General features: G+C 59.8%; 58 protein-coding genes (2 of these 58 running past the window's edge). 46 read left to right on the forward strand and 12 right to left on the reverse strand.

The genetic code is table 11. The features are described 5' to 3' along the window. The 18 genes from AARI_RS06005 to AARI_RS06090 form a co-directional block, all read left to right on the forward strand. Positions 1-177: the 3' end of an ABC transporter permease gene (locus tag AARI_RS06005; RefSeq protein WP_013348439.1), read on the forward strand. Its footprint begins 555 nt before the window's first position; the window shows 177 of its 732 coding nt (coding positions 556-732); the start codon falls outside the window, past its left edge; its stop codon occupies positions 175-177. Beyond that, positions 174-1,076, forward strand: a complete 903-nt coding sequence (locus tag AARI_RS06010) for an ABC transporter substrate-binding protein (RefSeq protein WP_013348440.1) — start codon at positions 174-176, stop codon at positions 1,074-1,076. The genes AARI_RS06005 and AARI_RS06010 overlap by 4 nt, the downstream gene beginning before the upstream one ends. A 238-nt stretch (positions 1,077-1,314) precedes the next feature. Further along, entirely contained in the window at positions 1,315-2,334 is a 1,020-nt protein-coding gene (locus AARI_RS06015; protein ID WP_013348441.1) for an ABC transporter substrate-binding protein, read from the forward strand. Then, positions 2,331-3,239 (forward strand): hypothetical protein, encoded by a 909-nt coding sequence (locus tag AARI_RS06020; protein WP_081461107.1) that lies wholly within the window; start codon positions 2,331-2,333, stop codon positions 3,237-3,239. The genes AARI_RS06015 and AARI_RS06020 overlap by 4 nt, the downstream gene beginning before the upstream one ends. Continuing rightward, positions 3,232-4,068, forward strand: coding sequence for a class I SAM-dependent methyltransferase (locus tag AARI_RS06025; RefSeq protein ID WP_013348443.1), 837 nt, complete (start codon positions 3,232-3,234; stop codon positions 4,066-4,068). The genes AARI_RS06020 and AARI_RS06025 overlap by 8 nt, the downstream gene beginning before the upstream one ends. Before the next feature lie 3 nt (positions 4,069-4,071). Next, entirely contained in the window at positions 4,072-5,367 is a 1,296-nt protein-coding gene (locus AARI_RS06030; protein WP_013348444.1) for an opine metallophore biosynthesis dehydrogenase, read from the forward strand. Next, the gene (locus AARI_RS06035) at positions 5,364-6,626 is read left to right on the forward strand and encodes an MFS transporter (RefSeq protein WP_013348445.1); all 1,263 of its coding nucleotides are present in this window, start codon (positions 5,364-5,366) and stop codon (positions 6,624-6,626) included. Before AARI_RS06030 ends, AARI_RS06035 begins: the two co-directional genes overlap by 4 nt. After that, positions 6,623-7,729: a FecCD family ABC transporter permease gene (locus tag AARI_RS06040; RefSeq protein WP_013348446.1), complete on the forward strand. Its 1,107-nt coding sequence runs from the start codon at positions 6,623-6,625 to the stop codon at positions 7,727-7,729. Before AARI_RS06035 ends, AARI_RS06040 begins: the two co-directional genes overlap by 4 nt. Positions 7,730-7,759: 30 nt before the next feature. Beyond that, complete coding sequence (locus tag AARI_RS06045; RefSeq protein WP_013348447.1) at positions 7,760-8,545, forward strand: ABC transporter ATP-binding protein; 786 nt, start codon at positions 7,760-7,762, stop codon at positions 8,543-8,545. A gap of 87 nt (positions 8,546-8,632) precedes the next feature. Beyond that, positions 8,633-10,036, forward strand: a complete 1,404-nt coding sequence (mtr, locus tag AARI_RS06050; RefSeq protein WP_013348448.1) for a mycothione reductase — start codon at positions 8,633-8,635, stop codon at positions 10,034-10,036. A gap of 54 nt (positions 10,037-10,090) precedes the next feature. Next, positions 10,091-10,576, forward strand: coding sequence for a hypothetical protein (locus tag AARI_RS06055; protein WP_013348449.1), 486 nt, complete (start codon positions 10,091-10,093; stop codon positions 10,574-10,576). A gap of 359 nt (positions 10,577-10,935) precedes the next feature. Beyond that, positions 10,936-13,917 carry an FtsK/SpoIIIE family DNA translocase gene (locus AARI_RS06060; RefSeq protein ID WP_013348450.1) on the forward strand — a complete coding sequence of 994 codons (2,982 nt, stop codon included), beginning with the start codon at positions 10,936-10,938 and terminating at the stop codon, positions 13,915-13,917. Positions 13,918-13,922: 5 nt separating this feature from the next. Further along, the gene (gene pgsA / locus AARI_RS06065) at positions 13,923-14,525 is read left to right on the forward strand and encodes a CDP-diacylglycerol--glycerol-3-phosphate 3-phosphatidyltransferase (protein WP_013348451.1); all 603 of its coding nucleotides are present in this window, start codon (positions 13,923-13,925) and stop codon (positions 14,523-14,525) included. 10 nt (positions 14,526-14,535) lie between these two features. Then, positions 14,536-15,018, forward strand: a complete 483-nt coding sequence (locus AARI_RS06070; protein ID WP_013348452.1) for a CinA family protein — start codon at positions 14,536-14,538, stop codon at positions 15,016-15,018. Between the two features lie 196 nt (positions 15,019-15,214). Then, positions 15,215-15,628 (forward strand): helix-turn-helix domain-containing protein, encoded by a 414-nt coding sequence (locus tag AARI_RS06075; RefSeq protein WP_041649480.1) that lies wholly within the window; start codon positions 15,215-15,217, stop codon positions 15,626-15,628. 110 nt (positions 15,629-15,738) lie between these two features. After that, the gene (locus AARI_RS06080) at positions 15,739-15,963 is read left to right on the forward strand and encodes a DUF3046 domain-containing protein (RefSeq protein WP_013348454.1); all 225 of its coding nucleotides are present in this window, start codon (positions 15,739-15,741) and stop codon (positions 15,961-15,963) included. Positions 15,964-16,204: 241 nt separating this feature from the next. Then, a complete protein-coding gene (gene recA / locus AARI_RS06085; protein WP_013348455.1) occupies positions 16,205-17,257 on the forward strand; it encodes a recombinase RecA in 1,053 nt (350 codons plus the stop codon). Continuing rightward, the gene (locus AARI_RS06090; protein WP_013348456.1) at positions 17,257-18,144 is read left to right on the forward strand and encodes a regulatory protein RecX; all 888 of its coding nucleotides are present in this window, start codon (positions 17,257-17,259) and stop codon (positions 18,142-18,144) included. The genes recA and AARI_RS06090 overlap by 1 nt, the downstream gene beginning before the upstream one ends. On the opposite strand, the gene AARI_RS06095 is transcribed toward AARI_RS06090, so the two are convergent. Next, positions 18,138-18,446: a hypothetical protein gene (locus AARI_RS06095; protein ID WP_041648596.1), complete on the reverse strand. Its 309-nt coding sequence runs from the start codon at positions 18,444-18,446 to the stop codon at positions 18,138-18,140. The two genes, AARI_RS06090 and AARI_RS06095, sit on opposite strands and share 7 nt — an antisense overlap. Positions 18,447-18,621: 175 nt before the next feature. On the opposite strand from AARI_RS06095, the gene miaB reads away from it, so the two are divergent. From miaB to AARI_RS19190, 4 genes are all read left to right on the forward strand, one after another. Then, positions 18,622-20,151: a tRNA (N6-isopentenyl adenosine(37)-C2)-methylthiotransferase MiaB gene (miaB, locus tag AARI_RS06100; RefSeq protein WP_013348457.1), complete on the forward strand. Its 1,530-nt coding sequence runs from the start codon at positions 18,622-18,624 to the stop codon at positions 20,149-20,151. A gap of 4 nt (positions 20,152-20,155) precedes the next feature. After that, on the forward strand, positions 20,156-21,058 hold the full coding sequence (gene miaA, locus AARI_RS06105) for a tRNA (adenosine(37)-N6)-dimethylallyltransferase MiaA (protein ID WP_013348458.1): 903 nt from the start codon (positions 20,156-20,158) through the stop codon (positions 21,056-21,058). Positions 21,059-21,090: 32 nt separating this feature from the next. Beyond that, positions 21,091-22,026: a diaminopimelate epimerase gene (gene dapF / locus AARI_RS06110; protein WP_013348459.1), complete on the forward strand. Its 936-nt coding sequence runs from the start codon at positions 21,091-21,093 to the stop codon at positions 22,024-22,026. Between the two features lie 466 nt (positions 22,027-22,492). Continuing rightward, on the forward strand, positions 22,493-22,792 hold the full coding sequence (locus tag AARI_RS19190; RefSeq protein WP_013348461.1) for a hypothetical protein: 300 nt from the start codon (positions 22,493-22,495) through the stop codon (positions 22,790-22,792). A gap of 540 nt (positions 22,793-23,332) precedes the next feature. Here AARI_RS19190 and AARI_RS06125 read toward each other — a convergent pair. Continuing rightward, positions 23,333-24,688: an IS481-like element ISAar28 family transposase gene (locus AARI_RS06125; RefSeq protein WP_013348462.1), complete on the reverse strand. Its 1,356-nt coding sequence runs from the start codon at positions 24,686-24,688 to the stop codon at positions 23,333-23,335. A 235-nt stretch (positions 24,689-24,923) separates the two neighbouring features. Between AARI_RS06125 and AARI_RS06130 the strand changes: the two genes are divergently transcribed. Beyond that, the gene (locus AARI_RS06130; protein ID WP_013348463.1) at positions 24,924-25,985 is read left to right on the forward strand and encodes a hypothetical protein; all 1,062 of its coding nucleotides are present in this window, start codon (positions 24,924-24,926) and stop codon (positions 25,983-25,985) included. A gap of 53 nt (positions 25,986-26,038) precedes the next feature. Here AARI_RS06130 and AARI_RS06135 read toward each other — a convergent pair whose 3' ends face one another. Further along, positions 26,039-26,644 carry a class I SAM-dependent methyltransferase gene (locus tag AARI_RS06135; RefSeq protein WP_013348464.1) on the reverse strand — a complete coding sequence of 202 codons (606 nt, stop codon included), beginning with the start codon at positions 26,642-26,644 and terminating at the stop codon, positions 26,039-26,041. Between the two features lie 418 nt (positions 26,645-27,062). Here AARI_RS06135 and hflX point away from each other — a divergent pair, with 418 nt between their 5' ends. From hflX to AARI_RS06150, 3 genes are all read left to right on the forward strand, one after another. Next, complete coding sequence (gene hflX / locus AARI_RS06140; RefSeq protein WP_041648602.1) at positions 27,063-28,631, forward strand: GTPase HflX; 1,569 nt, start codon at positions 27,063-27,065, stop codon at positions 28,629-28,631. Then, positions 28,624-30,618: an ATP-dependent DNA helicase gene (locus AARI_RS06145; protein ID WP_013348466.1), complete on the forward strand. Its 1,995-nt coding sequence runs from the start codon at positions 28,624-28,626 to the stop codon at positions 30,616-30,618. The genes hflX and AARI_RS06145 overlap by 8 nt, the downstream gene beginning before the upstream one ends. A gap of 138 nt (positions 30,619-30,756) precedes the next feature. Further along, positions 30,757-31,812: a glycoside hydrolase family 76 protein gene (locus tag AARI_RS06150; protein WP_013348467.1), complete on the forward strand. Its 1,056-nt coding sequence runs from the start codon at positions 30,757-30,759 to the stop codon at positions 31,810-31,812. 56 nt (positions 31,813-31,868) lie between these two features. Here AARI_RS06150 and lexA read toward each other — a convergent pair whose 3' ends face one another. After that, the gene (lexA, locus tag AARI_RS06155) at positions 31,869-32,588 is read right to left on the reverse strand and encodes a transcriptional repressor LexA (protein ID WP_013348468.1); all 720 of its coding nucleotides are present in this window, start codon (positions 32,586-32,588) and stop codon (positions 31,869-31,871) included. Positions 32,589-32,846: 258 nt separating this feature from the next. Here lexA and AARI_RS06160 point away from each other — a divergent pair, with 258 nt between their 5' ends. The 8 genes from AARI_RS06160 to AARI_RS06190 all read left to right on the forward strand — a co-directional run bounded on the left by AARI_RS06160 (position 32,847) and on the right by AARI_RS06190 (position 39,068). Then, positions 32,847-33,200 (forward strand): LysM peptidoglycan-binding domain-containing protein, encoded by a 354-nt coding sequence (locus tag AARI_RS06160; RefSeq protein WP_013348469.1) that lies wholly within the window; start codon positions 32,847-32,849, stop codon positions 33,198-33,200. 81 nt (positions 33,201-33,281) lie between these two features. Beyond that, positions 33,282-34,388 (forward strand): histidinol-phosphate transaminase, encoded by a 1,107-nt coding sequence (locus tag AARI_RS06165; protein WP_013348470.1) that lies wholly within the window; start codon positions 33,282-33,284, stop codon positions 34,386-34,388. Between the two features lie 22 nt (positions 34,389-34,410). Continuing rightward, entirely contained in the window at positions 34,411-35,031 is a 621-nt protein-coding gene (hisB, locus tag AARI_RS06170) for an imidazoleglycerol-phosphate dehydratase HisB (protein ID WP_013348471.1), read from the forward strand. Continuing rightward, positions 35,032-35,667 (forward strand): imidazole glycerol phosphate synthase subunit HisH, encoded by a 636-nt coding sequence (gene hisH / locus AARI_RS06175; RefSeq protein ID WP_013348472.1) that lies wholly within the window; start codon positions 35,032-35,034, stop codon positions 35,665-35,667. It begins immediately after the preceding gene. Positions 35,668-35,669: 2 nt separating this feature from the next. Beyond that, positions 35,670-35,819 carry a hypothetical protein gene (locus AARI_RS19890; RefSeq protein ID WP_013348473.1) on the forward strand — a complete coding sequence of 50 codons (150 nt, stop codon included), beginning with the start codon at positions 35,670-35,672 and terminating at the stop codon, positions 35,817-35,819. Between the two features lie 27 nt (positions 35,820-35,846). Continuing rightward, a complete protein-coding gene (gene priA / locus AARI_RS06180; RefSeq protein ID WP_013348474.1) occupies positions 35,847-36,584 on the forward strand; it encodes a bifunctional 1-(5-phosphoribosyl)-5-((5-phosphoribosylamino)methylideneamino)imidazole-4-carboxamide isomerase/phosphoribosylanthranilate isomerase PriA in 738 nt (245 codons plus the stop codon). 223 nt (positions 36,585-36,807) lie between these two features. Then, positions 36,808-37,689, forward strand: coding sequence for an SseB family protein (locus AARI_RS06185; RefSeq protein ID WP_013348475.1), 882 nt, complete (start codon positions 36,808-36,810; stop codon positions 37,687-37,689). 41 nt (positions 37,690-37,730) lie between these two features. Next, positions 37,731-39,068, forward strand: coding sequence for an MFS transporter (locus AARI_RS06190; protein ID WP_013348476.1), 1,338 nt, complete (start codon positions 37,731-37,733; stop codon positions 39,066-39,068). Here the strand turns inward: AARI_RS06190 and AARI_RS06195 are convergent. Both AARI_RS06195 and AARI_RS06200 read right to left on the reverse strand, forming a co-directional pair. Then, on the reverse strand, positions 39,065-39,616 hold the full coding sequence (locus tag AARI_RS06195) for a GNAT family N-acetyltransferase (protein WP_013348477.1): 552 nt from the start codon (positions 39,614-39,616) through the stop codon (positions 39,065-39,067). The genes AARI_RS06190 and AARI_RS06195 overlap by 4 nt on opposite strands. A 97-nt stretch (positions 39,617-39,713) precedes the next feature. Then, on the reverse strand, positions 39,714-40,079 hold the full coding sequence (locus tag AARI_RS06200; RefSeq protein ID WP_013348478.1) for a DUF1844 domain-containing protein: 366 nt from the start codon (positions 40,077-40,079) through the stop codon (positions 39,714-39,716). Positions 40,080-40,409: 330 nt separating this feature from the next. On the opposite strand from AARI_RS06200, the gene infC reads away from it, so the two are divergent. The 9 genes from infC to AARI_RS06245 all read left to right on the forward strand — a co-directional run bounded on the left by infC (position 40,410) and on the right by AARI_RS06245 (position 48,476). Next, a complete protein-coding gene (gene infC, locus AARI_RS06205; protein ID WP_013348479.1) occupies positions 40,410-41,060 on the forward strand; it encodes a translation initiation factor IF-3 in 651 nt (216 codons plus the stop codon). A gap of 166 nt (positions 41,061-41,226) precedes the next feature. After that, positions 41,227-41,421: a 50S ribosomal protein L35 gene (gene rpmI, locus AARI_RS06210; RefSeq protein WP_013348480.1), complete on the forward strand. Its 195-nt coding sequence runs from the start codon at positions 41,227-41,229 to the stop codon at positions 41,419-41,421. Between the two features lie 104 nt (positions 41,422-41,525). Further along, a complete protein-coding gene (rplT, locus tag AARI_RS06215; protein WP_013348481.1) occupies positions 41,526-42,173 on the forward strand; it encodes a 50S ribosomal protein L20, sunset domain variant in 648 nt (215 codons plus the stop codon). Between the two features lie 135 nt (positions 42,174-42,308). Continuing rightward, the gene (locus AARI_RS06220; RefSeq protein ID WP_102598005.1) at positions 42,309-43,163 is read left to right on the forward strand and encodes a TrmH family RNA methyltransferase; all 855 of its coding nucleotides are present in this window, start codon (positions 42,309-42,311) and stop codon (positions 43,161-43,163) included. 25 nt (positions 43,164-43,188) lie between these two features. Then, a complete protein-coding gene (locus AARI_RS06225; protein WP_013348483.1) occupies positions 43,189-43,629 on the forward strand; it encodes a (deoxy)nucleoside triphosphate pyrophosphohydrolase in 441 nt (146 codons plus the stop codon). A gap of 86 nt (positions 43,630-43,715) precedes the next feature. Further along, entirely contained in the window at positions 43,716-44,345 is a 630-nt protein-coding gene (locus tag AARI_RS06230) for an LppM family (lipo)protein (protein WP_013348484.1), read from the forward strand. A 142-nt stretch (positions 44,346-44,487) separates the two neighbouring features. Further along, a complete protein-coding gene (pheS, locus tag AARI_RS06235; protein WP_013348485.1) occupies positions 44,488-45,567 on the forward strand; it encodes a phenylalanine--tRNA ligase subunit alpha in 1,080 nt (359 codons plus the stop codon). A gap of 3 nt (positions 45,568-45,570) precedes the next feature. After that, positions 45,571-48,114, forward strand: a complete 2,544-nt coding sequence (pheT, locus tag AARI_RS06240) for a phenylalanine--tRNA ligase subunit beta (protein WP_013348486.1) — start codon at positions 45,571-45,573, stop codon at positions 48,112-48,114. Positions 48,115-48,248: 134 nt separating this feature from the next. Next, positions 48,249-48,476 (forward strand): hypothetical protein, encoded by a 228-nt coding sequence (locus AARI_RS06245; protein ID WP_013348487.1) that lies wholly within the window; start codon positions 48,249-48,251, stop codon positions 48,474-48,476. On the opposite strand, the gene AARI_RS06250 is transcribed toward AARI_RS06245, so the two are convergent. Together AARI_RS06250 and AARI_RS06255 are read right to left on the reverse strand one after the other, a co-directional pair. Beyond that, positions 48,473-48,958, reverse strand: a complete 486-nt coding sequence (locus AARI_RS06250; protein WP_013348488.1) for a GNAT family N-acetyltransferase — start codon at positions 48,956-48,958, stop codon at positions 48,473-48,475. The two genes, AARI_RS06245 and AARI_RS06250, sit on opposite strands and share 4 nt — an antisense overlap. A gap of 81 nt (positions 48,959-49,039) precedes the next feature. After that, positions 49,040-49,321 (reverse strand): hypothetical protein, encoded by a 282-nt coding sequence (locus AARI_RS06255; RefSeq protein WP_013348489.1) that lies wholly within the window; start codon positions 49,319-49,321, stop codon positions 49,040-49,042. Positions 49,322-49,436: 115 nt separating this feature from the next. Here AARI_RS06255 and AARI_RS18515 point away from each other — a divergent pair, with 115 nt between their 5' ends. Then, positions 49,437-49,910, forward strand: a complete 474-nt coding sequence (locus AARI_RS18515; RefSeq protein WP_013348490.1) for a GNAT family N-acetyltransferase — start codon at positions 49,437-49,439, stop codon at positions 49,908-49,910. Between the two features lie 60 nt (positions 49,911-49,970). Here AARI_RS18515 and AARI_RS06265 read toward each other — a convergent pair whose 3' ends face one another. Further along, the gene (locus AARI_RS06265) at positions 49,971-50,492 is read right to left on the reverse strand and encodes a phosphoribosyltransferase (protein WP_013348491.1); all 522 of its coding nucleotides are present in this window, start codon (positions 50,490-50,492) and stop codon (positions 49,971-49,973) included. A 294-nt stretch (positions 50,493-50,786) separates the two neighbouring features. Here AARI_RS06265 and AARI_RS06270 point away from each other — a divergent pair, with 294 nt between their 5' ends. Beyond that, the gene (locus tag AARI_RS06270) at positions 50,787-52,301 is read left to right on the forward strand and encodes a DUF5129 domain-containing protein (protein WP_013348492.1); all 1,515 of its coding nucleotides are present in this window, start codon (positions 50,787-50,789) and stop codon (positions 52,299-52,301) included. A gap of 47 nt (positions 52,302-52,348) precedes the next feature. After that, the gene (locus AARI_RS19195; RefSeq protein WP_269446613.1) at positions 52,349-52,981 is read left to right on the forward strand and encodes a 4'-phosphopantetheinyl transferase family protein; all 633 of its coding nucleotides are present in this window, start codon (positions 52,349-52,351) and stop codon (positions 52,979-52,981) included. A gap of 23 nt (positions 52,982-53,004) precedes the next feature. Here AARI_RS19195 and ppk2 read toward each other — a convergent pair whose 3' ends face one another. From ppk2 to AARI_RS06290, 3 genes are all read right to left on the reverse strand, one after another. Next, a complete protein-coding gene (gene ppk2, locus AARI_RS06280) occupies positions 53,005-53,901 on the reverse strand; it encodes a polyphosphate kinase 2 (protein ID WP_013348494.1) in 897 nt (298 codons plus the stop codon). Positions 53,902-54,033: 132 nt separating this feature from the next. After that, complete coding sequence (locus AARI_RS06285; protein WP_013348495.1) at positions 54,034-55,335, reverse strand: M1 family metallopeptidase; 1,302 nt, start codon at positions 55,333-55,335, stop codon at positions 54,034-54,036. A 13-nt stretch (positions 55,336-55,348) separates the two neighbouring features. Next, positions 55,349-56,391, reverse strand: the final stretch of a protein-coding gene (locus AARI_RS06290; protein ID WP_013348496.1) for a Pls/PosA family non-ribosomal peptide synthetase. The gene runs 2,893 nt beyond the window's last position; only the last 1,043 of its 3,936 coding nucleotides appear in the window; its start codon lies beyond the right edge, outside the window; its stop codon occupies positions 55,349-55,351.

Consider the following 56,391-nt stretch of genomic DNA (forward strand, 5'->3'; position numbering starts at 1 on the left):
CGCTTCGACATGGTACTAGGTGGAGCGCTGCTGGTCGCGGCGCTCGCGCTCTTGCTGGACCTGGTACTGGCTTTGGCCCAGAAAGCCGCTGAACCGCGCGGGCTTCATTCCTCAAAAACGAAGCCTCAGCCTGAAGACTCTGCATACCGAAAAACCTTAGAAAGGGAACCGTCATGATATTGAAGAAAATTCTCCCGGCCACCGCGTTGGTGCTGGCCAGCGGGCTGGTCCTAGCGGGCTGTTCAAGCTCGGACCCGTTGGCTGGAGGAAGCAGCTCGGGCGACAGCGGCAATGAAACCATTGTGGTTGGCTCGCAGGCCTACTACTCCAATGAAATCGTTGCCGAGATCTATGCACAGGCGTTGGAGGACGCAGGCATGGAAGTTGAGCGCAAATTCAACATCGGCCAGCGCGATGCGTACATGCCGCAGCTCGAAGACGGCAGCATCGATGTCTCCCCGGAGTACACCGGCAACTTGCTGCAGTTCTACAAGAAGGACACCGAAGCGCGTTCCGGCGATGAGGTGTATTCCGAGCTGGAGAAGGCGCTTCCTGACTCGTTAGCCGTCTTGGAAGCGGCTCAAGCTTCGGATCAGGACTCCTACACGGTGACCAAGAAGTTTGCCGAAGAGAACAAAGTCACCAGCATCGAGGATCTGGCTGATGTAGGCAAGAAGCTGACCGTGGGCGGACCGCCGGAACTGGAGCAGCGTCCCTATGGTCCGAAGGGCCTGGAAAGCACCTACGGGGTGAAGGCCGGCTTCTCTGCTACAGGTGATACGACGGTGGAAGATCTCGTGGCCGGTACGGTGAACGTGGCTAATGTGTTCACCGCTGATCCGCGAATCAAGACCGAACAGCTTGTGGTCCTTGAAGATCCGAAGTCCTTGTTCCTGGCCTCGAACGTGGTTCCGCTGGTCTCGGCGGAGCAGTCCGAAAAATTGGCCGCGGTGCTTGACCCGGTAAGCCAGAAGCTCAGCGCACAGACGCTGGTAGAACTGAACGTGCAAAGCACGGTAGGGCAACAATCTGCGGCCGATATCGCTTCGGCATGGCTTGAAGCCCAGGACCTCTGACACGCGAGTTCTCGTGCGTTAGCAACTTTTGAATGCGGCCGTCCCGCCCGGAGAATTCCGGGCAGGGCGGCCGCATTTGCCGTACCACGTACCCGCCTTGCCGATCCAGGCGGACACCGGGGGCGTTTTCGTTTTGACAATTGATAATGATTCTCATTAGTGTTTAGCAATGTTGGCCCATTGAGGCGCCGAGCACCGGCAGCCCGCCACCGGCCGCTAGAAACGGAAATAAGGATCAATGAAGAGAATTAACCCCTGGATGCTGGCCGTGCCAGCTATCATCTTGGCAACCGCCACCGGATGCAGCACCCCTGCAGGAACAGCCAATGAGAATGTCCCTGGCAGCGAGGCGGAAAAGACCGTCCTGGACAGCTGCGGCCGGGAAGTCGTATTCGATCAGGAGCCGCAAAGCGTCCTGGCCATCGGATCCGAGGCACCTGCCCTGCTGACCGCAGCCGGGGCAGGGGAGAAGATCACCCACTACGCCGGCAGGTACCAAGTACCTTTCGATGAGGAAACCGAGAAAGCAGTGCGCAACGCACAGCGGGTCATCGAGGATTCGCATGACGTTTCCTACGAAATGATCCTGGACTCCGGAGTGGATGTGGTTATCGGCACCGACATCGCCGCCGGGATCGACCTGAACGCACTGGCCCAGCGGCTGGAAAGGGCTGGAGTGAAGATGCTGACCGTCAGCGGATACTGCGCTGGCTTTGAAGACCGCTCCACCTCGGGGGTGAGCGGCTTCGACCAGATCTACAAGGATGTTGAATCCTACGGGGAGCTATTCGGCACCGAAGACCACGCCGCGCAATCGGTCAAGGACATGCGAGCCCGGGTAGATGCCGCAGCGAAGCGTGTTGCGCAGCAGGAGGAACAGCGCGGACTTCCGCTGTATGTCCCGACCGCCGGAACCCTGGGATCCTACGGCCACGAATCCCTGGTTGCCGAGCAGATGGAAGTGCTGGGCATGGAGAACGTATTCAACAACGTGCCCAAGCGCTATTTCGAACCTTCCAACGAAGAGCTGGTCGACAGCGCCGCGGACAAGGTCTTCGCCATGTACCTGCCCACCGGTTCCTCAAACTTGGAAACCGACCAGCAAGTGATCGATGAGCTGCGCCAGCGTACCGAGCTCAAGGGCCTGCCTGCCATTGAAGATGAAGACGGCATCGTGCCGCTGAACTACTACTACTCCTCGCCCGGACCGCTGGCCGTGGACGGGGTGGAACTGATCGCCGACCGGCTTACCCGGTGAGCAACCGGCCTGCGGTGCTGCGCCGGAGTACTCCAGCAGCAAGCAGAACAGCGCGTGCTCCGCGGAGCACCCGATGCCAGGTCCGCAATGCCACCGCTGTCGACTTCGTGAAGCTCAGTCCGGCCTCGAACACGACCGTGCTGGTGACTAGCAGGCATCCCGAGACGCAGTATCTGGCCATCGCGGACCGGCTGCTGCGCGCCGAGCATGTGCACGCCGAGCAGGTCGGGTTCATCCTGCCTCCGCGCAAGCCGCAGGCCCACACCCGGTTGCACATGGCCGGGGACGAATTCTGCGCCAATGCCACCTTGTCCCTGGCCGCATGGCACGCCGCAACCAGGCCCGGGCCCGACCGGGCCGAGCTGCTCATTGAAACCAGCGGGGCCCGGCAGTCATTGCACTGCCGGGTTGAGCCCTCGGAGGCTGGATACCGCTGCGAACTGTCGATCCCGTGGCCGCAGAGCATCGAGCCTTATAAGGTTCCGGGCATCGAGCGCGCCGGATTGGTTCGCTACCCCGGCGCCGTGCATCTGGTGGCAGAAGGCGATGGATCCGATCCGCTGCTGCGTGAACGTGCGCAGCAGCTGGCCGTGGAACTGGGCGCACGCGAAGCGGTCTGCGTGGTGGGCATCATGCTCTATGACCGGCACCGCCAGGAACTGGCCCCACTGGTCAGCGTCCCGGCGCTGGGCAGCATGATCTGGGAAGGCAGCTGCGGATCGGGAACCGCCGCAGTCGGCGCGTATCTGGCTGCCGTCACCGGCACCCCCATCAACGCCAGCGTTAAGCAACCTGGCGGAACCACCCAGGCCTTCGCAGACAGCAGCCGCGCCGAGGCCACCGCGCTGCGGATCTGCACTGAAGTGAACATCGTGGCCGAAGGGACGGCATATATCCATGTCTGAAACACCACTAATCACCCTCAACGGCAGCACCTGGGAGCTAGCCGGAGCGTTGCGCGGCTACCTGGAGTGCTTCACCGCGGCAGTAGCCAGCTATGACGGGTCCACACGCCACGCCGCAGAGCTCGAAGAGCTGCTGGCCAGCTATTCGCAGCTGGTCACCGACCCGGCGAATGAAGCGGACTACGAACAGCTGGCCGCCACCGGCACCGGAACGGAACTCATCGCTCAGTTGCGCAGCGAATCCGCCCGCTGCGTCGCAAGTATCGAGAAGTACCGGGCGCTGCGCCTGCTGGAAGGAGGCGGCGGCGCCGAAGGCTACTTCGCCAATATTGAATCCTGCATCGCTGAGGAATTCGGAGCGGTCGCCCCGGATGCCAGCAGCATGGTGCTGCTGGTCGGCTCGGGATCCTTCCCGATGACCCTGCTGAACCTCGCCGCGCGCACCGGGGCCAGCGCACGGGGCATCGACATCGACCCTGAAGCACTGGAATTGGGCCGCAAGGTCGTGGCGCAGCTCGGAGAATCCCTGGATATCGAGCTGCTCGGCGAACGGATCGAGCAGCTGGACTTCCTGGCTGAGATCACCCACATCGTTTTCAGCTCGACGGTGTCCGTGAAGTACGAGCTGCTGCACCAGCTGCATGCGCTGACCCGAGACGACGTGGTGGTGGCGATGCGCTTCGGCGACGGATTGAAATCGCTGTTCAACTACCCGCTGCAGCCGGTGGACCCGGACTTGTGGCACTGCTCGGCAGTGATCCGCCAACCCGAACAGGTCTTTGACATCGCGCTGTACACCAAGACGCGCACGAGAATGGAAAGCAATTAGCCGATGGATGAACTAGGAAATATCCTCATCGCCGGAACCGGGCCGGTCGCGGTGCAAAGCGCCGTGCTGCTCGGGACGTTGCCCGGAGAACTGGGCATCGCAGGACGCGGCTCGCAACGCGCGAACGCCTTCTTCGACGCGCTGGACGCCACCGCCGGAACCGCGCAGAGCACGGTGCAAAACCCAGCCCACGGCGCACTGGCCGGAACCGTGCGCTTCGCGCACCGCTATCGCGGATACCAGCAGGTCGCCGGCCGGTGGGACACCCTGGTGCTGGCCGTGACCGCCGACGCCTATCTTGCCGTGCTGCGCGAGCTGGCACCCGAGGTGCTCGTCTCGCTGCGGCGCGTCGTGCTGCTCTCGCCCACGCTGGGTTCGGCCGCCTTGGTGCGTGAATTCGCTGGCGGACAGGCGGCGGACCTGGAAATCATCAGCTTCTCCAGCTATCTGGGGGATACCCGCCCGTTGGAGGGGACCGGCGGGGCGCTGGTGCTGAGCGCCGGGGTCAAGGCCCGCATCTACGCCGGATCCACTCATGGGCACACCCCGGCACTGCAGGCGCTGTGCGCGATCCATGCCGAGGCGGGCACGCAAGTGCAGCTGATGGACCAGCCTCTGGAAGCCGAAGCCCGGAACATGTCCTTGTATGTTCACCCGGCCCTGTTCTTCAACGAGGTCGCGTTGCGTGCAGTCTTCGCGCCGGCGCCGCCGATCCAATACGTCTACAAGCTCTATCCCGAAGGTCCGGTCACCCCGGCGCTGATCCACGCGCTGGCACAGACCTGGCGGGAACTGACCGCGATCACCACCGCGCTGGGAGGGAAGGGCGTGAACCTGTTGGCCTTCATGCTCCAGGACGGCTACCCGCTGCACCCCCAGAGCATCAGCCCGGCGCAGGCCGCCAGCTTCGAACAGCTGCCGCCCATCGAGCAGGAGTACCTGCTCTACGTGCGCTATGCATCGCTGCTGATCGACCCGTTCTCGCAGCCCGATGACCAAGGACGCTACTTCGACTTCTCGGCCATCGCCTTCCGCCCGGTCTTCATAAACGAGCTGGGCCAGTGGGATGTGCCGCGGATGCCCAAGGAAGACTACTACCGCACCAAGATCATTGCCGGGCTCGCCCGGAAGCTGGCCGTGCCCTGCCCGATGATCGACTCGCTGCTGGCCGCCTACGAAACGGCTCTGGAGCAGGCCGCACACGAGCTGGCAGGCCAACGCCGCGCGCCGGCTTTTGCCGTGCAGGACTTCGCTGCGGACTTGGACATGATCAGCGCCGGCATCGGGAGCGCGGTATGAGCCAGCCAGAAGCAGAAACCATCCAAGCACTGCCCAGCGAGCGGCGGATCATCGTAGAGATCTGGCCGGCACTGCTGGCCTCCGCGCTGGGTCTGCTGCCCTTCACAGTGCTGAGCACCTTCTTGGTGCCCATCGCCGACTGGGCCGGAGCAGGCTACGCCGAAACCGGGACCCTGCGCGGGCTGGCCGGAGTCGGTGCGGTGCTCGCCGGCATCGGGCTGGCCCCGCTGATCGGACGCATTGCCCCGGGCACGGTGGCCGCCGCAGCGCTGGGGCTGATGGGCGCCGCGGCCATCGTGGGAACCTTTTCGGGTCTCGCCGCGCTGGCCATCTTCTGCCTGGCCACCGGCGTATCCAATGCGCTGCTCTACCCGGCGCTATCAACCGCGGCCGCGGATCGATTCGGCAGCACCCCGGCTGCCGGCCGGGCCGCCACCTTGGTGATGACCGCCCAGACCTTGGCCTCCACGCTCGGTGCGCCGCTGCTGATCCTGCCGGCCATGTTCTGGGGCTGGCAGGGCAACCTGATCGCCATCGGCATCATCAGCATCGCGTTGATCCCGGCGGTCCTGCGCTACGGCCGCCGCGGCGCCGTGCAGGCCGATCCAGCCCAAATCGCGCCGGCTAAGCCACCGGCCCGAGTGGGATACCTGGCAGCCTTCAAGTTGCTGTCGCAGGTGCCCGGCGCCCGGGCGCTGCTCTTGGTCTCCTTCGGGAGGGCCGGAGCATTCATGGGGCATCTGGCCTTCCTGGCCCCGCTGTACGCGCACAAGTTCGCACTGGATGCCAGCTGGTTCGCCTGGGTCTGGTCGGTCAGCGGCGGAGCTTTCTTCCTCGGACACCTGCTGGCCGGACGGATGCTGAACGCCGAAGATTCCCAGCGCCGCACCCGCACGGTGATGATCATCTGCTTAGCCACCGGCCTGGTGGCGCTCTTCGGCGTCTACCTGGCACCGGTACTGCCGCTGGCCGTCGCCAGTACTGCGATGCTCTCAGCCAGCCATGCGGTCGTCTCGGCCGCGGTAACGAGCCTGCTGGTGGCCCGCTGCACGCAGGTGCGCGGCACCGCGCTGAGCTTGAACGCCGCCGGGATGTCGCTGGGCTTGTTCTTAGGCACTGCGGCTTCCGGAGCGGCGATGGCCGCGGCCGGATACTTGGCCGCCGCTGCGGTACTTGGCGTCTTGACCGGGATCGCGTTGCTCGCCGCACTGAGCCTGCGCGCCGCAACCACCGATGAAATATTGGAAGGCCAATCATGAGGCAACCAGGACCCGTACTCGAGGCGGCACCCGCCGCATTGGTGTTCTCCGCCGATGATTTGGAGCACCGCCAACGCTCCCGGCAGACCTGGTGGTGGATCGCCGGGCTGCTGGCCGCTGTGCTGGTGTCCTTGCCGATGGCCATCGGGCTAGGGCCGGTTTCCATCGAGCCGGGCGCCGTGGTGGGCATCCTCAAATCGCAGTGGTGGGATGATCCTGCTCTGGCCTCCTGGAGCGCTTCGGATGAATCGATCGTCCTGTTGCTGCGCGTGCCCCGGGTGCTGCTGGGGGCCGCCGTCGGTGCCGGGCTGGCGCTGGCCGGCGTGGCCTTGCAGGCGCTGACCCGCAACATCCTGGCCGAACCGTACCTGCTGGGCGTGACCTCCGGAGCCTCGACCCTTTCGGCGGCGTCGATTCTTTTCGGTGCCACCGCCGGGATCGGCTCGGCCTCGTTGGCCACCAGCGCCTTCGCCGGGGCCCTGATCGCCGGAATCGGCGTCTACCTGCTGGCTCGCGTCGGCAATGAAATGACCTCCACTCGACTCGTGCTGGCCGGCGTATCCGTGGGGTACGTGCTGCACGCACTGACCTCGCTGCTGATCTTCGCCTCGGATGACCCGAATGCCGGTCGCTCGGTGCTCTTCTGGACCCTGGGCTCGCTAGCGCAGGCCACCGGGCAGTCGGTGCTGATCACCTGGGTGGTGGTGCTCGGAACCCTCGCGCTGCTGGTGTACTGGTCGCGGCCGCTGGACGCGCTGGCCATCGGCGATGGCACCGCACAAACGCTGGGCATTTCCCCGGCCAAGCTGCGCGCCGCCGTCATGATCGTCACCGCACTGTGCGTCGGTGCCTTGGTAGCTTCCTCCGGCGGCATCGGATTCGTCGGATTGGTGATCCCGCATGTGGCCCGGCTGTGCGTGGGCTCTACCCATCGAAAGCTGCTCCCAGTGGCGGCGCTGCTCGGAGCGCTCTTCCTGGTCTGGGCAGATGTGCTGGCCCGCACCGCGCTGGCGCCGCAGGAACTGCCGTTGGGCATCGTCACCGCATTGCTCGGCGCCCCGCTGCTGTTCGTCCTCGTGCGCCGGCTGAACTCCGCCCAATGACCAACGTTTTGTGAAAGGCAGGGAAAAACCATGATTACCGCAACCGATATTTCCGTGGGGTACGGAGGCAAGCTGGTCATTGAGTCCGTGGGCCTGTCCGCTGGCCCCGGCGAGGTCGTGGGGCTGATCGGGCCCAACGGCAGCGGCAAATCCTCATTCTTGCGCACGCTGTACTCGGCACTGCGCCCGCAAACCGGACAGGTCAGCCTGGACGGACAGCCGGTCAGCGCGCTGCGCGGCAACGAACTGGCGCGGCGGATCGCCGTGGTGGCGCAGGAAACCCCGACCGATCTTCCGGTCAGCGTGGCCGAGATGGTCTTGCTGGGCCGTACCCCGCACCGCACGGCGCTGGCATCCTTCACCCGCGAGGACCACCAGGCCGTCGCGGCGGCACTGAGCAGGGTCGGCGCGCGCTCGTTGGCAGATCGACGCTATTCGACCCTCTCCGGTGGCGAGAAGCAACGCGTCTTGGTGGCCCGCAGCCTGGCCCAGCAAGCCGATCACCTGCTGCTCGATGAGCCCACCAACCACCTGGATATCCGCTATCAGCACGAACTGCTGCGCATGCTCCGGAGCTTGGGAACAACCACCGTCATCGTGCTGCACGACTTGAACTTGGCTGCCCGCTACTGCACCAAACTGGTGATGCTCGATGGCGGTGGCGTCGTCGCGGCCGGCAGTGCCGAGCAGGTACTCGATCCGGATCTGTTGCTGCAGGTCTACGGAATTCACGCCGAAGCAGTCCAGGTCAATGGCACACTGCAGCTGGTCTTCAGCATGGTCGATGAGCCCTTGGCGCAACATACCGCTGGTTGACAGCACAGGTGGTAGCCTACCCGGTAGGCGGACTTGGCAATTGTCCTGTCTGCCGGGCCTAGCCGTAACCGTGAAAAGGAACCACCTATGACCTCTCCCGCTGCTTTTCAGGTAGACAAGCACTACGATCTGATCATCCTCGGCACCGGTTCGGGCAACTCCATCCCGGGCCCGGAATTCGATGGCAAGTCCATTGCCATCATTGAAAAGGGTGCTTTCGGCGGCACCTGCCTGAACGTGGGCTGCATCCCCACCAAGATGTATGTCTACGCCGCCGATGTGGCTCTGGAAACCAAGGAATCGGCCCGGCTGGGGCTTGATGCGCAGGTGAATTCCGTGCATTGGCAGGACATTGTGCGCCGTGTCTTCGAGAAGCGTATTGATCCGATCGCCCAAGGCGGGGAAGAGTACCGCCGCGGTGAACAAACCCCGAATATCGATGTCTACGACCAGCATGCCCGCTTCGTCGCCGAGCGCACCTTGCGTACCGGGCAGGGGGAGCAGGCCGCGACCATCAGCGCCGACCAGATCGTCATTGCCGCCGGCTCCCGTCCATTCATCCCGCAGGACATCATTGACTCTAAGGTCACCTTCCACACCAATGAAGACATCATGCGCTTGGAGCGCCAGCCCGAATCCATGGTGATCGTTGGCGGGGGATACATCGCCATGGAATTCGCCCATGTCTTCGATGCCCTGGGCACCAAGGTCACCATCCTCTCGCGCTCGGAACTGCTGCGCCATCTGGATGCGGACCTGCGCGAACCGTTCAACGAACTGGCAGCGGCACGCTTTGACGTGCGGGCCGGGCGCACCATGGCCAGCGCGACCGAAGATGAGCAAGGCATCACCCTGACCCTCGATGACGGGTCCACCGTCAACGCGGAGGTATTGCTCGTGGCCACCGGCCGTATCCCGAACGGGGACCAGCTGGACTTGGACAAGGCCGGCATTGAAGCCGAAAACGGCAGTATCAGCGTCGATGAATTCGGGCGTTCCACCTCCGCTCAGGGGATTTGGGCCTTGGGCGACATCTCGTCGCCGTACATGCTCAAGCACGTGGCCAATGCGGAAATGCGCGCGGTGCGCCATAACCTGCTGCATCCTGAGGACCTGAAGCAGATGCCGCATGAACATGTGCCGGCAGCCGTCTTCACCCACCCGCAGATCGCCAACGTGGGCCTGACCGAAGGAGAAGCCCGCGAGGCTGGACACGACATCACTGTCAAGGTCCAGAAGTACGGGGACGTGGCCTACGGCTGGGCCATGGAGGATTCCACCGGGATCGCCAAGCTCATTGCCGATAGGCAGAGCGGCAAGCTGCTCGGCGCTCACTACATGGGACCGCAGGCCTCGACCTTGATCCAGCAGATGATCACCGTCATGGCCTTCGGGCTGGATGTGCGCGAGGTGGCGACCAACCAGTACTGGATCCATCCAGCGCTTCCGGAAGTCACCGAAAACGCCCTGCTGGGCTTGGACTTCTCATAATGATTCAAGCTAAGTCCTATGTGAAATAAGGCCAAGCCGTCGTACTCTTGAGCCATGAACGCAAAAACTGCCGCACCAGTGTCATCGATCGCTTTGCGGATCTTCTTGATCGCCGGTGCGGCAGGAGCTCTATTCGGCGTGCTCGCGTTGCTAGCGCTCTTCTGGGAAGTGGTTGCCAGCGGATTTGCCGGAGGATTCCAGCCAGGCACGGTTGCTGCAGCTTTGCAGTTCATCGCGATCGCCTGCGGCATTGGACTGGCAGTGGGGTTGCTGTGCGCTTCAGGAATGTACGTCGCCCTGGAAATCCGCGCAGTGCGCAATGAGGGTGACAGCCCAGCCCGGCAAGCAGCTTGCGCGGCACTTGGCGCAGGCATTGGCGGTCTGCTGCCAGCTTCGATTCTGATGCTGATCGGCGGTTCCGAGGGCCAGTGGGGATTGCTGAGCTTGATCGCCGTCGGGTTCCTGGCTGTTTGCAGTGCTGCCGGGTACCTCATCACCGCTGGCCTGAACTGCCAGCATCAGCGATCCATGGGCTTCTGAACCGCAACCGTCTAATGCTCCAAGCGCTGCACCGGATAACTTGGAAACCAAAAACGGCATCCGCGCGTACAGGACCAATGCGTTTGCCGGACTTCGACGCAACCTCGTGGATCCGGCAGTTTCAGTGCGGCCGTGCCCGCGCGATGCCAGAACCACCAAAATCCCACAGGAGACTTGATGAGCTCGAAACGTCGATTCGCATCGGGCCCGCGCCTTGGCCGCTGATCCATGCTGATCATCAACCGCAGACGACAAGTTGATCCCCTAACTGGGTACGTGATCATTCTCTAGCCCTCGCCAAACCCTGAGCAGACGTGTAAATTCGGGGTGCTTCAAGCTAATGGCGATACCCTTGGAGTATGGCCCCACGTACCCAGTCTCAGGGGGCGAAGAAGCCCACGACGCGCAAACCCAAGGCGTCCAGCTCTTCGTCCTCCAAGAAAACGCCCGAGAACCCGGAAGCGGAACTCGCCCTGCCGTTGCGCGCTATACGCAGCGTGTGGATGGGCGTTGCCCGGATCTTTGGCGGAGCATTCCGCCGAATCGGCGGAACCGTCAAGCCTGATTTCGAAGTCCGCCGCGACGGCACCGGACTCTTCCTCGCGCTGATCTCCATCACCGTGGCGATTATCGAGTGGTGGGGCCTGCGCGAAGCAGGATGGTTCGGCGTTGGCGTGCACGCCGTTGCCGGCGGAACCCTAGGCTTCATGGCCGTGCTGCTGCCGATCATCTTGTTCATCGGTGCGTTCCGGCTCTTCCGCTACCCGGAAGAAGTCACGTCCAACAACCGCATTGGCATCGGGCTGCTGATCATGACGCTCTCCGGTTCTTCCATTGCCTCGCTAGCCAATGGATCTCCTGCGGTTTCCGATGAGTTCGAGACGCTCTGGAATGCCGGCGGCATGGCCGGTTCCATCCTGGGCACCCCGTTGGGCCTGCTGATCTCGGTTCCCGGGGCCATGGCTGTGTTCATTTTCCTGGTCTTCATGTCGATCCTGATCGTCACCGCGACGCCGTTCACCCAGATCCCTTCTCGCTTGCGTGCTGGCTACAACCGGTTGCTGGGACAGGATCCCGATGCGCCGCGTGCCAGCAGCGCACGTTCCACCATGGAACTTGATCCGACGCGCGAAGACCATGACCAGTCCTACCTCTACCCGGAGGAGGACGCTCCCGCGCCCGCACCGAAAAAGAAGAAGCCCGGCTTCTTCGAACGCCGTGCAGCAGCGGCCCGCCAGGTCACCGAGGTCTACGACGTGGATGGCACAGAAACCTCCGAACGTCCTGGCGACGTCGCCTACGACACCGCGGTCATCGACCCGAACGAGCCTTCCACCGACGCGCTGCCGGCCATCAACCGCAATTCGGGCAAGATTTTCGACGCCGATGAGGCAGCCACCCAGGCCATTGCCCGCCCTGACTTCACCGAGGAGTCCAGCAGCTCGCAGGATGACTCGGCCACCGTTGCCATCCCGAAGCCTTCAGGACCGCCACCGGGGGTCAAGCGCCCCACCAAGGCTGAAACTGAAATGGCCGAGATCATGGCCAACATCGGTTTGCAGTCCGAACCGGAGGCCACTACCTCCGCCATGGACCAGGTCTCCTCGCGTGCCGCCGGGCTCTCCGCCTCCCCACAGGCGCCAATTCCAGCCCGCAGCGAACAGCTGCAGCTCTCCGGAGACGTCACCTACACCCTGCCAGAAGAGCACTTCCTTCCTGCCGGCCCTCCGGCCAAGGAAGCTTCCGAAGCCAACCAGGTAGTGGTCGATGCACTGACCAACACCTTGCAGCAGTTCAAGGTCGATGCCCAGGTCACCGGATTCTCCCGCGGCCCAACGGTGACACGCTACGAGATCGAGCTGTCCCCGGGAACCAAGGTGGAGAAGGTCACCGCGCTGTCCAAGAACATCTCCTACGCCGTAGCTTCCTCGGATGTGCGCATCCTTTCGCCAATCCCCGGCAAGTCCGCCATCGGCATCGAAATCCCGAATACGGATAAGGAAGTCGTCGCCCTGGGCGACGTGCTGCGCAGCTCCAACGCCCGCAAGTCCGAGCACCCGATGGTCATGGGCGTGGGCAAGGACGTGGAAGGCGGCTTCGTCGTCGCCAACCTGGCCAAGATGCCGCACCTGCTGGTGGCAGGCGCCACCGGCGCCGGCAAGTCCTCGTTCGTGAACTCGATGATCACCTCGATCCTGATGCGCTCCACCCCGGATGAAGTGCGCATGGTCATGGTCGACCCCAAGCGCGTGGAGCTCACCGCCTACGAGGGCGTGCCGCACCTGATTACCCCGATCATCACCAACCCGAAGAAGGCCGCCGAAGCGCTGGGCTGGGTAGTGCGCGAAATGGACACCCGCTACGACGATCTGGCGAACTTCGGCTTCAAGCACATCGACGACTTCAACAAGGCGGTCAAGGCCGGCAAGGTGCACCCTCCCGAGGGATCCAAGCGAGTGCTCAAGCCCTACCCGTACCTGCTGGTCATCGTCGATGAGCTCGCCGACCTGATGATGGTCGCCCCGCGCGACGTCGAGGAGTCGATTGTGCGCATCACCCAGCTGGCCCGTGCCGCCGGCATCCACCTGGTGCTGGCCACCCAGCGCCCGTCGGTGGACGTGGTCACCGGATTGATCAAGGCCAACGTGCCTTCGCGCATGGCCTTCGCGACCTCTTCGGTCACCGACTCCCGCGTGGTGCTGGACCAGCCGGGTGCCGAGAAGCTGCTGGGCCAGGGTGACGCCCTGTTCCTGCCGATGGGCACTTCCAAGCCGATGCGCGTGCAGGGCGCCTGGGTGACCGAATCCGAGATCCATCGGGTGGTCGAGCACGTCAAGAGCCAGCTGGCTCCTGAATACCGCGACGACGTCATTCCAGCCGCCGAGAAGAAGAAGCAGATCGACGAGGACATCGGAGACGATCTGGATCTGCTGCTGCAGGCGACCGAGCTCGTGGTCACCAGCCAATTCGGTTCCACCTCGATGCTGCAGCGCAAGCTGCGCGTAGGCTTCGCCAAGGCTGGACGCCTGATGGACCTGATGGAATCGCGAGGCGTGGTCGGTCCTTCCGAGGGCTCCAAGGCCCGCGATGTGCTGATCCAGCCCGATGAGCTGCCGATGGTGCTGGCCGCCATGCGCGGCGATGACCCCTCAACCACTGCGCCATCGGCCACCGAGGCGGCACTGGTCCAAGAGGCCAACGTGAACCACGCTGAGCCGGTCGCTGAGTATGCCGAGGACCTGGTTGCCAAGGATCTGGACGATCGCCCGCAAGCCGTTGACTACTTTGATGGCTCCGACGAACCCGGCGAAGACGCCTGGGACCTGACAGGAAGAAACTGATACCCATGAGCGAGCAAGCAGGCAGCAGTGCCCAGCAGCCGGTACCGACGCTGAATATCGCCAACGTGCTCACTACCATCCGCATCATCATGGTGCCGTTCTTCGTGTGGGCCCTGTTGTTCGACGACCATGAGCAGCGCTTGTGGCGCTGGGTCGCGCTGGGACTTTTCGTCGTGGCCATGTACACCGACAAGCTCGACGGGGACCTGGCGCGCAGCCGTGGGCTGGTCACCAACTTCGGCAAGATCGCAGACCCGATCGCCGACAAGCTGCTCACCGGTTCCGCGCTGGTTTGCTTCTCGATTCTGGACGAACTGCATTGGTGGGTCACCATCGTGATCCTGGTGCGCGAATGGGGCATCACCTTGCTGCGCGTGGTGGTCATCCGCTACGGCGTGATTGCAGCGAACATGGGCGGCAAGATCAAGACCGTGCTGCAGGCAATCGTGATCGGCCTGTATCTGCTGCCATACACTTACGACATTGATTGGCTGGGCACAGTGGCCTGGTACCTGATGCTGCTGACTCTGGCAGTCACCGTGGTGACGGGGCTGGAATACCTGGTCAAGGCAGGCCAGCTGGTGGCCACTGCCAAGAAACAGAAGTAGGATCAGCGCCATGAAGCCCAAAGCACCAGAGGTGATCGCCAAAGCCATTGACAGCGCAGTGCAGTTGGCTACCGCTGAGTCACTGACTGCTGGCATGATCGCCGCGCGCCTGGCTGAGGTGCCAGGGGCTTCAGCGGTGCTGCGCGGGGGAGTAGTCAGCTATTCCTCTGAGGTCAAGGCATCCTTGCTGGGTGTCGATGCTCAACTCCTTGAAGCTCATGGCTCGGTGGATCCGGAAGTTGCCCGGCAAATGGCCGTAGGCGCACAACGTGCCTGCGGAGCAGAAGCAGCGGTTTCTGCCACCGGCGTCGCTGGACCTGAACCACATGACGGCAAGGCCGTGGGGACCGTGTATATTGGGTGGGCCATGGGCACTGAGTCCGGATCCGAGGTCCACCATTTTGTGGGAGACCGAGCGCAGATTCGTGAACAGAGCACCCAGGCAGCACTTCACCAGTTCATTGCCATCTTGGATAAAGCTTCTTCACAGTAAGACGCGAAATACTCTTTTTCCCGAGATGTTACGCAAAAATCACCTCCAATGTGGCGTAGGTCGCAATTATGTGATTAGGGTGAATGCACGGGAACAAATTCGTATGACCCGTCGTTGTACGAACTGTAGGGCCGCAAGGATGGCCCCCGTATTTGATTAGATCTTCGAGATGGACCTAGGAGCAGAGGCTAAATTCATGGTCAAGCAACCCGTAACTGTCAATGGTGTCGTCCGTTGGCGCGATATGGGAGAAGCCCATATGGTCCAGCCCGAGAAGGAGGAGCACAAAATGGTAGTACTCCGTCATGAAATCGGCGACGTCCTGCGTGACGTCCGCCAGCGCCAGGGCCGCACCCTGCGCGAGGTTTCGCATAGTGCACGAGTCTCCCTCGGATACCTGTCCGAGGTTGAGCGCGGTCAGAAGGAAGCCTCTTCTGAGCTGCTCTCTTCGATCTGCGTCGCACTGGAAATCCCACTATCTGTGATGCTCCGCGAAGTATCCGAGCGTGTTGCGCTGGCCGAAGGCATCGCAATCCCGGATACCGTACCAACGGATATGGCCAACGAGTTCGCGGCTAAGGGCAGTAACAAGCCGCTGGCTTCGGTCTAACGCCAAATTTTCAAGGCTACCGCTACTCAGTAATCGAGACTGCCGGCGGCCGAGCAAGGAGCCTACGCGAAATGCGTGGGCTCCTTGCCTATGCGTGGGAGAATAACTAGGTGAAAAACAGCGATTTCTGGCGCAACATGGAAAACGAGTTTGGCTCGAGGTACTCCCACGTGCTGGCCGACTCCATGTCCCTAACCGAACTTGATAGCCTCACCGCAGCCGAAGCGCTGAATAAGGGCGTCAAGCCGAAAATGATCTGGGAAGCCATCTGCCGGGCACAAGATGTTCCGGCTGAACGCTGGCTCGGCGTAGATATCGAGCCAAAGGACTCCTGAATATCCCGTTCGAAAACCACGACTTCGAATCTTCGAACACGCCGTGTTGAATTTCGAACATCTGTTCGGATAGGGTTATCCTAGAAACGGCGCAGGAAACTGCGACGAAAACTTAAGCACTGAGATTGTCCACACTTGAGGGCTATCGGAGTCCAAAGTGTCGGTGGACGAGCATACTGTCTATTGCAGGACAAAATTCATGAGCAAGCACGTAGCAGGCTTGCAAGAGCAAAGGTGAACCATGGCAGCAAAAAATGATCGGGAAAAGGCGCTAGAGGCTGTCCTTGGCCAAATCGACAAGGCCTACGGCAAGGGCTCGGTCATGCGCCTGGGCGATGAAACCCGCGCACCCATTGAAGTAATTCCTACCGGCTCGGTCGCCTTGGATGTCGCCCTTGGCATTGGCGGACTGCCACGCGGCCGCGTGGTGGAGATCTACGGTCCTGAATCATCGGGTAAAACCACTGTGGCCCTGCACGCTGTTGCCAGCGCACAGAAGGCTGGCGGCGTCGCAGCATTCATCGATGCTGAGCACGCATTGGATCCGGAATATGCGAAGAAGCTGGGCGTCGACACCGATGCACTGCTGGTCTCCCAGCCGGATACCGGTGAGCAGGCGCTGGAAATCATGGATATGCTCGTGGGCTCCGGCGCACTGGACATCATCGTCATCGACTCCGTGGCGGCCTTGGTTCCACGTGCCGAAATCGAAGGCGAGATGGGCGACAGCCACGTTGGCCTTCAGGCGCGACTGATGTCCCAGGCCCTGCGTAAGATTACCGGTCGCCTCTCCGCCTCGAAGACCACCGCAATCTTCATCAACCAGCTGCGTGAAAAGATCGGTGTCTTCTTCGGCAGCCCGGAAACCACCACCGGTGGCAAGGCGCTGAAGTTCTACGCTTCGGTACGTATTGATATTCGACGCATCGAGACCTTGAAAGAGGGCACCAACGCGGTCGGTAACCGTACCCGCTGCAAGATTGTCAAGAACAAGATGGCCCCGCCATTCAAGCAGGCTGAATTCGATATCCTTTACGGCCACGGTATTTCTCGTGAAGGTTCGCTCATCGACATGGGTGTTGAGCACAACCTGGTCAAGAAGTCCGGCGCTTGGTTCACCTACGACGGAGACCAGCTGGGCCAGGGCAAGGAAAACGCCCGCCGCTTCCTGCGCGATAACCCGGACCTGGCCAATGAGCTCGAACGCCAGATCCTGCAGAAGCTTGGCGTTACGCCAATGGAAGAGGTCGAAGAAGACGAAACAGAACTGCGAGTCGTCGAGGGCGATAAGTAGTGGCCTCAGGCTTTCAACGACGTAGCGTCCGCCCCGGAAAAAAATCCGGGGCGGACGCTACGTCCGTTTCCAAAGAGTTCCAGGGCGATCTGGACGATATGCCAGACTGGGCCAAACCCAGCCCGGAAGAATTGGAAAAGCAAGCGGCTGAAGAAGCAGCCAGGCAAGAACGTGCTGCGGCACGCGCCGCTGCCCCAAGCATGCCAGCGGGCAGTACCTCACGCACCATTGCCAGCCTCGCGAATGAATCCAAAGCGCCGGGCAGCATTGAAGAGCTGCGAGCTGCTATGGAGCAGATTGTTGCGGCTCCGGCCGTAGCTCAGCCTTCGAAGAAAGAACGGCGTGAAGCGCGCCAAGCACGGCAAGTGGCGCGCGAAGCGGGGGAGCCTGAGCAGCTCAGCGATGATCAATGGCGTGAAAAAGCGCGGAGCATTTTGCTGCGCCAGCTCACGGCCAGTGATAAGACGGCCAAACAGCTCAAGGACAAGCTCCTTGAAAAGGAATGCCCTGAAGACATAGCCGATGAAGTCATTGACCGTTATGTCGAGATTAATCTCGTTGATGATCAACGCTTTGCCAAGTCCTGGGTAGTTGCCCGTGCTCGCTCACGTGGACTGGCCCGCGGCGCAATCAAGCACGAGCTGCGTTCCAAAGGCATTGATGACGAATCGGCTGCCGAAGCACTTGAGCAAATAGACGATGAATCCGAGGAGCAACGAGCCCGTGAACTTGTGCGGGCAAAGCTGCGTCCAGAATCAATGGGAGCAGATCGCGACAGGGCATTGCGCCGACTCGTCGGGATGCTGGGCCGCAAGGGTTACCACGGCGGAATGGCCTTTAAAGTTGCGCGCGAGGAATGGGAAGAGCGATTCGGCAATCGCTACTGATTGCGCTTTGATTTTCGAATTCGTTCCTTGCCGCGGCGGTCAAGCCAATCATCCAGGCTCTGATAGCCCCACAAATACAGGGCGCCGAAGCCGGCGAGCACTGAGCCAACACCGATGTTGAACAGCAAATCATCGATTTTGTAGTCAATTGGTGGAATGAGGCGGATGCTGATTGGGACAGCGAAGAGGAATAGCACGGACAAACTGGCCATCCACCAATGGAAAACCTTCATGCCATGGCTCAAAGGCAGCGCACGGTTCTTCTTAGTTTCCGATGGCGGCAGTTGCGAATGGTTTTCCACGAGGATCCCTCTGATAGGACGAAATAGCTAGCCGATAGTCTAATTCCATGCTAACCCTCGGGCACGCATGTAGCGAAGCCGACCGCTTGCCGGACTTCGCGCCCAGTGGAGTGCAGTAATTCACCCTAGGGTCACCTATATTTCAGCAGTACACGATCTTCGGTAATCTTGAAGGGTGACTGAGCTAGAACCCCTGAGCAGAATCGGCAGTGAAGACCATCCCCGTACCTATGAAGTACGTACCTTCGGCTGCCAAATGAACGTCCATGACTCCGAACGCCTCTCCGGACTCCTCGAAAATGCAGGACTATCCCGCAAACCCGAAGAGCAGGCCGAAGAAGTAGCTGACGTTGTCGTCTTCAACACCTGCGCCGTGCGCGAAAACGCGGACAACAAACTTTATGGGCATCTTGGCCTGCTGAAGAATCTCAAGGCCGAACGTCCAGGGATGCAGATTGCAGTCGGCGGCTGCCTAGCTCAGAAGGACCGCGACACCATCGTCAAAAAAGCTCCATGGGTAGACGTGGTATTCGGTACGCACAATATCGGCTCATTGCCTGCGCTGCTGGACCGTGCGACCCACAACAAGAAAGCACAGCTGGAGATCCTTGAATCTTTGGATGTCTTCCCCTCGACCTTGCCTACCCGCCGCGAATCGGTGTACGCAGGTTGGGTTTCGATCTCCGTGGGCTGCAACAATACCTGCACCTTCTGCATCGTGCCTTCGCTGCGCGGCAAGGAACGCGACCGCCGACCAGGCGAAATTCTCGCCGAGATCCAAGCACTGGTTGACGACGGCGCCATTGAAGTAACCCTGCTGGGTCAAAACGTAAACTCCTACGGCGTGGAATTCGGAGACCGGTTGGCCTTCGGCAAGCTGCTGCGCGCCTGCGGTGAAATCGAGGGACTGGAACGCGTGCGATTCACCAGTCCGCATCCGGCTGCGTTCACCGATGATGTCATTGAGGCCATGGCCGAAACGCCTAATGTCATGCCGCAGCTGCACATGCCCCTGCAGTCCGGCTCGGACAAGGTCCTCAAGGACATGCGCCGTTCCTACCGTTCGAAAAAGTTTCTTGGCATTTTGGATAAGGTCAGGGAACGCATCCCGCATGCAGCAATCACCACCGACATCATTGTCGGCTTCCCTGGTGAAACTGAAGAAGACTTCCAAGCGACGCTCGACGTAGTTCAAGCATCGCGATTCTCCTCCGCATTCACCTTCCAATATTCCAAGCGACCTGGCACTCCGGCGGCTGAATTGGAAGAGCAGCTTCCCAAAGCCGTGGTTCAGGAACGCTATGAGCGTTTGACGCAGCTCCAAGACCGCATCGCCAAGGAAGAGAATGCAAAGCAGCTGGGCAGGACGGTAGAAGTCATGGTCACCGAGCAGTCCGGCCGTAAATCTGCCGAAACCCACCGTTTGACCGGACGCGCACAGGACCAGCGCCTGGTGCACTTCTCCGTACCAGACGGCGCTGAAACACCGCGTCCAGGCGATCTTGCGACCCTTCCTATTACCGAAGTGGCAGCATTCCACTTGATCTCTGATCCATCCGCTAGCCAGTATTCCTTGCGCCGCTCACGCGCTGGGGATGCATGGGACCGCGCCCAAGCCGAAAGCTGTGGTGTGCCGAGTCCCGGTGCAGCCTCCTCCACTGGCGCTACGAATTTGGGCATGCCAACTTTGAAGGTGCGCAGCTAAGTACATGACCAATTCGAACCTGCCGGTAATTGCCGTCGTTGGCCCCACCGGGACCGGCAAGTCAGATTTAGCGATTTCTCTGGCCCAAGAACTGGGTGGAGAAATCGTCAATTCTGATGCACTGCAGTTCTACCGCGGCATGGACATCGGCACCGCCAAGCTGCCTATCAACGAACGCGGTGGAATCGCACACCATCTGCTGGACACCATGTCGATCCGCGAGGAAGCCTCCGTTGCTGCTTTCCAAGCGCAAGCGCGAGAGCAATTCGCTCAAATACGTGCCCGCGGCAAGGTCCCGGTGATGGTCGGCGGTTCGGGGCTGTACGTGCGTGCAGCGTTGGACGTCATTGACTTCCCACCCACAGACCCTGACGCTAGGCGCAGGCTGGAAGCAGAAGTTGAGGCTGAAGGCGATGGGAGCTTGCGTCGCCGGCTAGCTGAAGTGGATCCGGTATCGGCCGGACGCAACCTGGATCTGCGCCGAGCCATCAGGGCCTTGGAAGTCTATGAGATCTCGGGGCGTGCTTTCAGTTCTTTCATGCCCCAACGCGAGTACTTTGCACCAGCCATCCAAATTGGTTTGAACTATGAACGCCAAGCCTTACATGCGGCCTTGGAAAATCGTGTGCACAAAATGGATTCCATGGGATTGGCCGAAGAAGTTGCCGGATTGCTTGAGCAGGGATTGCGCGAAGGCAAAACCGCATCACGCGCCATCGGGTACCAGCAGTACATCGACTATTTGGATTCCCAAATCACCAGGGCAGAAGCCATCGAGCAAACGGTCATTGCGACTCGGAAATTCGCCCGGCGGCAGATCACCTGGTTCAACGCAGATGCGCGGGTCAGCTGGTTGGATCCGACCGAACCAGATCTGCTGGAAAAAGCACTAAAGATTATTGGCTAGCCAACGTAAGTACGAAAACTCTAGGAGCATTGATGTACCGCACCGAATTAGGACAGCTGGCTGGACAACGTTTTGCCAAAGGCCATGCCACCGGCAATGACTTCGTACTGGTTGCAGACCCCGAAGCCAAGCTCGAGCTCAGCCCGGAACAGGTAGCGGCCGTGTGCCACCGCCGCTTCGGCATTGGGGCAGACGGGCTGATCCGCGCCGTGCCAACCTCCCTCGTCCCAGGATATGAAGAACAGTTCCTCGATAATCCCAAGGCCTACTGGTTCATGGATTACCGGAACAACGACGGTTCCATCGCCGAAATGTGCGGCAATGGTGTGCGTGCCTTCGCGCACTACCTGATCGCCGAAGGTCTGATCAGCCTGCAGGTTGGGCAAAGCTTCCAGATCGGCAGCCGTGCAGGAGTCAAGGAAATTACCCGGCTTGCCGATGGCTATGCGGTGAATCTGGGTCCTTGGGGATTGATCTTCGAACAGGAAGCGACCGAAAGATCAATTGACTCCATGGTCAAGCCACGTGGATGGGAGCAGGCACTGCCTGCTTTGAGCATCACCATGGGAAACCCCCATACCGTCGTGGCCCTGCCCGATGCCCAAATGCTCGAAGAGCTGGACCTCTTCCAAGCACCAGAGGTCTCTCCGGTTCCGGTCAACGGCACCAACGTGGAATTCGTAGTTCCATCCGAGCCACTCATTGAAGAAGATGGAGTGGCGCAGGTGCAGATGCGTGTATACGAACGCGGGGTTGGGGAGACCCTTTCCTGCGGCACCGGAGCCTGCGCGGCAGCCGCAGCCGTACGGTACTGGGCTCGCAGCACCGCACTGATCAATCAGTGGGCTGTCACTGTGCCAGGTGGAGTCGTGGGAGTTGAATTCCGCAGCAATGAGGCAGGTGGCGAAGACACGATCCTCAGCGGACCGGCGGATCTGGTTGCCCGCGGAGTAATCGGGACGGAGTAGTTTTCCCCAGCACGAAGCAGGATGGCGAGATAAAAAGTATTTTTAGGTAATGTGATTCAACACACTCTTGCGGATCGATCCGTCAAGCGTATACTTTCAAGTACGGGGGTAAGTGGGTAATACCCACAAACCGTAGCCAGATTTTGGAGTGTAGTAATGAATCCGACAGGTAAATTTGTTCCGGTTGGGGAATCCAGCACCGATGTGCGATCTCGAATCTCGCTTGGCAAAGCTGGCGTGCGACGTGACGATAGATACGCAATAGCCGTGAACGAGGAGGGTGAAATCTTGTTAACCCCATTGGTCTCAATCCCAAAGCGGGAGCTCTTGGTTTGGGAAAACTCGGTCATCCGCGATTCCCTGGGTAGGGCCCTGCAGGATTCTGCAACGGGTAGGGTAAAGCGCCGCGGTAGCTTCAGCAAGTTTGCCGAAGAATCAAGCGACGATATCTCCTAGGGGCACGGAGATGCCATCGTTTGAACTTCTTTTCACGGAAGAAGCTTCTAGCCAGCTTGATGAGCTGGAATCGAGAGCCGATATGGCAGTGAAGCTGAAAAAGGTCTATAAGGCCTTAGGATTTCTAGAAAATGACCCGAAGTATCCCGGTCTTAATTCCCATAAATATTCCTCATTGTCTGGGATCTCTGGTGAGGATGTTTGGGATTCCTATGTTGAAAACCGTACTCCGGCCGCTTGGCGAATTTTTTGGCATTATGGACCGAAATCTGGAGAGATTACGGTTCTAATGATCACCCCGCATCCGTAGAAGCTGTCATGCATTCACGCCGATGAAGTATGCTCAAAAACACTATCGGATTTTGGGGGGTGCTGTGGAGATGGACGGCCAGCGAAAAGAGCGACTAGTTTTGAATGCTCTTATTACTTTTGCGGATGCTTGTACATTGCCGAGCCTTACTCCATCCTGCCCTTTCTATGAGTTAGAAAATGACTTGCCCTCATGTCAGGAGCAGTGTCGCCAACTTGCTAGTGAAATGGGGTCCGAAGACCGGCCGGTAGTTCAACAGCGGATTGGCGGGCTGGTGATGAAAGGGCGACAAATACCTAAGTTCGTAGTCGGGGGCATGAACGACTTTGATGCCGGCCGGGAATTTATGGCTCAAAGGCACCTAGATCCCGACAGCCAATCAGTGACATCTCTTCTAATCGGTCTGGAAAGTCACTTCATCCGTGCGGTCTTGGGCAGTCAAACTTCAATTAATTTAACGATGTGATGTCTCAAGACACCGGTGACACTTCTGTCCCAGGACATCGGTAACACTCGGTGTCTCAGGACATCGGTAACAGATCAGACCGGGTCAGGCATGTTTTGGAACTTCTCCGTGGCATGCTTCAAACTCAAATACTTCACGCCCTGCGGGAACGGGTAATCGAATTTCGCGACCAGTTCACCCTCCATGCTCAGCACCATCAAGTCTGTCGGGTCCCAAACCACATTTACCACTGTGGAGCGCAGTAGCTTGCCCAGATAAATTTCAACCCCGGCAACCCGCAGGCAGCGGTTCTTATTGGCTCGCAGCACGTGACTTCCGCTCTCGCCCATGAGTTCAGAACGCAGCGTGGCGCTGAGCTTAGCCGGCTCTGGAGGGGTTCGTGCAGCAGCCAGCTGCCGGGCCACGCGCTCACTTCCGGCTTGGACGCCAAGAGCTACTTGAGCCTGGCTCGGTCCTGGTTTCGTGCTCAGTTCCTTCCATTGCCCAAGCTCCAGCGGCTCAGCTGCGGGCGTTGCATCCCACGCTTCTTGCGGAGTCATCCGATCTTCCAGGGACTGGTGCCCGCGTTGGGTGTTATAGGCATGGTCGAAGACATCCAGCTGCGCCTGCAACTGTGCTAGATCGGTGGCGAACGGCTGCTTTTTCAGCCATTTGAACAAGGTTGAATGAAGCCGTTCGTTCTTGCCCTGGGTGGTGGGCTTGTGGGGTTTGCCAGTGATCGTCGCGATGCCCAGACCGTTGGCGTAAGCGACCAGCTCGCTCAGCACGCCACGGCGGATGGGGTTCAGCGCATCACCATTATCGGTGAGCAGTCTTTGCGGCACGCCGCACGATTCGATGCCTTTGCGGAAGACCTTCACTGCATCTTGGCCGTTCTCGGTCTTGGCGGCCAATGAAGCGACCGCCAGCCGGGAATGGTCATCGATCAGCTGGAAGATCACGCATTTGCGTCCTCCTTCCAGCACGTATTCGGTGGCGTCCAGCTGCCAGCAGGAATTGGGCATCGGATAGCGGAAGGACCGGTAGGAGGAACGCGGACGCTTCTGCGGGGCTGGGGTAACCAGGCCTCGTTCGGAGAAGATCCGGGCCAGTGCCGAGATCGATACCGTGGGCATGCCCAGCTTCTTCATGTGATCGTGCACGCTGATCGGTCCGTGATCCCAGCCCGAGGCTTGCAACGCCTTGCGCATTGCGACCGCTTGGTCCTTGACGGCGTCGTTTGTTGCGGTAGGCGCTTTTTTCGGCCGTCGGGAGCGGGGTTCCAGGGCTGCTGCTTGGCCTTCGGTTTGGGCTCGTTTGCGGATTTGGTAGAAAGTCTTGCGGCTAATTTCGTGTTCCGTGCAGAAGGCGGTGACCGCGCCTCTGGGAGCGTCTTGTGGCCATCGGGCGATGGCTAAGCGTATTGTCGAGTTGACTGGATCATTTTTCACACTTTCCAGTTCATCAGCCCGCGTGCTGGCCGAGAGGCCGGTAGGCGGGCTGTGTCCTTCGGGGCGTTAAATCCCGGGGAGAAGTGTCACCACTTTAAATGTTGAAGTGTTACCGATGTCCTGAGGCAGAACTGTTACCGATGTCCTGAGAGAAAACACAATTAATTTAACGATTGAAATTTGGACCGAACTAAAGAAGCGAAAATTCCCAGTCGCAGTAGCTACATCGAGCGGCATGAGTGCCACTCTGGCCGACACGATATTGGCCCTCATCTCCCTACCCACCTTGCGAAAGCATGGCTACTTAGTGCCGGCCATCGAGACGGTCGAATCTGAAATCGAAAATTGTTGGATTGATTTAGCCACTACCTCATTTAATAAATTTCGAGAAAATGATGTTCCAGAGGCCGACGTACGTCCGCAAAAAGTCTTGATTATCCCTAAGGCGTTGCGGCCGAAGGAGCTTCAAAGTGATGAAATCGTCAGGATCGCACGTAACGACGAGTTTCTGTCCTATATTTTCCATCCGGATTTTTTTGTTCGAGTTCATCAGTGGTTCAGCAAGATTCTCCTCGAAGGGCCAGAAGCCGCCCTCGCGCGTATAGTTCCGAATGCTTCGTTGTTTTCGAGTCTCGAAAAGAAATCACAGCAAGACGAATACGGGCGATGGCTCTGGGACAGACTTACAGTGACCCAGCTAGACCAATGGGCTTTGACTTCACTCACGCATGAATGGAACTGGATCAAGAACGCAGACGACCACGGGATAGATCGACGATTTCTGCGTGCGCGGGAAACCGAACTCGAAAGAGTCACAGACACGTACTTTGAAAAATTATTGTCGGTCAAAACCGTCCAAAGAAGTTCAAATTTTAGTACTGCATCCTTCACGCACGCGGCTGTTGAAAAACTGCGTGCGGGTAACCCCAATGAAGCGGCGGAGATTTTCGCAGGACTAACTGAGATACTCCCCTCTTCAGGTGAGGCTTGGAACAATCTCGGTTTTTGTAGGATGGCCTTTGATCTTGATTCTGCGTTGAAGGCGTTCGCCAGATCGGCGCAATTTAGCCGTAGCTTCGCTCCGATTTGGATTGCGAATCATATTCTTGCGCTGCACTTGGGTGGTAGAACGGAAGAAGCGCTCTTATTGTCTAAATTGCCAGTGCCGCCGGAACATGTCGATGCTGTCTGGGCTTGGGAAATTACATCCTTACCCCACCGCCCGACGTTAATCCAGATGGACAATAGCAACGAATATCTTGAGCAGGTCATCGCGTTCGTGAGTCGCAGTTCTTAATGGGAACTCAAAGCGTTCAACGGAAGAAAAATATTATGTCCTTGAATCTTGCACTAGGCAGGCCGGGAGACCTTCAAGACCCGGAAAGCCTTGGAAGTTGCCTCGCGGGTGACCTTCCAAGCGGAAGGAAGCTGAGCTACCAGCCACTTCTGTAACGAATCACTGCCCAGATTCTTCTGAACCACCATCCACGCTTCGCCACCAGGTGCCAATCGAGGCAGCCACAGCATCAGCAACTCATGCAGGGCATCCTTGCCAATGCGAATCGGCGGGTTGGACCAAATGGTGTCGAACTGCAGGCTTGGATCTATGGAATCCGGGCTGCCCACGACAACGTTCGACAAGCCGAACGCCGTAGCGTTTAACCGAGCAAGGTCGATGGAACGCTCGTTGACGTCAACGCCGTAGACCTCGGAGTCAGGGGACTGCTCGGCAGCAGTCAAGGTAATAGGTCCCCAGCCGCATCCGATATCCAGAATGCGCCCGCGAGGGGTCGGTACGTACTGCAGCAGTACCGCAGTGCCCTTGTCCAACCCGGCAGGGGAGAAAATTCCCGATGCAGTCTGTACCTTGCGCAGCGAGCCATTGAGCTCAACTTCGATGGTGCGACGTTCGTCTGCTGAGGCCGGGCTGGCGGTGAAGTAGTGATCCGAGGTCATAGGCAAAGTTTATCGCCCAGTTCGGATACCCAAAGAACAGCGCCGGCAACGTGAGCAAAGCAATATGGGCACCAAGCCGGTTCACTGATAGAGTTTTCTCTATGACTTTCATTTTCGTCTAATACGTAACCCTCTTGGTTACCTCCGATCCGCGCAGTCGGCGGCACTGTTTTTGTGCGCCCACCTGCATGCTTCGGCAGACGGCAAGGTCATTTTCTTTTCTTCGCGGGACTTCTTTCCAGTACCTCGCATTCGCCTTTGCTTACCGGTAACCATGCATTCACCTGTCTGCTCATAGACCTTTACTCCTTGCAAAGGACCACGAATGTTTGATGAACCATCCGAAACTGAACGCGCCACGTCGCAAAGTGGGGCCCACCGGCACTATTCTGGAAAGCGAAGTACTTCTAAGGAGACCATGACTAACTCCGAGTCACACGAACACGATTCGGCATCGATGGACGATGCCCAGATTCAGGCCGCCATCGATCGAATTCTCGAAGCCGATGATGCGCAGAGCCCGCAGATCCAGCACTTCGGTGAAGAAGAGAGCTCAATCTTCACCGGCCAAGCTACGGCACTGAACCGTTTTTCCTCCGGCCTGTCGCACTTTGACGGGGACCAGGAAGACCTGGATGATCGCCGCGCCCTACGCCGCGTCGCAGGCCTGTCCACCGAGTTGGAAGACGTCACCGAAGTCGAATACCGCCAGCTTCGCCTTGAGCGCGTCGTGCTGGCCGGGATTTGGAGCGAAGGAACTGTCACCGACGCCGAGAACTCCTTGCGTGAGCTCGCCGCTTTGGCAGAGACCGCTGGCTCCGAAGTTCTAGACGGACTGGTTCAGCGTCGCAGCAAGCCAGACCCATCGACCTTCCTGGGCTCGGGCAAGGCCGAAGAGCTGCGCGCAATCGTCGCCTCATCCGGTGCCGATACCGTGGTTGTCGATGCAGAATTGGCTCCTTCGCAGCGCCGTGCCTTGGAAGATATCGTCAAGGTCAAAGTCATCGACCGCACCAGCCTGATCCTGGACATCTTTGCCCAGCACGCCCAGTCGCGTGAAGGCAAGGCCCAGGTTGAACTGGCTCAGCTCGAATACCTGCTGCCACGCCTGCGTGGCTGGGGTGAATCGATGTCCCGCCAGGCCGGTGGCCGAGTGGGTGCCGCCGGTGGCGGCATCGGTTCGCGCGGACCGGGTGAAACCAAGATTGAAATGGACCGCCGTCGCATTCGCGATCGCATGGCCAAGCTGCGCCGCGAGATCAAGGCCATGAAGCCTGCACGCGAAGCCAAGCGCGCCAATCGAAAGCGCAATGCGGTTCCAGCGGTAGCCATTGCCGGCTACACCAACGCCGGCAAGTCCTCGCTGCTGAACCGGCTGACCAACGCCGGGGTGCTGGTGGAGAACGCGCTGTTCGCCACTCTTGATCCAACCGTTCGCCAGTCCGCGACCGAGGACGGATTGACCTACACCCTGGCCGACACCGTTGGATTCGTCTCTAACTTGCCGACTCAGTTGGTGGAAGCCTTCCGCTCCACCCTGGAGGAAATCGCCGATTCGGATTTGATCTTGCACGTTGTAGACGGGTCCCACCCGGACCCTGAAGGGCAGATTCAAGCAGTACGCACTGTGCTGGGCGAAGTCGACGCGTTGAACATCCCCGAGATCATCGTGGTGAACAAGGCTGACGTGGCTGATCCGTTTGTCATCGAACGCATCCGCAACCGGGAGTCGAACACCGCCGTCGTTTCTGCGCACACCGGTGAAGGCATCGAAGAGCTGCTGGAAAAGATCAGCTCCTCGATTCCACGACCAGGCATCCAGCTTGAGGTGCTCATTCCCTATAACCGTGGGGATTTGATCGCCAAGCTGCATCAGAGTGAATCTGAGATCTTGGAAAGCGAACATCTGGAGAACGGCACCCGACTGATCGTCAAGGTGCGAGATTCCTTTGCTGCAGAGTTGGAGACTTTCAACCTTCATGGATAAGCAAGAGCAGGCCCTGGGACTTCTGGAGGCCGCGGTCACTTCCATGGGCGGTGCCATGCGCACCGGCCAGCAGGAAATGGTCAAGCACGTTGTCAGCGCGTTGGAAGACGAGAAGCATCTGCTGGTGCAGGCCGGTACCGGAACAGGTAAGTCGATGGGCTACCTGATTCCGGCCCTGGCTCATGCGCAGACCAGCGCCAAGCCAGTGATTGTCTCCACCGCGACGTTGGCGCTGCAATCGCAGATTGTTGGCCGTGACGTACCGCGATTGCTTGAATCGCTCAAGGGCAAGCTCTCGCGCCCAATGGACGTGGCCCTGCTCAAGGGCCGCTCCAATTACCTGTGCCAGTACAAGCTCGGTGGCGGGTACCCGGATGATGAGGGCACCTTGTTCTCCATGGATGAGCCAGCAGTACCTGCTGGCACCACCTACTCTCCACTGGCCAGCGAAGTGATGAAACTTCGCGAATGGGCTGAAGAGACCGAAACCGGTGACCGCGATGAGCTGGTGCCCGGCGTCAGCGACAAGGCTTGGAAACAGGTCTCGGTCTCGGCCATGGAATGCCTCGGCTCGCAGAAGTGCCCGATGGCCGACGAGTGCTTCTCGGAAATGGCGCGCGCTCGCGCGGCCGAATCCGATGTGGTGATCACCAACCATGCGCTGCTGGCGGTTTCGGCCTTTGAAGGGCTTTCGGTCCTGCCGGACTTTGAAGTCGCGATCATCGATGAGGCCCACGAACTGCAAGATCGTGTCACCAGTTCGGTTTCTGGTGCGCTTTCTTCGCGCATGGTGCTGACCGCTGCTGGTGGAGCCAAACGCCATTGCGGTGTCAACGTCGATGAAATGGTCAAGGCCGCCAACCGTTTGGAGAAAGCGCTGACCGGCGTGCCCACAGGCTTGCTGGAACAGGGCCTGCGCGAAGATATGGGCATTGCCCTGAACGACATTGTGGAGCAGGCCCGCTTGGCGCTGGCATTGTCCAAGCCGGAAGCCAATGCGCCGGCCGATGGCGGTCGGCAGACCGCACGCTCCCAGCTGCAAGCCGTTATGGATGATGCGATTCGCATGCTCGAATGCGAAGAGCGGCGCGAGGTCCTCTACACCACCCGTCCACGCGAATTCGTCGAAGGCCGAGGCTACGTCGAGGCTGATGAAACTCAGCCGGCCACCTTGAACGTGGCGCCACTGTCGGTAGCCGGCAAGTTGCGCGAAGGCCTGTTCGACGGACGCACGGTCATCTTGACCAGCGCCACGTTGGCCATCGGATCGCAGTTTGATTCAGTCGCAGGTTCCCTGGGCTTGATGGGTGCTGGCGCACCCTCTTGGACCGGCGTGGACGTGGGCAGTCCCTTCGATTACCCGAAGCAGGGCATCCTCTATGTCGCCAAGCACCTGCCGAAGCCCGGCCGTCAGCTAGCGGCCGAGACCTTGGATGAGATTGAAGACCTGATCAAGTCCTCGGGTGGCGGCGCCTTGGCGTTGTTCACTTCCAAGCGTTCTGCAGAAGAAGCAGCCAGCATCTTGCGCGAGCGCCTGGACGTCGAAATCTTGTGCCAGGGCGAAGCCAGCATGAAATCACTGGTCGAGCAATTCAGCAGCGAACGGGACACCTGCCTCTTTGGAACCATGACCCTGTGGCAGGGCGTGGACGTGCCCGGTGATTCGTGCCGCCTGGTGATCATCGACAAGATCCCTTTCCCGCGCCCCGATGATCCCATCTCCAAGGCCCGTTCTGAGGACGTAGCCAAACACGGTGGCAATGGGTTCATGCAGGTTGCCGCGACGCACGCGGCGATCCGCCTGGCCCAGGGTGCTGGGCGCTTGATCCGCTCGGTTGGGGACAAGGGCGTTGTAGCGATCCTTGATTCGCGGATGGCCACGGCACGGTACGGAAGCTTCTTGAAAGCTACCTTGCCGCCGATGTGGCCAACGGTTGATAAGAAGGTCATCTCCGGTGTTCTCAAGCGTCTGAACCCGGGCGAATAACAGCCATTGCCAACATATGATTCTGAGCTGCCCTTGGATAAGGGGCAGCTCAAGTCATTTAACCGCCAGCGGCTTGAAGGTTTCCTGATGCGCTAATGTCGGCATTAGAAGCGATAATTCTTGAGTCGGAAAGGCGCCATGGATTCCATGCAGGTATTGGCACATCAAACCGCGATCGATACCCACGCTCGCTTTGGGCATCGCCTCATGGGGTTGCCTGGAACGTGGATTGGACGCAGCTACAGCACAGCGCAACGATTGCTCGATGGAAGCATGCTCAGCGACCTCAACGGGCTCTCGCATCCCTTCAGTGAATGGAACTACTGGTGGCAGGCTCATTACCTGGATGCCATCATCGATGATGGCTACGCGTACCTGAATGAAGGCAACGACAAGCTGGCTGGCGAAGCACTAGCCCTGGCCAACGCCTTATTGCGTGGCATCCACCTGCGGAACTTCGGGGTCCTGCCCAACTATTTTTTCCACGATATGGCATGGCTGGCCCTGGCCAGCGAACGCTTGGTTCGGTTCACCCATGAGGCGTCCGGTAAGAAGAACAAGCATGCACAGCTGGCAGTGCGAGTGCTGGGCAAGCAGCTTCATCAAGGCAAGGATGATGTACTGGACGGTGGCCTGTACTGGTCCAGGAAGCGGGACTTCAAAAACACGCCCGCTAACGCGCCAGCGGCATTGTTCTTCGCCCGTACAGGACAGAAGGATATCTCGCGTGAGCTTCTGCAATGGCTGGAAGCTAAGCTGTTCAGCTCTGAACACGGGCTGTACTTGGACGGACTGCGGATAAATGAACGCGGACACCGGCTGGAACCAGCGGTCTACAGTTATAACCAGGGAACCGTCCTTGGTGCATTGCTTGAGCTCGGCGAACCTGCGGACCTGGCTCATGCCCAGGTGCTGATCAAAGCGACCGCGCAGTCCCTGGCCTCAGAATCAGGGGTGCTGGCATTCAACCATGGAGGAGATGGCAATCTGTTTGCGGGGATCCTCTGCCGCTACCTGGCTCTTGCCGCCACCGATGAGCGGTTGGAGGCCTCTAGCCGCGACACCGCCAAGACGCTGGTCATGGCGACCTCGCATCATCTAAAAGACCAAGAGCCACGCCGGCTTTCAGCAGCAGTGCAGCGTTGGATGATCTTCTGCGCCGCGGCCGGCCTCGAATCAAGCACTGGGCGCTAGCGCATCAAACGAAGATTGCGCTGGTGCCAAGCACCAGCGCAATCGAGGGGCAACTATTAGAGTGAGCGCATCACGGAGACGACACGTCCCATAATGGTTGCTGCATCGCCCAAAATTGGTTCGTAGCGCGAGTTCTGCGGAAGCAACCACGTATGCCCATCGCGCTGGCGGAACGTCTTGACCGTGGCTTCTTCGTCGAGCAGTGCTGCGACGATATCCCCGTTGTCTGCCGTCTGCTGGCGACGGACAACTACCCAGTCGCCATCGCAAATCGCAGCGTCAACCATTGAATCGCCGGATACCTTGAGCATGAACAATTCGCCATGTCCAACGAGCTGACGAGGCAACGAGAAAACATCTTCGACGGATTGTTCGGCCAGGATTGGGCCACCAGCGGCAATGCGACCTACCAGCGGGACCATGGTCGTGTCAGCGGAAGTGCTCAGCTCAATGATCTTGGCGTCTTCGTTGATGACCGGCTCTGCTGGTTTCGAAGCTTCAGCAGCCTCTGAATCTTCGGCCAGCTGCAGCGGGAGCAGGATTTCCATGGCGCGCGGACGGCGTGGATCGCGACGGATGTAGCCCAGCTTTTCCAACTGGCTCAACTGGTGAGTCACGCTCGAAAGGCTCTTGAGGCCAACTGCGTCGCCAATCTCACGCATCGATGGTGGATAGCCGTTCTTGCCGATAGACCGCTGGATCGTCTCCAGGATCTTCTTTTGGCGTATCGTCAGCGAACGTGCATTCGATCGGGGAGTGCGTTGTGAAGCTGACATGAGATTTTGCCTTCCCTAGCAAATATTCGAAAGTTCGTAAGTCCAAACTGTCGGAGCTAGATGGTGTGATGTTTTCATTGCTCGTCTACTTCGAAATCTTAGTAGATAAGCGAGCTTCTTTCAAAGATTTGTTCGAAAACTTCTGGACAAGTCCTGCAAACCTCTGTTAGAACAGATATACGAAGTTAGAACAAGTTTTCGAATCGATAGTTTCGAATACACATTCGCATCACTTGAATTTTTTGAGGAGACAAAGTCATGGCTACCGTCGCACTTGACTCAAATCAGACCCAGACGCCACTGAAGATCCGCATCAACCGCCGCGGATGGGCCGTGCTGGTTGGACTGCCTATTTTTGCACTCACCGTCGCAGCAGCGTTCTTCATCGCAATGTTTTCTTCCGACGCGCATGCTGCAGCGAACACTCCGGCGGGAATCGAAACCGTGGACGTCACCGTTATTCCAGGAGATACCCTGTGGAGTCTGGCACGGGAATACGCCACTGGCTATGACGTAACCTCCGCAGTCGACCACATCGCAGAATTGAACGCGTTGAACAGCAGCGAAATCCAGATCGGCGAGACCTTGTCCATTCCGGTCCTCGCCGGCTAGCTTGCACCACCTGCCTCAGGTTTGTTACCTGCCCTCGTAGCGGATTCACCTGCAGGCACACTGCGCACGTAGACTTGATGCGTGAATGACCGCAGTGAACTTTTGAGTCAGCTGCCCTTGCGTGAGAATCTCCGCGGGCTATCCCCTTATGGCGCACCACAAATTGATGTGCCCATTCAGCTGAACGTCAACGAGAACACCCATCCGTTGCCACCAACAGTCGTAGACGCCATTTCCCAAGAAGTGGCTAAGGCTGCGGCAACGTTGAACCGCTACCCGGACCGCGAATTCACCGAACTGCGTGAATTGCTCGCCGATTACCTGGGGCATTCGCTGACCAAGGAAAATATCTGGGCTGCTAACGGCTCCAACGAAATCCTTCAGCAAATCCTGCAAGCCTTTGGCGGTCCTGGCCGTTCGCTGATGAGCTTCGCTCCTACCTACTCCATGTACCCACTGCTTGCTAGTGGAACAGACACGTCTTACATTGCCGGAACGCGCGCTGCAGATTTCACCCTGTCCGCTGAATCCGCGGCCGCACAGGTCCGCGAGCACAAGCCGAATATCGTATTCCTCTGCTCGCCCAACAACCCCACCGGCACGGCGCTTGGCCTGGACGTCATCACCGAAGTGTATGAAGCCCTGAGCGAGCATGACGGCGTGCTGATCGTCGACGAAGCCTACGCAGAGTTCTCATTGGCCAGCACCAAATCCGCACTGACCTTGCTCGATGGCCGCCAGCGTTTGATCGTCTCGCGCACCATGTCCAAAGCCTTCGGGCTGGCCGGCGCACGCGTAGGCTATTTGGCTGCAGCTCCTGAAGTTACTGACGCGATCCGGTTGGTGCGGTTGCCGTACCACCTCTCGGCAGTTACCCAAGCGACCGCCATTGCCGCGTTGAAGAACATTGAGCTGTTGCTGGCCCAAGTTGAAGACATCAAGTCGCAACGCGACCGTATTGTCACCCGACTGAAGGAACTTGGCCTCAAGCCTTCGGTCTCCGATTCCAATTTCGTGTTCTTTGGTGGTGTTGAAGATCCCCATGCTATTTGGGAAGGGCTGTTGGAAGCCGGCATCATCATCCGCGACAATGGAATCCCGGGAACCCTGCGCGTCACTGCAGGAACCGAATCCGAAACCACAGCCTTCTTAGAACGGCTTGCCGAACTGCTCGGCTCACAGAAGTAATCCAAGACAAGCGAAGGAAGACATGTCTGCCGAATTGATTGGTGCACGCCGCGCCCGCATGGAACGCGTCACCAGCGAATCGTCCGTATTCGTTGAACTGGACCTCGATGGTACCGGTGTCTCTGAGATCAGCACCTCGGTGCCGTTCTATGACCACATGCTGACTGCGCTATCCAAGCATTCGCTCATCGACCTCACCGTGCGCGCCACCGGTGATACCCATATCGATGTTCACCACACGGTTGAAGACACTGCCATCACCATTGGTGAAGTATTGCGCGTTGCACTTGGCAATAAGGCCGGCATCCGCCGCTTCGGCACCTCCTATGCGCCACTGGATGAAGCACTGTCCCGCTCGGTCGTCGACGTGTCGGGCCGCCCATACCTGGTGCACTCCGGTGAACCAGCAGGCCAGGAATATCACCTGATCGGCGGTCACTTCACTGGTTCGATGACCCGTCACGTCTTTGAAGCCATCACCTTCCACGCGCAGATCTGCGCGCACATCGAGGTGCTCTCGGGTCGCGATCCGCACCATATCGTCGAAGCGCAGTTCAAGTCCTTTGCCCGCGCCCTGCGCGAAGCAGTAGAGCGCGATGAGCGCATGGGCGACAAGATCCCATCCACGAAGGGTGCCCTGTAAGTGGAAAAGAAAACTGTAGTTGTTCTGGACTACGGTTCAGGCAACGTGCGCTCGGCCGTGCGCGCTTTGGAAGCTGCCGGTGCCGAAGTGGAATTGACCGCTGATCCAAAGAAGATTGTGGCTGCCGACGGGCTGGTCGTTCCCGGCGTGGGCGCGTACGCCTCGGTGATGGAACAGCTGACAGAAACCGGTGCGCTGCGCTGGATTGGCCGCCGTATCGCTGGCGGCTTGCCGGTACTGGGTATTTGCGTCGGCCACCAGGTCTTTTTCGAAGAAGGCGTGGAGCACGGTGCGAAAACTGAGGGCATTGGAGAATGGCCAGGCAAAGTCGAACGACTGCAGTCCGAGGTCATCCCGCACATGGGCTGGAACACCGTACGCCCGCCCGAAGGCTCCAAGCTCTTTGCTGGCATCGAAGATGAACGATTCTACTTCGTGCACTCCTACGCCGTGCTGCACTGGGCATTCGATGTCACCCAGCCAGCGATGACCCCACCACAGGTGACCTGGTCAACGCATGGCACGCCGTTCGTGGCAGCCGTTGAGAACGGCCCGCTTTCGGCGGTGCAGTTCCACCCTGAGAAGTCCGGCGATGCTGGAGCTCAGCTGCTTCGCAACTGGTTGGGGACGCTCTAAAGATGTGGACCCTAATTCTGGGCGTTGTCGGTGCCTTCCTCGCAGGTGGAGCGATCTCGCTTAAGAGCCAGAAAGCCCACATCTCATGGATCATCGCGTTGTGGGTGCTTGCAGGCCTGAGCCTCATCGCCGCCTGGACCTTGACCTACTAAATTCATTACTTCTTCACAAAGGACATCATGAGCGAGCAACCAATTCTCGAGCTTTTGCCTGCTGTAGATATCGCTGGCGGCCAGGCAGTACGCCTGGTTCAGGGCGAAGCCGGTTCGGAAACCGGATACGGCGATCCGCTGGAAGCGGCGCTTTCGTGGCAGAACGCCGGAGCAGAATGGCTGCATCTGGTTGACCTGGACGCGGCCTTTGACCGTGGCAGCAACGTGGACATTGTCCAGCGCATCGCCAAGGAACTGAACATCAAGGTCGAGCTCTCCGGCGGCATCCGCGACGATGCTTCTTTGGATCGGGCACTTGAATTTGGCGCAACCCGAGTCAACCTTGGTACCGCAGCACTGGAAAACCCTGAATGGACCAAGCAGGCCATTGCACGCCACGGCGACAAGATCGCGGTGGGCATGGACGTTCGCGGCACCACTTTGTCCGGCCACGGCTGGACCAAGGACGGCGGCGACCTCTGGGACGTGCTGGCACGCCTTGAAGATGCCGGCTGTGCCCGCTACGTCGTGACCGACGTGACCAAGGATGGCACCCTGCGAGGACCGAACGTTGAATTGTTGCGGGAGATCGCAACTAAGACGAGCAAGCCAATCGTTGCTTCGGGAGGCATCTCCTCGCTGGAGGACCTGCGCGTTCTGCGCGAACTCGTTCCAGAAGGCATCGAAGGTGCCATCATGGGCAAGGCCCTGTACTCGGGCCAGTTCACGCTGCAAGAAGCATTGGATGTTGCTGGGCGCCGCTAGGCTCCACGCAGTCTTTGGAAAAGGCGATTCAGAAGCTCACGCTTTTGAATCGCCTTTTCCTCTATGCGAAGCAGAATCGCCGTGCTCTGCCGCCTAGGCAAATATCCTCACGCGTGAGCAGCGAATGGAAATCTGAAGTGCTGGCGGCGGGGTGTCCAACCTCATGAACACAGTTTTAGAACTTCACTGCACCAACCTTGAAACCACAGATAGCATGGATCCTATGAGTACTGAGCAACCGCCATCTGCACCTAAACGCCATCTGCCGGGACATATCGTTGCCGCGCTGGCACAGGCAGGCTCTCAAACCGACTCAGCCGGTCAGGACTGGGAAGGCCGAGATCTCAGCGGCGAAGGCAACCCACTGCATAACTTCGACAAGGACGACGGCAAAGCCGACGCAAATGTCCTCGCCGCACTCACCGCCCTGCGTGAAGGCAGCGCGGGGGAGAGCGAAGTGCATAAATCACTGGCCAACGCCAGGGTTTTCGTCGCAGTGGTAGCTCAGCTCGGTGAAGAAGCCATGACGGAGCACGGTTTCGCATCCGATAAGGAAGCGGACATGGCCCTGGTGAAGATCAAGGCTCCAGATGGCCGTATGGCTCTGCCAATCTTCACCACTGTGGAACGTTTGCAGGCTTGGCATAAGGAAGCGCGGCCGGTAGCAGTGTATGCCCCACGCGCCGCGCTGTCTGCAGTGAGCGAAGAATGCCAGCTGCTAGTCCTTGATCCGGGAAGCGATTTCACATTCGTGCTGCGACGACCGGGGCTTTGGACCCTCGCCAAGCAGGTGGACTGGATTCCAAGCTATCAAAGCCAGCAGGTCGCTAGCCTGGTCCAAAATGCAATTGAGGATTTCAACCAGTTGCGGACCGTCAAGGTGGCCCCGGGCAAGGGAGTAGGCTCCCGAAGCAAGGACGGCCAGGTCGTCCTTGGGGGAGGTCCTGGCCCGGAGCTGAACCTGCAGCTTATTTTCGCTCCTGGCACGAGTCAGGACGATGCACGCGAAACTACTCGCGCACTACACGGACGATTGTCCCAAAACACCGAATTCGCTGAAGCAGTGGATTCTCTTGAACTCAGTTTGCACAGCGCGCCGAACTAAGCCGGCGGGCTCCTTGTGATTAGGTAAGGAACTTTCCGGGCATGAAAAGCTATTGGCAGATTTTGCGTCAACCGCAGATCTCATTGTTGTTGCTGATCGGCATGATTGCCCGCCTTCCGCACTCTGCATTGAGCATGCTGCTGCTCCTGCACCTGGTGAACAACCTCGACCAATCGTGGGTATCAGCTGGCCTGGTCACCGCGGTAATGACGCTGGGCATCGCCATTGGTGCTCCGTGGCGCGGCGCCCGGGTAGATATCTGGGGACTGCGTCGGGCGATGATCCCGTCGGTCATCGTGGAAACCCTCGTGTGGTGCACGGTGCCGCATGTTCCGCTGGTCTGGGTCTACCCGCTGGCGTTCATCGGCGGCCTTTTCGCTCTGCCGGTTTTCTCGGTAGTGCGTACCGCACTTGGCATCATGACTACCGGCGAGCAACGCCGTACCGCCTTTGCCTTGGATGCGACCGCCACCGAATTGGTCTTCATTGTTGGACCGGCCAGTGCAGGCATTGTGGCCACGCAGATCAGCAGCGTGATCGGCCTGAGCGTGATCGGCGTGACCTCCACGGTTGCGGGACTGGCGCTCATGATCCTCAATCCGCCCACGCGCAGTGATGACCCCAAGGCGCTTGCCACTCGGGCCAATGTCCACGAAGAACGCTTGGGCGCCGAAGCGAGCTTCATCGCAGCAGCGCCCATGGGCGTGCATGAAGTGGAGGGCGAGCTGATCGCGGCGGGCATGAAGTCTGCCCGCGCGAGAATCAAGCAGCGGGGCCGTGCTTTCAAGAATCGCTTCAACTGGGTCAGTGCTTCGGTGCTGGCGGTCTTCATCGCTTCGGCGGGAGCCGGCATGCTGTTGACCGGCACCGAGGTAGCCATCGTGGCTGAATTGGATGCCTCGCAGGAAAGCCACCAGCTGGGCCTGGTATTCCTGTTCTGGTGCGGTGCTTCGCTGATTGGCGGCTTGATCTACGGTTCGATGAAGCGGGTCATTTCACCACTGGTCCTGCTGCTGAGCATGGCAATTCTGACCATTCCGATGTACTTCGCTTGGGATACCTGGTCGTTGGCATTGTTCTCAGCCTTGCCAGGTTTCCTCTGCGCGCCAACCTTGTCGGCGGCTTCGGAATGGCTCACCGATCTGGTGGCCGAGAAGCGCCGTGGCGAGGCGATGGGCTGGTACGGCTCGGCAATGACCGCTGGTACCGCATTGGGTTCGCCGATCACCGGCATCTTCGTGGACACCTTCGGAGCCGCTCCAGCATTTATCGGGATCGGTGCCATGGCCAGCTTCGTAGTGGTGGTTGCGCTGATTGCCCAGCAGATCCGCCGACGGGTACGCCGTGCGCGGCGCCAGCGACTGGAACCTATCGCCTAGGCGCTGGCCGTATCCTTCAGCCGCGAGTACATGTACATGTCCCTGCGGGTGGCGCCTACCTGTTCCCAGCTGCGCATCAGCCCTTCGCATTGGAAGCCGCAAGCCTCAGCGGTCCGCCAAGACCCCTCGTTCCACGGCTCAACATAGAGCTCAACCCGCTCGATTCCAGGATGTTCCAAGCCCCAGCGGGCCAGAGCTTCCAATGTGTGCTTGGCAACCGAGCGCCTGCGGTACTCCGGTGCGGTCCAGTATCCGATGCTGGCTCTCCCGTGGTTGGCATTGCGCAGCCAGAAGCCGATCTGGCCCACGGCGCGATCTGTGGTGGCTTCTGCGATGGCAAATGAGTACCCGCTGCCTTCAGCGACCCTGCGGTGCTGTCGTTCGATGAAGTCCGCGTACTCAGCTTCGGTTCCCTGAACCGGGACGGTAGTGATTTGCGTGATGTAGCTATCCGCCGATGCCTGCCGAACCGTGGGGATATCGCTGTGCTGGAACGGCCGGAGCCGGTAGGCACCGGCATCGATCACCGGTTGTTCGAGTAGTTGCATGCTTGCAAGCTACCATGGTGATCCAAACAACAAAGGACCCGTTTCCCGAACGAAACGAGTCCATGATGTTAATCTCTTAAAATTTAGCGATTATTACTTAGTTGACCGGTCCGGTGAACTTTTCGCCCGGACCCTTGCCTGGTGCATCCGGGATGATCGAAGCTTCACGGAAGGCCAGCTGCAAGCTGCGCAGTCCATCACGCAACGGTGCTGCGTGCTGCGAGCCAATCTCAGGCGCACCGGCGGTGACTAGGCCTGCCAGAGCGGTGATCAGCTTGCGGGCCTCATCGAGATCCTTCAGCTCATTGGCATCTTCGCCCTCGGCGAGGCCGCACTTAACTGCGGCTGCACTCATCAGGTGGACAGCGGCCGTGGTGATGATTTCTACGGCTGCAACTTCAGCGATATCGCGCACCTGCTGATCGACAGCGTGCTGGTGTGAGTTGGTGTCTTCGTTAGTCATACTGCTAAGCTTGTCACAGACCGACTCGATGCCGGTACTTCTCACAGTTCTCCAGTTAGCCCTGGACGAGGGATTCGTACTAGTATTGAGCCATGCAAGTGGAGGCCAACTCCCACCCGCTGTCGCCGTTTCCAGGCTTCCGGGTAATTCGGCAGGATCGCAGCAATGCAATCCCCAAGCTTTGACGCAGGAATTTTCCTGAACTCAGCTGTGTCGTTCCTTTTGGCCTTCGCCTGCAATCGCAGACGGAGGCCTTCTTTGTTTGCGGTCATGGATTACGAATTTCAGGAGTGACACATCAGCGATCCACGCATTAATGAGCGCATTCGCGTGCCAGAGGTACGTCTCGTCGGCCCCAATGGTGAGCAGGTAGGCATCGTCCGTATTGAGGACGCGCTTCGCCTGGCTCTCGAGTCCGATCTGGACTTGGTCGAGGTGGCACCCAGCGCCAAGCCTCCAGTGTGCAAATTGATGGATTTCGGCAAGTACAAGTACGAAGCCGCTGTCAAGGCTCGCGAAGCTCGTAAGAACCAGACCAACACGGTCTTGAAGGAAGTTCGCTTCCGCCTGAAGATTGATACCCATGACTACGAGACCAAGGTCGGCCACGCACTGCGCTTCCTGGGCGCCGGTGACAAGGTCAAGGCCATGATCCAGTTCCGTGGTCGTGAGCAGCAGCGTCCAGAGATGGGCATTCGCTTGCTTGAAAAGTTTGCAGCAGACGTCGCCGAGGTTGGAATCATTGAGTCCAGCCCACGCATCGATGGCCGAAACATGGTCATGGTTGTTGGTCCGCTGAAGAACAAGGCAGAGGCTCGCCGCGAACAGCAGCAGAAGTCCGGTGGCCGTAACTCGGCTAAGCGAAAGATTCGCACCGACGCTCCAGCTGAGACCGAGGGCCAGAATGTCGCAGCTTCCATGGATGATGAAGCCCGCGCCAAGTTGGAGCAGGCACGTCAGGCAGCTGAAGGCGACGCCTAGCCAAGCCTGTTGGGCTTTCGAGCCCGTCACCGTTCACGGTGAAGGATCTTCCTCTTAGGAAGGTCCAACTACAAGAGAACAACAGCGGTCACCTTTATCGGGGCCCGCTTCGGATGATCCCCACCCGGTGCTTTACCGGATGGAGCACGTAAGGAGAACGGCAGCTATGCCGAAGTTCAAGACTCACAGTGGCGCCAAGAAGCGCTTCAAGCTGACCGGTAGCGGTAAGCTCGCTCGCCAGCAGGCCAACCGTCGCCACTACCTGGAGCACAAGTCCTCGCGCGTTACCCGCCGCCTGGCTTCTGACCAGATCGTTGCTAAGGCCGATGTTAAGACCATCAAGCGGATGCTGGGCCTCTAAGCTCCCCCTTTCGCAATACGGGGAAGCAATACCCCACCACCCATAGATTTCACCCATCCCGCACAATCGCGGGCACTGGGGAACTGACTTGAAGGAGTACACACGTGGCACGTGTGAAGCGGGCAGTAAACGCCCATAAGAAGCGTCGCGTCGTTCTGGAACGCGCAAAGGGCTACCGCGGTCAGCGTTCGCGCCTGTACCGTAAGGCCAAGGAGCAGCTGCTCCACTCGTTCGTTTACAGCTTCAACGACCGCCGTAAGCGCAAGGGCGACTTCCGCCGCCTGTGGATCCAGCGCATCAACGCTGCATCCCGCGCCAACGGCATGACCTACAACCGTCTGATCCAGGGCCTGAAGGCTGCTCAGATCGAGGTTGACCGTCGTATGCTCGCAGAGCTGGCTGTTTCGGACTCGAACGCTTTCGCTACCTTGGTAAAGGTTGCAAAGGACGCTCTTCCAGCTGACGTCAACGCCCCAAAGGCTGCTGCTGAGGTTGCTGCACCAAAGGCTGCTAAGGCTCCAAAGGCTGCTGCAAAGTCCGTTGAGGGCGAAGGCGTAGTCAAGGCTGTTGAAGGCGAAGCTGCACCTGAGGGCTTCGTTATCAAGGGCAACGCTGGCTCGAACAAGTACCACGTTCCAGGCTCGACCTGGTACGACCAGACTGAAGCTGAGTTCTGGTTCAACTCCATCGATGCTGCTAAGGCTGCAGGCTTCGAACCAGCTGGCGGCGAATCCCGTCAGCAGATGAAGTAAATCTTTTCTCCCTTTGAGCTAAAGCTCAGGTAGGACAGATCACACCAAAGGGTGGGTCGCGCGTACTGCGCGGACCCGCCCTTTGTGTGTTTCTACCGGTATTCTCGATATATGAGCAGTTTTCCTCCAGAAGTGATGTCCAATCCACGTGCTGAACGCGTCAAGGCCATCGCGCGTCTGGCCAAGAGCAAGGGCCGTGAAGCCACCGGCGAGTACCTCGTTGAAGGCCCTCAGGCCGTACGCGAAGCACTCAAAGCGCATCTGGAGGACGACAACCTGGTCCAGAACGTCTACGTCGTTGGTGGATTCCTTGAAAGCCACGAAGAATTCGAAACACTGCTGGAAGATGCCAAGATCCAACCGCGCATCGTCACCGGCGAAGTGCTGCACGCCATGGCGGACACCCAGACCCCGCAGGGCATCCTCGCGGTCGTCGCCATGTCCCAGCCGCAGCTGAGCGAAGTGCTGGACACCAAGCCGAAGCTGATCGCCGTGCTATGCCGCATCCAAGACCCGGGCAACGCCGGCACGATCCTGCGTGCAGCCGACGCCGCCGGAGCCGACGCGGTCATCTTGACCAAGGGCAGCGTGGATATCTACAACCCGAAGGCCGTACGCTCCACCGTCGGCTCGCTGTTCCACCTGCCAGTCCTGAACAACGTCGAATTCGACCACCTGATCGCCGCCGCGAAGACCACCGGAAGCCAGGTGCTGGCAGCCGACGGCTACGCCGCCCACAACCTGGACACCCTGCAGGATGCCGCGGTGCTGCGTGCCAACCAGCCCGGTACCGAAGCCCCCGAAGGTCAGCCGGTACTCGAAGCACCCACCCTGTGGCTGTTCGGCAATGAAGGCCAGGGCTTGGACGAGCATGAGAAGCAAGCCGCCGATTACCGGGTCGCTGTGCCACTGTACGGTGTTGCCGAATCGCTGAACGTGGGCACCGCATCAACCGTGTGCCTGTACGCATCGGCCCGTGCCCAGCGCTAAGCGAATCGGATAGAACTGAAACTTTATGCCTGCAGAACTGAAGCAAATTGTAGCTGTGGCCATCGTCGATGACCTGGCCCAGCCGACCAAACTGCTCGCCGCCCGCCGGAATCGACCAGAAGCCCTTGCCGGGCTCTGGGAATTTCCCGGTGGAAAAGTGGAACCGGGGGAGAGCGAAGTCGAGGCCGTGCGCCGGGAACTGCGCGAGGAACTGGGTGTTCAGCTGCGCTTGGGCGCGCCGATCCCCGGACCGCATCCACAAGGCTGGCAGCTGAATGAGAAAGCGGCCATGCGCATGTGGTTCGCCCAGATCACCGACGGTGAACCAGCGACCCTCGATGGGCACGACCAGCTGTCATGGTTGGAACTCGATGACCAGGTGGGCGAGGTCGTTGACTGGATTCCCGCTGATGCTCCCATCGTGGCGGCATGCCTGGCCCAGGCGCGTTCCGGGTCACAGCAGTAATCACCCGTAAGCTTATTACCACGCCATCTTCTGGCACTTTGCTTGTAGTCGATATTTTTGAGGAGCACTTTTTCGTGAAGCGATTTATGAGCGTTATCGCTCTGGCCTTCGCCGCCGTCCTAGCACTTTCTGGCTGCGTCAACATGAACGCAGAAGTCAACGTCCTGGGCAAGGACAAGGTTGCCGGGGCCATGCAGTTGACCCTGCACAAGTCGACGCTCAACGGCGTCACCTTTGAAGAAGTCCTCAACAGCCAGATCGACGTCGCGGCCATGGAAGAGCAGCTGGGGGATCAGTGGAGCTACAGCAAAGTCGACGATGGCGAAAATGTCGGCTTGCGCTTCGAAACCACCAGCCCGATGACCTACGTCCAGCTGGCAGATGCTTTCAGCCTCTTCGGCTTCGAAATCAACCTGAGCGATGACGGGAAGGAATACACCTTCTCGATGCCAGGGGACAAGGCCGCAGTGGATTCTTCGTTCACAGAAGCGAACCTGCACGTGACCTTCCCGGGCGCGGTCACCTCGCACTCCCCGGGCACCGCGCAGCACCATACCGTCACCTTCGACATGATCCAGGGTGCCGCCTCCTACCAGGCCACCGGCAAGGTCGACCACACCATGTTCTATGCCGCCGTATTCGGCGGAGCACTGCTGGTGCTGACCTTCGTCTTCGTTGGTGCCTTCGCACCGAAAGCTTCCAAGGAAGCGCATTAATTCGTAGGATTCCTGTTTCAAGGTAAGAAGCTTCACGCTAAGGGCCCGTCATCGGTGAAACGATCACGGGCCCTTAGCCATAGAATGGAAGCAAAGTGTTCTACGCGTAAGTACAAGATAAGAGTAAGGATCGATCGATCCCATGTCTGATCAGACAACTGGACAAGCTCCCGACGGGGAGTCCAACGTTCCGCACCCGACCGATGAAGCAGGCATTGCCAATGCGGTAGATGCCGCCCTGGCCGCCATCGAAGCCGCAGGTGACCTGAACGAGTTGAAAGAAGCCCGCCTGTCGCACACCGGCGAGAAGTCCGCGCTATCCCTGGCTAACCGCCAGATCGGCAAGCTGGACAAGTCGGAAAAGGCCGTGGCCGGCAAGCTCGTGGGTTCGGCCCGCGGACGAGTCAACAAGGCCCTGGCCGCCCGCACCGTGGTGCTTGAAGAAGCTGAAGCCGCCCGCATCCTCATAGAGGAAACCGTGGACGTCACCGCGGCAGCGCGCCGCCGCAGCGTTGGCGCCCGCCACCCGCTCTCGGTCCTGCAGGACCGCGTCGCCGACATCTTCGTCGGCATGGGTTGGGAAATCGCCGAAGGCCCGGAAGTTGAATCCGAATGGTTCAACTTCGATGCGCTGAACTTCAAGCCGGACCACCCGGCCCGCGAAATGCAGGACACCTTCTTCGTGGAACCTGCCGACGCGCACCTGGTGCTGCGCACCCACACCTCCCCGGTACAGGTCCGCTCGATGCTCGAGCGCGAGGTGCCGGTCTACGTGCTGTGCCCAGGACGCACCTTCCGCACCGATGAACTCGATGCCACCCACACCCCGGTCTTCCACCAGTTCGAAGGCCTGGCCGTAGACAAGGGCCTGACCATGGCCGATTTGCGCGGCACCCTGGAGCACTTCGCCCGGCAGATGTTCGGCGCCGAAGCACAGATCCGCCTGCGCCCTGCCTACTTCCCATTCACCGAGCCATCGGCCGAGCTGGACATCTGGCACCCAGGTGCCAAGGGCGGCCCGCGCTGGATCGAGTGGGGCGGCTGCGGCATGATCAACCCGAACGTGCTGCGCGCTGCGGGCATTGATCCGGAGGAGTACTCCGGCTTTGCCTTCGGCATGGGCATCGAGCGCACGCTCATGTTCCGCAACGATGTGCCCGACATGCACGACATGATCGAGGGCGATATCCGTTTCAGCCAGCACTTCGGGATGGAGATCTAAGCAATGCGTATTCCACTATCTTGGCTGCGCGAGTACGCGCAGGTACCAGCCGACGCCTCGGCTGAAGACGTCATGGCAGACCTGGTCAAGGTCGGCCTCGAAGAAGAAGACGTGCACCGTCCCTCCGACGAGCTCTCCGGCCCGATCGTGGTCGGCCAGGTGCTCTCCTTGGAAAAGGAAGTCGCCTCCAACGGCAAGACCATCAACTGGTGCCAGGTCCGTGTGGTTCCAGAAGGCACCGAGCAGACCCTGACCGGCAAGGGCATCGACCCGACGGGTGTGCAGGGCATCGTGTGCGGTGCGCACAACTTCGTTGAGGGCGACAAGGTTGTTGTTACCCTGCCCGGAGCGGTGCTGCCCGGAGATTTCAAGATCTCCCCGCGCAAGACCTACGGCCACACCTCGGCCGGCATGATCGCCTCCTCCCGCGAGCTGGGCATCGGCGAAGACCACGACGGCATCATGGTGCTCTCCAACTACGGGCTGGACCCGGAGGTAGGCACCGACGTCTTGGCGCTCTTCGGACTCGATGACCAGGCTGCGGAAATCAACGTGACCCCGGACCGCGGCTACTGCTTCTCCATCCGCGGCGTAGCCCGCGAATACGCGCTGGCCACCGGTACCTCCTTCACCGATCCAGCATCGATCGTCACCGTTTCGGACGCTTCCGAAGCCGGACACGAGGTGGTCTTGGCCGACGCGGCGCCGATCTACGGCGTGCCAGGCTGCACCCGCTTCGTGACCCGCGAAGTCACCGGCATCGATCCAACCCGCCCGACCCCGCGCTGGATGGCTTCGCGCCTGCAGCTGGCAGGCATGCGCTCGATTTCGCTGGTCGTGGACATCTCCAACTACGTCATGCTCGAGCTCGGTGCCCCGCTGCACTTCTACGACGCTGACAAGCTGACCAGCGCGATCACCGTGCGCCGCGCCAACTCCGGCGAAAAGCTCACCACCTTGGACGACAAGGAACGCGAGCTGTCCGTCGAAGACCTGCTGATCACCGATGAATCCGGCGCCATCGGCATTGCCGGCGTCATGGGCGGGGCAGCCACCGAGGTATCGGATTCGACCAGCCGCGTGCTGATCGAAGCCGCGCACTTCGACACCGTGTCCATCGGCCGCTCGCGCCGCCGCCACAAGCTGCCATCCGAAGCCTCCAAGCGCTTCGAACGCGGCGTGGACCCACGCATCATGCAGATCGCCGCCCAGCGCGCGGTCAACCTGCTGGTCGAGCTGGCTGGCGGCACCGAAACCGCCAAGGCCACCGACGCCGGCGCGGTCCCTGCCGACACCCAGATCCAGCTGCCGGCAGGTTTCGCCGGTGCGCTGATCGGCGTGGACTACACCGATGAGCAGACCATCTCCGCGCTGGAAGGCATCGGCGCAGCTGTCCAGCAGAACGCCGAGGGCTTCCTGGTGACCGCGCCTAGCTGGCGCCCGGATCTGGACATCAAGGAAGACCTGGTTGAAGAAGTAGCCCGCGTTATCGGCTACGACAAGATTCCAGCCACCTTGCCGGTAGCGCCTCCGGGCCGCGGGTTGACCCGCACCCAGTCCCAGCGCCGCCGCCTGCTCCAAGGCTTGGCAGACGCCGGGCTGACCGAGGTGCTGAACTACCCGTTCGTTTCCCAGGCGCAGAACGCCACCTTCGGCGCCGCACAGGCCGGTACCGAGGTCAAGGCCGTTTCGCTGGCCAACCCGATCTCCAAGGAATTCCGCTTCCTACGCACCTCGCTGCTGCCGGGCCTGCTGGAAACCGCTCGCCGCAACATCGGCCGCGGCTTCCGCGACCTGGCGCTGTATGAAGGCGGACTGGTCTTCCTGCCAGGGCAGCAGCTGGGCTCCTCGGTGCTTCCTCCGCTGGGTGCCAAGCCAAGCGATGAAGTACTGGCCGAACTGTTCAACGGCGTGCCGAACCAGCCATGGCACCTTGCTGCCGTGTTCACCGGCCATGAAGCATCGGCTGCCGCCGGCTTCGCACCGCGTGCCTGGGACTGGGCCGACGCACTGGATGCCGCGCACAACGTGGCGGATATCCTCGGCGTTGAGCTGGAGGTTGCCCAGGGCAGCCACCAGGCCTTCCACCCGGGCCGCGTGGCAGCGCTGAAGCTCGCCGGCGAGGTTGTTGGCTACGCCGGCGAACTGCATCCGCAGTTGCTCAAGGACCAGGACCTGCCAGCACGCACCGTGGCCATGGAACTGGACGCTGCGGCACTGATGTCTGCTGCTCCGGCAGTGGTCGTCGCCCAGCAGCACCTCTCCAGCCAGCCGCTGGCAACCCAGGATGTCGCACTGGTCGTAGACCAGGACGTTGTCGCTGGCGACGTGCTCGCAACCTTGCGTGAAGGCGCCGGAGAACTGCTCGAAGACATCGCGCTGTTCGACGTGTACCAGGGTCAGGGCATCGAAGAAGGCAAGAAGTCGTTGGCCTTCGGCCTGCGCTTCCGTGCCGCTGACCGCACCCTGACCGCGGACGAGGCTTCCGAAGTTCGTGCCGCTGCAGTTGACGCCGCTGCCAAGAAGTTCGGCGCCACCCAGCGCTAAGCTTTCTGTCATCGCTGATGCCCTGTTGCTTTCCTGATTATCGGGAAGCGACAGGGCATCTTGCGTACTGCCTTGCCATGGGTTGGGCAGCTTGAGGACTACACTTGCTCTGGGATAAGTGTAAAGAAAACGAGATGCCGGATGGGGTTGCAGTGAAGGGATTGCGTTCTTGCGGTGCTGTGCTGCTGGTGTTCCTGCTGGGAATCGCCGCCGTTGCCGTACTCATCGCCGCAGGCTGGGCTGCCGTGATCTTTATCCAGCGCGGTGCCGGGACGCATCTGGAGGAGCCATCCACTCCCAGCGCTACGCTTGAGCAACAAGCCCCCAATAGCCTGCGTCCTTCCGAAACTTTCGCGCCTTAGCCGCCGCTAGCAGGGATCGGCTCGGCAGGCATTGCCCGCGTCAGCGTGATGAGCCCGGGACCTTCCTTGGCCTGGGCGATGAACCCATGTCGTTTCAAAACCTTCAACGACGCAATATTCGCGCTATCGACCCGAGCGATCAATGCGCTTCGGCCCTCAGCTTGCAACGTCGCCAGCCCCTCGCCGACCAATGACTTAGCCAGACCCTGGCCCCAGAATTCCGGGTCGATCCAATATCCGATTTCAGTGGCAGCCGGCCGTTCAGTTGCAGTGAAAAGGCCAACCGGAGAATTTTGGCGGCGGGCGATGTACCAGCAGATCCCGGCATTCAATAGCGCATGATCCACGCGCTGCGCGGTGTACTCATGGCTCCAGGTGTGCCCATCTCCGATATAAGCTGTCACCCGTTCATCTGCTGCAAGGCGTGCAACGAATTCGGCATCTGCCTTGGTCATAGCCGTTAGCACTAGTGAAGGACCCATGGCTTTAGACTATGACGGGCCGAACTGCAGGCAAACTCTGTTTCCTTTGCATCAGCTTTCTTGACAGGGGAAACCTCAGGCCTAGAGTCGGGATTCAGCTGCCGCGACCGCCAGGCGCGAGGATGTGATCTGGTCTTCAGGGAGGTTTAGCGATTGCCTGATGGATAGCGATCTGCGGAAACAGTCCAACGCTTGGCCGAACAAGCTTTGGTCGAAATACGGCTCGCCGTGAAGTTGCAGGTTCGAGGTTCGGTTCCGATGCCTTTGCCAGCCCGGAGACGCTTTTGCATTGGCGGCGGCTTCTAGCTGGCAAGCAGCCCGGAGCAGCGCGTCGTCAAAAACATCGAGGCTGTCAATTCTCATACCAGCATCCTATGGCTCCAAGCACCTGCACGCCGCCAGAACCGGCCTGCCGGCGGGGAATCAAGAGGCACCATGTTTGCACGAGCTTTATTGACAACGCTTCTAGGATCAAAACATGAGTAGTGTTTCGGAAAATACTCGTCAGGCCCGAGCGGGGGATAGCGCCGAGGTCTACCGATTAGCGCGCATGTTTACACCTGAGCTGGGGTTGGGTGCAGAAGACTTCGAAGAGAATTTCCAGATGCTGGTCAATGATTCCAACTGGTTCATTTGCGTTGCTGAATCTGGCCGTGGGCTATCCGGCTATGCCGCGGCGCAGGATTACGGGCCAGGACTGCGTACCCCGTTCACTGTCGGGCGCCTGCACGATTTGTTCGTGGAACCTGGCACGAGACGAACCGGCTTGGGGAATAAGATGGTTGAAGAAGTATTCCGTTGGGCCAGGCAGAGTTCAATGCCAATGATGTTGGACTGGCAGGCCACCGAGGAATCGATTTCCTTCTACGCGTCCTTTGGATTGGAAGCAGACTTTGTCGGAGACTTTCCGCAGTGCCCGGGATTCACGCTCGATCTGCGTCCAAAGACCTAGTAATTGCACAAAAGCGGGGAACGATGAAAAGTCATCGTTCCCCGCTGATAGTGAAAATCTTTACTTGGCTGCGCTGGCGGTAACTGGTGGCAGATCCGACCATGGGAAGGTGATCCATTTGTCGGTACGGCGCCATTCGTAATCCGGAACCATGATGGTGCGTGGCTTGGTGTACAAGCACACGGTCTTGACCTCGGCGCCCCAAGCGGAGACCAAGTCGACAACCTTTTCCAGGGTGCGGCCGGAGTCGGAGACGTCGTCAACGATCAGGATCTTCTTGTCGCGCAGGTGGCCATCGTCCAGCATTGGAGGAAGGACCACTGGCTCAGGCAAGACAGTGCCGATGCCGGTGTAGAACTCGACGTTCAGCGCACCGCAGGCCTTGACGCCCAGAGCGTAGGAAATCGATCCGGCTAGCAGCAAGCCGCCTCGTGCAACTGCCAGAACGATATCTGGCTCGAAGCCATCGTCGACAATGGTCTGCGCGAGCTCACGGGAAGCTTCACCGAAGGTGTCCCAGGTGAGGATCTCGCGCTCTGGCTCTGAAAGGACGGATACCCCGGAATCGTCAATGCTAGTCATTCTGCAATTTTAGCCCCGAATTTGGCGCGGTGTTGCACGGTTGAAACCAATCGTGCACTTTTTCCTCCCATGCCCGGAGGGTTCCCATCCGTTGATCAGGCAATAATAGGCAGGCCATGCACTTGCTTGAGGAATCCATCACTTTTCGGAAAATCCGGCTGGTTGCAGTGTCCTTGTGCCCTTGGTGCGCCAAAAACCGTCTTAAGGATGACCAATGCCGAAGCCCGACTAGCTAGGATAGGAGAAAGGCTATCAGTCGGAGATAATCCGTTTGTCCAATGAAGGAGAGGCATCGTGAGCCTGCGAACCTGGAGCATTCGAATCGCCAGCACTGCCACGGTACTTGCCATCGGTGTGGCCAGTGCGATCCCTGCCGCGCAGGCAGGCAATTCAATACAGCTCGCTGCCGGACAGAACCTGGAATCGGTCACCATCGAGGACTCCACTGGCATGCTCAATGAGCAGCGGCTGCGTGAAGCACTGGAGGAACTCGACTTCAATGAGCCCACGGACGTAGCCGTCTACGCCCGCAACGGCGAGTATTCCGATGACATCAATACCAAGACCTTGGAATTCGCCAAGTCGTCGCATCCGGAATGGATATCTGCCAAGCCGGAAGACTACGGGGACTATTGGGCCGATGGGCTGTTCATCATCACGCTGTCCATTGAAGGCCGCGGGGATGGGCAGATCGGCACGTATTTCGGTGAAGACCGCAAAGTCTCCGAGAGTGCAATGGAGAGTATCCATGAGGCTGGCTATGATGACTTCAACCTTTCGCGGTGGACCGACGGCGTGATTGCCGTAGCAGACCAGGCGGCCGTGATCATGAATCGACCCTGGTACGAGCATCCGGCGTTGTGGATCGCCGGCGGAAGCGCCGGAGTGGTCGGTGCCATCGTTGGCGGCGCCGTGATGCACACCCGGTCAAAACGACGGGAAACTTTTGCCGAAGAACTGCGCCAGGGCGGATTGCATCTGACCAACGTCACCATGGACCTGGATGAAACTGAACTAGCGGCCAGGACGCTGCCGGCCACCTCGCAGCACGCGATCGAATTGGAACAGCGCTTCGCCAAGTTCATGACCAAATACCGTGCCTGTTTCGAAGCGCAGCAAGCACTGGAAAGTTCGGGCAAGAAGGAGCGCTCCGGCTATGAAGGGGTTCGATTTGCCAAAGAATTCAAAGAATCAGCGCAGTCCTTGGACCTGACCGATGACGCCATCATTGCCGCGTCGGCGCTGTATACCCGCTCAGCTTCTTGGAAAGATGCTTGGCACGCGCAGACCAAGCCGCTGGAAGATGACCTGGCTGAGATTAGGGAGCTGCTCCAGGACGTTGAACCGGAGTTAATGGGCAGCGCTGCTGCGTTGGCTTCCTATCGGGAAGTGGCAACAGAGCAGCTGAGAGAACTGTCGGTGCAGCTGGAGGAAGAGTCGATCACCGTGGACCAAGCGCTCGACTCATTATCGGCACTGCGTGCCGAATTGACCGAGAAGCTGGATATCTTCGCCCAGGCGCAAATCGAAGTGTATGCCGAAAGTGCAGAAGAAAAAGCCGATATGCAATCGGAACTGAAGAAGTCCCGTTACGAATCCAGAGCCAACCAGAATTCTGTCGGCACCATCCTGGATGTCTTGAATCCATCTTCGATGTACTGGCGCGTGGGCAGCTACCACCACGGATATACCGCAGGGGTCAGTGCAGTGACCGCGTCGCGTGAAGCAGCGAGCTCATCTGGCGGAATATCCAGCGGCTATTCTGGAGGTGGAAGCTTCTCCGGGGCTGGTGGATCTTCCCGTTTCTAACGAAAGGCAACGTCATCTTCCCAGAGCTCTTGCCATCTGCCGTGCACGTGGTTCAAACCCGCACCGAACTTGACGGCGGGCCACGTTATTGGCAAGAAGAGCGCTATATCCTAGGAGCGGCGCCGCAGCGGCAACAAGAGTTCCGTACTGTCCGTGTCTGCGCTCGCCGTGCGTTGGCATCATTGGGTTTTGCAGACTTTGCCTTGGTTCCCGATGGCAAACGGGCCCCTATTTGGCCAGAAGGTGTTCTGGGTAGCATGACCCATTGCGCTGGCTTCAGGGCCGCCGCGGTTGCTTCAAGCGCCGACCTTCGCTCGATTGGCATCGATGCTGAACTGCACATGCCCCTGCCTGAAGAAATCCATGGGATCGTGCTGCTTCCCGAGGAACAGCAACTGGTCCAGGACCTGGCTGCGTCCCATCCGGGCATTGCGTGGGATCGGCTGATTTTCAGCGCCAAGGAAAGTGTCTTTAAAGCCTGGTTCCCGCTGACCCGGCAATGGCTGGATTTCTTGGAATGCAGGATTTCCATCGACATCCCCACGCAGCGTTTCCAGGCAAGCATCCGCGACGAGCATGCATTGGCTGCAAAACGTGGCCTTTCGGTGATGGATGGCGGCTGGAAAGCAGAAGGCCCCAGCGGCCAGGGGCTGCTGGGGACCTGCATCACCGTTCCCTAATCGAGATTCATCACCAGTGGCGCTTAGAATTCCTCGCCGTGGGTAATCACGTTGGCTGCACGGCCGACGATCCTCGGATCGGGTGATCCCACCAGTTCGTGGTCCTTGCCCTTGTAATCGAAAAGATTCAGGACGTGGCGCATCGCTTGCAACCGGGCGCGCTTCTTGTCATTTGATTTCACCACGGTCCACGGGGCATGCTCCGTGTCGGTCTTGAGGAACATTTCCTTTTTGGCTTCGGTGTACTTGTCCCATTTATCCAGGGACTCAAGATCCATGGGGGAGAGCTTCCACTGGCGCACCGGATCGATACGGCGAATCGTGAAACGGGTCAATTGCTCGCTGGCGGAAACCGAGAACCAGAACTTAATTAGATCGATCCCCTCATCGACGACCATCTTCTCAAAGGCCGGCGTCTGGTCAAGGAAATGCGCTACCTGCTCTTGGGTGCAAAATCCCATGGCCCGTTCGACCCCGGCACGGTTGTACCAAGACCGGTCGAAGAGCACGATCTCGCCCGCCGAAGGGAAATGCTGCACGTAGCGCTGGTAGTACCACTGCGTCGACTCGCGTTCGCTGGGCTTCTCCAAGGCTACTACCCGGGCTCCGCGCGGATTCAGGTGCTCGGTGAAACGCTTGATCGTGCCGCCTTTGCCGGCGGCGTCACGGCCTTCGAAGACGATCATAATGCGGCGGCCGTTCGCCTTGGCCCACTTCTGCAGTTTCAGCAGCTCGATCTGCAACGCCCGCTTCTGGAGCTCATAGGTGGCCCGGTCGAGCTTCTCAGCGTAGGGGTAGTTCTCCCGCCAGGTATCCACGATGCTTCCATCGGCGCGGACCAGCACCGGGTCGTCATCGTCGTTGTCCAGGACGGAGTAGCCGAGGAAGGATTCATCGAGCAGCGGGGTCTCTACAGTCATGCACTGACCGTAGAATTATCCGGTGAACGGCACATGAACAACAGCTGAACATGGCGCGGACTCAGGGCTATTTGTGACCAAGAGCAACAAAGCACCCGAGCTGCGCCGGCCACGGAACAGGCCGTGCAAAGATCAGCCGGGGAACGGCGGAAGGTCTTCGGAGAACAGCCAAGCGTCCAAGATCGGCTGGACTCGGCTTTCCGGGGCGTAGCGGCAGAGCAATTCGGCGAACATCGGTGTGCTGACCGTTGAATGCTTATGCGTTGCCGTCCATTCGCGAAGCATCACATAGAACTGCGCTTCACCGAGCTGCACCATCAGCGCATATAGTGCCAGTGCACCGCGCTTGTACACCCGGTCATCGAACATGTCCGCGGGTCCCGGGTCGCCAACCACAATGTCTTGCGGCAGGTCCTTGAGCATTTGCCACGCGGTGCGGGCGCGTTCGGCCAGCGGCATCACGCCAGCTTCCTGGGAGTAGACCCATTCGCTGAAGCAGGCGAAGCCCTCGTTGAGCCAGATATCTTTCCAGCGTCCAGGAGTCAGCGAATTGCCGAACCACTGATGCGCGAGCTCGTGCGCGATCAAGCGCTGCGCCTCCCACTGGAGGGACAGGTGGTTCTTGCCGAAGATGCTCAGCCCCTGGGCTTCGAGCGGGATCTCCAGCTCGTCATCGACCACAACAATCTTGTAGCTCTCAAACGGGTAGGGCCCGAACTTCCGCTCAAACAGCTGCGCCATGGCGGCCTGTTTCGCGAACGCGCCACGCACCGGCAGATCGCTGCCCGGCACGGCATAGGCCAGCAAATGCCCGCCCTGGTCGAAGGGGATCTCCTGGTAGCGGCCGATCTGCAAGGTCGCCAGGTAGCTGGCCATCGGTTCGCGCTGCTCGTAGACCCAGGTCTCGCGGCTGGCTGAACGTCGATGATCCACCAGCTGGCCATTAGCCACCACCCGATAGCCGGCATCCGTGGAGATTTCGAAACGGTAGGTGGACTTGTGGCTCGGGTGGTCATTGCACGGGTACCAGGTGGAAGCGCCCACCGGTTGGCCCGACACCAAGATGCCGTCGGTGAGCTCCTCCCAGCCAAGCTCGCCCCACAGCCCGTCTTCAGCTTGCGGGCTGCCTGCATAGCGCAGGTTCAGCTCCACACGCTCACCGGCTGGCACCGGAGTGGGCAGGGAGACGACCATGCGGTGGTGCTTCTTGGACACCTGCACCTTGCGTCCTTGGCAGGTGGCCTTGATGATCTTCAAGCCGCTGAGGTTCAGCGCCACTTCGTGGAGATCCTCCAGCGCGCGGATACGCAGCGTGGCCCGGCCATCGAGCAGATTGCTGGCCAACTTGATCACCAGCGCCAGGTCATAGTGCTCCACCGTGTACTTCGGGGACCCGTGGTGCTTGGTGTACTCGTCGAGTATGGTGTGGGGCATTGGTGGGGATTCCTCAGGCTTGTTGGTCAACTGGCAGTTCGGATTCGGGCTCTTCTTCGATGTTCCAGCGTACCGCCGGATTGCCCCGCCAGTAGGTATTGGCTGGCAGCACCTCGCCGCGCAGCACCAGGCTGGCAGGTCCGGTGGTGGTGCCTTCCGAGATCCGCGCAGCGGGAAGGATCACGCTGTGCGGGCCCAGGGTTGCGCCAGCACCGAGGGTGACCGCATCGATGGACATGATGCGGTCGTGGAACAGGTGGGTCTGCAAAACGCAGCCGCGGTTCACCGTGGCATGGTCTTCCAAAGTCACCAGATCCGCTTCCGGGAACCAGTAGCTCTCGCACCAAACGCCGTGCCCGATCCGCGCGCCCTGGGCACGCAGGAACCAGACCAGAGCCGGGGTGCCCGAGGCCAAGCGGGCGAACCACTGCGCGCACACCAGCTCGGTGAAGGAATCCACCATTTCGGTGCGCCAGATGAACGAGCTCCACAGCGCGTGCTCGCCAGGGCGGATCACTCCGATCACCAGCCACTTGGCGGCCACCGCCACCAGCGCGGCGATCGCACCGGCAGCCACCAGCACCGCGCCGGAGAGCAGGATCGCAGCCAATGGGCTGAAGTAGGTGGTCAGCGCGGACAGCGTCCAGAGCACGCCGCCGGCAATGCCCACCGTGGTGAACACGGCCAACGCGCGGGTCAGCTCCCACCCGGCGCGCAGCATCTTGAGCTTGAGGGTAGGGCGATAGGTCAGATCCGATTCGCCTTCCACCGTGGTGCGGCGCAGCATGTGCGGAGGCGAGCCGATCCACGAGGTGCCGGCCTTCATCTTTTTGGGGGTCGCCGAGAGCACCGCGATCAGCGAGCGCTTGGGTACCCGGCGTCCGGCATGCAGGATCCCGGAGTTACCCAAGAACGCCTTCTTGCCCACGCGGACCGGGGCGATGTGCATCCAGCCGCCGCCCAGCTCATAGGAGGCGACCATGGTGTCGTCAGCCAGGAATGCGCCGGAGGAAATAGTGGTCATCTTCGGGATCAGCAGCACCGTGGAGATCTCCA

It is taken from the genome of Glutamicibacter arilaitensis Re117, assembly GCF_000197735.1.
Taxonomy (GTDB): Bacteria; Actinomycetota; Actinomycetes; order Actinomycetales; family Micrococcaceae; genus Glutamicibacter; species Glutamicibacter arilaitensis.

Excerpts from the sequence above, each read along its gene's own strand:
- AARI_RS06010 (WP_013348440.1), top strand. The coding sequence starts at position 174 with ATGATATTGAAGAAAATTCTCCCGGCCACCGCGTTGGTGCTGGCCAGC.
- AARI_RS06015 (WP_013348441.1), top strand. The coding sequence starts at position 1,315 with ATGAAGAGAATTAACCCCTGGATGCTGGCCGTGCCAGCTATCATCTTG.
- AARI_RS06025 (WP_013348443.1), top strand. The coding sequence starts at position 3,232 with ATGTCTGAAACACCACTAATCACCCTCAACGGCAGCACCTGGGAGCTA.
- AARI_RS06030 (WP_013348444.1), top strand. The coding sequence starts at position 4,072 with ATGGATGAACTAGGAAATATCCTCATCGCCGGAACCGGGCCGGTCGCG.
- AARI_RS06035 (WP_013348445.1), top strand. The coding sequence starts at position 5,364 with ATGAGCCAGCCAGAAGCAGAAACCATCCAAGCACTGCCCAGCGAGCGG.
- AARI_RS06040 (WP_013348446.1), top strand. The coding sequence starts at position 6,623 with ATGAGGCAACCAGGACCCGTACTCGAGGCGGCACCCGCCGCATTGGTG.
- AARI_RS06045 (WP_013348447.1), top strand. The coding sequence starts at position 7,760 with ATGATTACCGCAACCGATATTTCCGTGGGGTACGGAGGCAAGCTGGTC.
- mtr (WP_013348448.1), top strand. The coding sequence starts at position 8,633 with ATGACCTCTCCCGCTGCTTTTCAGGTAGACAAGCACTACGATCTGATC.
- AARI_RS06055 (WP_013348449.1), top strand. The coding sequence starts at position 10,091 with ATGAACGCAAAAACTGCCGCACCAGTGTCATCGATCGCTTTGCGGATC.
- AARI_RS06060 (WP_013348450.1), top strand. The coding sequence starts at position 10,936 with ATGGCCCCACGTACCCAGTCTCAGGGGGCGAAGAAGCCCACGACGCGC.
- pgsA (WP_013348451.1), top strand. The coding sequence starts at position 13,923 with ATGAGCGAGCAAGCAGGCAGCAGTGCCCAGCAGCCGGTACCGACGCTG.
- AARI_RS06070 (WP_013348452.1), top strand. The coding sequence starts at position 14,536 with ATGAAGCCCAAAGCACCAGAGGTGATCGCCAAAGCCATTGACAGCGCA.
- AARI_RS06075 (WP_041649480.1), top strand. The coding sequence starts at position 15,215 with ATGGTCAAGCAACCCGTAACTGTCAATGGTGTCGTCCGTTGGCGCGAT.
- recA (WP_013348455.1), top strand. The coding sequence starts at position 16,205 with ATGGCAGCAAAAAATGATCGGGAAAAGGCGCTAGAGGCTGTCCTTGGC.
- miaA (WP_013348458.1), top strand. The coding sequence starts at position 20,156 with ATGACCAATTCGAACCTGCCGGTAATTGCCGTCGTTGGCCCCACCGGG.
- dapF (WP_013348459.1), top strand. The coding sequence starts at position 21,091 with ATGTACCGCACCGAATTAGGACAGCTGGCTGGACAACGTTTTGCCAAA.
- AARI_RS19190 (WP_013348461.1), top strand. The coding sequence starts at position 22,493 with ATGCCATCGTTTGAACTTCTTTTCACGGAAGAAGCTTCTAGCCAGCTT.
- AARI_RS06130 (WP_013348463.1), top strand. The coding sequence starts at position 24,924 with ATGAGTGCCACTCTGGCCGACACGATATTGGCCCTCATCTCCCTACCC.
- AARI_RS06135 (WP_013348464.1), bottom strand. The coding sequence starts at position 26,644 with ATGACCTCGGATCACTACTTCACCGCCAGCCCGGCCTCAGCAGACGAA.
- hflX (WP_041648602.1), top strand. The coding sequence starts at position 27,063 with ATGACTAACTCCGAGTCACACGAACACGATTCGGCATCGATGGACGAT.
- AARI_RS06145 (WP_013348466.1), top strand. The coding sequence starts at position 28,624 with ATGGATAAGCAAGAGCAGGCCCTGGGACTTCTGGAGGCCGCGGTCACT.
- AARI_RS06150 (WP_013348467.1), top strand. The coding sequence starts at position 30,757 with ATGGATTCCATGCAGGTATTGGCACATCAAACCGCGATCGATACCCAC.
- lexA (WP_013348468.1), bottom strand. The coding sequence starts at position 32,588 with ATGTCAGCTTCACAACGCACTCCCCGATCGAATGCACGTTCGCTGACG.
- AARI_RS06160 (WP_013348469.1), top strand. The coding sequence starts at position 32,847 with ATGGCTACCGTCGCACTTGACTCAAATCAGACCCAGACGCCACTGAAG.
- hisB (WP_013348471.1), top strand. The coding sequence starts at position 34,411 with ATGTCTGCCGAATTGATTGGTGCACGCCGCGCCCGCATGGAACGCGTC.
- AARI_RS19890 (WP_013348473.1), top strand. The coding sequence starts at position 35,670 with ATGTGGACCCTAATTCTGGGCGTTGTCGGTGCCTTCCTCGCAGGTGGA.
- priA (WP_013348474.1), top strand. The coding sequence starts at position 35,847 with ATGAGCGAGCAACCAATTCTCGAGCTTTTGCCTGCTGTAGATATCGCT.
- AARI_RS06185 (WP_013348475.1), top strand. The coding sequence starts at position 36,808 with ATGAGTACTGAGCAACCGCCATCTGCACCTAAACGCCATCTGCCGGGA.
- AARI_RS06190 (WP_013348476.1), top strand. The coding sequence starts at position 37,731 with ATGAAAAGCTATTGGCAGATTTTGCGTCAACCGCAGATCTCATTGTTG.
- AARI_RS06195 (WP_013348477.1), bottom strand. The coding sequence starts at position 39,616 with ATGCAACTACTCGAACAACCGGTGATCGATGCCGGTGCCTACCGGCTC.
- AARI_RS06200 (WP_013348478.1), bottom strand. The coding sequence starts at position 40,079 with ATGACTAACGAAGACACCAACTCACACCAGCACGCTGTCGATCAGCAG.
- rpmI (WP_013348480.1), top strand. The coding sequence starts at position 41,227 with ATGCCGAAGTTCAAGACTCACAGTGGCGCCAAGAAGCGCTTCAAGCTG.
- AARI_RS06220 (WP_102598005.1), top strand. The coding sequence starts at position 42,309 with ATGTCCAATCCACGTGCTGAACGCGTCAAGGCCATCGCGCGTCTGGCC.
- AARI_RS06225 (WP_013348483.1), top strand. The coding sequence starts at position 43,189 with ATGCCTGCAGAACTGAAGCAAATTGTAGCTGTGGCCATCGTCGATGAC.
- AARI_RS06230 (WP_013348484.1), top strand. The coding sequence starts at position 43,716 with ATGAGCGTTATCGCTCTGGCCTTCGCCGCCGTCCTAGCACTTTCTGGC.
- pheS (WP_013348485.1), top strand. The coding sequence starts at position 44,488 with ATGTCTGATCAGACAACTGGACAAGCTCCCGACGGGGAGTCCAACGTT.
- pheT (WP_013348486.1), top strand. The coding sequence starts at position 45,571 with ATGCGTATTCCACTATCTTGGCTGCGCGAGTACGCGCAGGTACCAGCC.
- AARI_RS06245 (WP_013348487.1), top strand. The coding sequence starts at position 48,249 with ATGCCGGATGGGGTTGCAGTGAAGGGATTGCGTTCTTGCGGTGCTGTG.
- AARI_RS06250 (WP_013348488.1), bottom strand. The coding sequence starts at position 48,958 with ATGGGTCCTTCACTAGTGCTAACGGCTATGACCAAGGCAGATGCCGAA.
- AARI_RS06255 (WP_013348489.1), bottom strand. The coding sequence starts at position 49,321 with ATGAGAATTGACAGCCTCGATGTTTTTGACGACGCGCTGCTCCGGGCT.
- AARI_RS18515 (WP_013348490.1), top strand. The coding sequence starts at position 49,437 with ATGAGTAGTGTTTCGGAAAATACTCGTCAGGCCCGAGCGGGGGATAGC.
- AARI_RS06265 (WP_013348491.1), bottom strand. The coding sequence starts at position 50,492 with ATGACTAGCATTGACGATTCCGGGGTATCCGTCCTTTCAGAGCCAGAG.
- ppk2 (WP_013348494.1), bottom strand. The coding sequence starts at position 53,901 with ATGACTGTAGAGACCCCGCTGCTCGATGAATCCTTCCTCGGCTACTCC.
- AARI_RS06285 (WP_013348495.1), bottom strand. The coding sequence starts at position 55,335 with ATGCCCCACACCATACTCGACGAGTACACCAAGCACCACGGGTCCCCG.